This window comes from Bradyrhizobium sp. SZCCHNR1043, from assembly GCF_032489675.1.
Classification (GTDB): Bacteria; Pseudomonadota; Alphaproteobacteria; order Rhizobiales; family Xanthobacteraceae; genus Bradyrhizobium.
In genome coordinates this window covers 1-57,333 of the sequence record NZ_JAUEYN010000020.1, presented here as the reverse complement: position 1 = coordinate 57,333, position 57,333 = coordinate 1, and the positions used below count along the sequence as shown (strand labels likewise).

The window sequence follows — 57,333 nt, the reverse complement described above, 5'->3', positions numbered from 1 at the left end:
CTTGAACCACAGATGGAAGTTGTTAGGCGTCGGTGGCACGCGCTGTTGAGCCATGGATTTCATGGCCTTTTCCGCGACCGTCGTCGCGTACTCGAAGTCAAGCTCGTCGAACGTAGCGCCGGACACGATGTGGAGTGACCCCAGATGCGGGCGGATGCCTGGATGTATGCACTCAGTCTCCCATTCAAGTCTTAACCGTGCCTCAATCGGACCTTCGACACTGCCGGCAGAGCCCGCAAAAAAACTCACGATTACCGTCGCTTAGCAGATGCCCAAAATGGTATCATCATCTGTCGCCCCATTGACCGGGCTGCCGCTTTTGTGGCCTAGTCCGCCGTCTTCAAACGACGCGAATCCTCGAAAATTATAAGCGATTCCATGACATCCGAACGCTACAACGCCCGTGAAGCCGAGCCGCGCTGGCAGCGCCAGTGGGACGAGAAGGCGATCTTCGCCACGAAGAACGACGATCCGCGTCCGAAATACTACGTGCTCGAGATGTTTCCCTATCCGTCGGGACGCATCCATATCGGCCACGTCCGTAATTATACGCTCGGTGACGTGCTGGCCCGCTTTATGCGCGCCAAGGGTTTCAACGTCCTGCACCCGATGGGCTGGGATGCGTTCGGCCTGCCGGCGGAGAACGCCGCGATCGAGCGCAAGGTGGCGCCGAAGGCGTGGACCTACGACAACATCGCCGCGATGAAGAAGCAGCTGCGCTCGATCGGGCTGTCGCTCGACTGGGCGCGCGAGTTCGCCACCTGCGATCCGTCCTACTACAAGCACCAGCAGAAGATGTTCCTCGACTTCATGCAGGCGGGGCTGGTCGAGCGCGAGAAGCGCAAGGTGAACTGGGATCCGGTCGACATGACCGTGCTCGCCAACGAGCAGGTCATCGACGGTCGCGGCTGGCGCTCCGGTGCGGTGGTCGAACAGCGTGAGATGAACCAGTGGGTGTTCAAGATCACGAAGTACTCGCAGGAGCTGCTGGACGCGCTCGATGGTCTCGACCGCTGGCCCGACAAGGTGCGGCTGATGCAGCGCAACTGGATCGGCCGCTCGGAAGGCCTGCTGATCCGTTTTGCGCTGGATCCGGCGACGACGCCTGCGGGCGAGACCGAATTGAAGATCTTCACGACCCGGCCGGACACGCTGTTCGGCGCCAAGTTCATGGCGATCTCGGCCGACCACCCGCTGGCCCAGGCCGCGGCGGCGAAGAACCCGGAGCTCGCCGCGTTCATCGCCGAGATCAAGCGGATCGGCACCGCGCAGGAGGCGATCGACACCGCGGAGAAGCAGGGCTTCGACACCGGCATCCGCGCCGTGCACCCGTTCGATCCGAGCTGGACCTTGCCGGTCTATGTCGCCAATTTCGTGCTGATGGAGTACGGCACCGGCGCCATCTTCGGCTGCCCGGCGCATGACCAGCGCGACCTCGACTTCGTCAACAAATACGGCCTCGGCAATGTCCCGGTGGTCTGCCCCGAGGGCCAGGACCCAGCGAGCTTCGTCATCACCGACACCGCGTTCGACGGCGACGGCCGCCTGATCAATTCGCGCTTCCTCGACGGCATGACGATCGCGCAGGCCAAGGACGAGGTCGCCAGGCGGCTCGAGAGCGAGCCGCGCGGCGGCGCGCCGGTCGGCGAGCGCCAGGTCAATTTCCGCCTGCGCGACTGGGGCATCTCGCGCCAGCGCTATTGGGGCTGCCCGATCCCGGTGATCCACTGCCCCAAATGCGATGTCGTGCCGGTGCCGGCGCAGGACCTGCCGGTCGTGCTGCCTGATGACGTCACCTTCGACAAGCCCGGCAACGCGCTCGACCACCATCCGAGCTGGAGGCACGTCACCTGCCCGACATGCGGGGCCAAGGCGACCCGCGAAACCGACACGATGGACACCTTCGTGGATTCGTCGTGGTACTTCGCGCGCTTCACCGATCCGTGGAACGAGACCTCGCCGACGACACCTGCGGTCGCCAACCGGATGATGCCGGTGGATCAGTATATCGGCGGCGTCGAGCACGCGATCCTGCATTTGCTCTACAGCCGGTTCTTCACCCGCGCGATGAAGGCCACCGGCCACGTCGCCATGGACGAGCCGTTCGCCGGCATGTTCACGCAGGGCATGGTGGTCCACGAGACCTACCAGAAGGCCGATGGCACCTACGTCAATCCCGCCGAGGTCAAGATCGAGGTCGGCGGCAACGGCCGCCGCGCGGTGCTGGCCGCCACCGGCGAGGACATCACGATCGGCCCGATCGAGAAGATGTCGAAGTCGAAGAAGAACACCGTCGACCCCGACGACATCATCGAGAGCTACGGCGCCGACGTCGCGCGCTGGTTCATGCTGTCGGACTCGCCGCCGGATCGCGACGTGATCTGGAGCGACGAACGGGTGCAGGGCGCGGCGCGCTTCGTCCAGCGGCTGTGGCGGCTGGTCAACGAATCGGTCGCAGCAAGCCAGGAGGCCCCCTCCTCCCGTCCCTCCGACTTCGGCGCAGACGCGCTGGCGCTGCGCAAGGCCGCGCATGGCGCTCTCGACAAGGTGACCGGCGGCATCGAGCGGCTGCATTTCAACGTCTGCCTGGCGCACATCCGCGAATTCGCCAACGCGCTGGCCGAGGTGCTGGGCCGGCCGGCGACGCCGGCGCCGGACCTGGCCTGGGCGATTCGCGAGGCCGCTGGCATCCTGGTGCAGCTGATCTCGCCGATGATGCCGCATCTGGCCGAGGAATGCTGGCAGGTGCTGGGCCAGACTGGCCTGATCTCGGAGGCCTCCTGGCCGCAAATCGAACGCGATTTGCTGGTTGAGGACAGCATGACCCTGGTCGTCCAGGTCAACGGCAAGAAGCGCGGAGAAGTCACAGTCGCCAGCAACGCGCAGAATCCGGAAATTGAGTCTGCCGTTTTGGCCCTCGATGCAGTAAAACTAGCGCTGGACGGCAAGGCCGTTCGCAAGGTGATCATTGTTCCCAAGAGGATCGTGAATGTCGTCGGCTAGGTTTCGGATCGCTGCACGCCTGGTTGCCGTGGCCGCCTTGGCTGGGCTGACGGCCGGCTGCTTCCAGCCGATGTACGCGGAGCATGCCGACGGCACGCCCGCCCTGCGCGACAAGCTGATGGGCATCGAGCTGCCGCCGGTCGACAAGCCGAACGCCTCCCCCGAGGCGCGCATTGGCGTCGGTATCCGCAACGCGCTCGCATTCAAGCTCTACGGCACCGCGACCGGCACGGCCCCGACCCACAAGCTGGTGCTGCGGTTGCAGACCAGCCGGTCCTCGCTGATCGTCTCGCAGACGACCGGCCTGCCGACCACCGAGAATGTCGGCGTCGACGTGCAGTACAATCTGGTCGAGCTGGCGACCAACAAGTCGGTCATGACCGGTACGACCTTCGCGCGTACCTCCTACGACATCCCCGGCTCATACCAGCGCTTCGCCCGCCAGCGCGCCTTCCGTGATGCCGAGGATCGCGCCTCCGAGGAAGTCGCCGAGAAGATCAAGACGCGGCTCGCAGCCTATTTCACCGCCGGCACCTGACGCTCGGCTGACATCGCCGTGGTCGCGCTGCGCGGACGAGACATCGATGCCTTCCTGGCTAAACCGGACGCCGCCCGGCCGCTGATCCTGTTGTACGGCCCGGATACGGGCCTGGTCCGCGAGCGCGCCGAGGCCCTTATCGCGTCGGCCGTCGACAACCCCGATGATCCCTTCTCCGTGGTCAGGCTCGACGGTGACGAGCTCTCCGCGGAACCGTCGCGCCTCGTCGACGAAGCCATGACGGTGCCGCTGTTCGGCGGCCGGCGGGCCATCCGGGTGCGCGCCGGCTCGCGCAATTTCGCCAGCGGCGTCGAGACGCTCAGCGAGATGAATGTCCGGGACTGCCGCATCGTCATCGAGGCCGGCGACATCCGCCCCGATTCGCCACTGCGCAAGATTTGCGAGAAGGCCAAAACGGCGGTCGCGATCGGCTGCTACCCGGACACCGAGCGCGATCTCGCCAAGCTGATCGACGACGAATTGCGCATCGCCGCCCTGCGCATCGCGCCCGACGCTCGCGCCTCGCTGATGGCCCTGCTGGGCGGCGACCGCCAGGCCTCGCGCAACGAGCTGCGCAAGCTGACATTGTTCGCCCATGGCGAGGGCGAGGTGACGCTCGACCATGTGATGGCGGTGGTCGCCGACGCCTCGGAGATGAAGCTCGACCCGATCGTCGACGGCGCCTTCGGCGGCAAGCCCGAAATGGTCGAGACCGAGTTCGGCAAGGCGATGATCGCCGGCACCTATCCCGGTGTCATCATCTCCGCTGCGCAGCGACATGCAGCATGGCTGCACAAATCGGCCCTTGCCGTCGCATCCGGCACGCCCGTGTCGGCCATTCTCGAAGGCGGTTTTCCGCGGCTGCATTTCTCACGAAAGCCGAGCGCCGAGACGGCGCTGCGCAATTTCTCTCCGGCGCGGCTGCTGCCGATCATCGACCAGCTCGCCACCGCCGCCCTCGACATGCGCAAGCAGCCGGGCCTCGCCGCAGCCATCGCGCAGCGAACGCTGCTGTCGATCGCGGTGAACGCGCGGCGCAAGGGGTGAGTGGGCCCGAGGCCTTGCTCCAATCTCCGACGTCATTCCGGGGCGACGCGCGCCGGCGCGGCGAGCCCGGAATCCATCGGGCCAAGCGATCTGCCGAGAGATGGATTCCGGGTTCGTGCTGCGCACTCCCCGGAATGACGGAGGAGTGTTTCGAGATCGCAGAGTCAACCGTGACCAGGAAGCACCGGTCGTACCCGTCGCCTAATGAGTAACTCGTCGTGCCCGGGCTTGACCCGGGCACCCATCCCCTTGGAGCGAGCACCCTTAAAGATGGATGGCCGGGTCAAGCCCGGCCATGACGATGTGGTGAGGACGTCACAACAAAGCTGACGGGAGTTCGTCGGACGTATCTCGACAACGGGACAGCAATTACGACCTAACAGCCTAACCCTGCTCCAGCCGCCGCATCACCTCGTCGAGCTGCTCGAGGCTGCGGTAGGTGATCTGCACCGTGCCGCCGGGGTCGCGGTGGCTGATCGACACCGAAAGGCCGAGCGCATCGCCGACACGCTTCTCCAGCGCGATGGTGTCGGCGTCCTTCTTCTCCGCCGGCGCACTGCCCCCAGAGCTGCGTGGCTTCTGCGGCTTGCGTTCCGGCACGCCCTCCTCGTGCGCGAGCGCCTCGGTCTGGCGGACGTTCAATCCTTCCGCGATGATCTTCTTCGCCGCCGACATCGGATCCGGCAGGTTGATCAGCGCACGCGCATGACCGGCCGAGATCTGTCCCGTCGCGATGAAGCCCTGCACCTCGGCCGGCAGCTTGGTCAGCCGCATCATGTTGGCGACGTGGCTGCGGCTCTTGCCGACGATCTTGGCGATGTCTTCCTGGTTGCGTTTGAACTCGTTGGCGAGCGCGTGATAGCCCTGCGCCTCCTCCATCGGATTGAGATCCTCGCGCTGCACGTTCTCGATGATCGCCAGCTCCAGCGCATCGCTGTCGCTGACATCGACCGGAACGATCGGCACCTCGTGCAGGCCGGCGGCCTGCGAGGCGCGCCAGCGCCGCTCGCCGGCGATGATCTCGTAGCGGTCGTGCTGGCCCTTCACCGGACGCACCACGATCGGCTGGATCACGCCGTGCTGCTTGATCGAGGCCGAGAGCTCGGCGAGCTCGCCGTCGGAAAACGTCTTGCGCGGATTGCGCGGGTTGGGCTTCAGAAACTCGATGGGCACCTTGCGCTGGTTGCGCGGCCGCTCCGGCGGCGCGCCGGCCTCGCGGCCGACGTCACCGATCAGACTTGCGAGACCCCGGCCCAATCGCGATCGCGACTCGTCGGCCATCGCCTTCTCCTTTGGATTCACGTCACGCTCCGCTTGCGTCTGCTGCCGATCGGTCCCGTCGGCACAATGAACGAGGGAACGGATTCATTTCGGAATCCGCTGCCGTCCTCGAATGAGATCCGGGCGACGAGGTCCCCCGGAGCAGAGGCAAAGTCAGTTCGTGCGCAGGTCACGCTCGCGCTGAATGACTTCGGTCGCGAGCTTGAGATAGGCCTCGCTGCCGACGCACTTCAAGTCGTAGACCAGCACCGGCTTGCCGTAGGACGGCGCTTCCGAGATGCGCACGTTGCGCGGGATCATCGTGTTGTAGACCTTCGATCCCATGAACTGGCGGACGTCGGCGACGACCTGGTTCGACAGGTTGTTGCGCGAGTCGAACATCGTCAGCACGATGCCGTGGATCGAGAGGTTCGGGTTCAGGGTCGAGCGCACCTGCTCCACGGTTTGCAGCAGCTGCGACAGACCTTCGAGCGCGAAGAACTCGCACTGCAGCGGCACCAGGATCGCGTCGGACGCGGCCATTGCATTGACCGTCAGCAGGTTCAGCGACGGCGGACAGTCGACCAGCACGTAGGTGTAGTCGTTCTCTGGCGAGACGTTGTTGTTGAGGCCGGCGATCGCATCGCGCAGACGGAAGGCGCGGTTGGCGGTGGAGCCGAGCTCGAGCTCGAGACCCGACAAGTCCATCGTCGAGGACGCGATGTGCAGCCGCGGCACGGCCGTCGCAACGATGGCGTCGCGCAGCGAGGCCTCGCCGATCAGCACGTCATAGGTCGAGCAGTTACGGCTGCCGCGGTCAATGCCGAGCCCGGTCGAGGCGTTGCCCTGCGGATCGAGGTCGACGATCAGCACCCGCTCGCCGATCGCTGCCAGCGCCGTACCGAGGTTGATCGCGGTCGTGGTCTTGCCGACCCCGCCCTTCTGATTGGCGAGCGCCAGGATGCGCGGATGCCCCTCCGAGTGCGGGGCTCTATCTTCTTGATAAATCTGATCAATTACGGCCATGCGCGATCGCCATTGGTTGTCGTCTTGACGGAATTCAGCTCTGTCGCTCGATGCAATCGATTGCGACGATCCAGCCCTGCCCGCCCGTCCGGCTGGAGTGAAGTTTCGACTCAATTTTCCAATACTTAGTAGATTCGGTCAATTCCGCTTCTACATCTTGACCCTTGAGAAACAGCGCTTTCGCGCCTTTTTTCACCAAGGGCTCCGCAAAGCCGATGAGCTGATGTAGCGGAGCCAGCGCGCGTGCGGTCACGCAATCGACTCGCCCGCTCCACTTCTCCACGATATCCCCGATCTCTGACAAATGCACGATCCCCGGAGCGCCGGTGACGCGAATTGCCTCGCGCAGGAACGCTGCCTTCTTGGCGTTGCGCTCGACCAAGTGAATCTGTGCATCCGGCCGATCGGCCAAAGCGCAGGCAAGTACGACGCCGGGAAAGCCGCCGCCGCTGCCCAGATCAACCCAGATCCTGGCGTCGGGCGCGAGATCGAGAAGCTGCAACGAGTCGGCGATGTGGCGCGTCCAGAGATGGGGCAAGGTCGACGGCGCGACCAGATTGGTTTTCGCCTGCCATTCCAACAGCAGCGCGACATAGCGATCGAGGCGATGCTCCGTTTCACGTGAAACGGGAATCAGCGCGAGCGCTGCCGCCTTGTCCGATTCGATCATCTTGGATGCCACCGCTGGCGATGCCTGTTTCACGTGAAACGCCTCAGCCGGTGGCCTTGCTGCGACGCGCTTCCCGACGGAGATAGGCCGCAAGGATCCCGAGCGCCGCCGGCGTCATGCCATCGATCCGGCCCGCCTGTCCGATCGTCCACGGCTTGGCTGCCGTCAGCTTCGCCCGCGCCTCATTCGAAAGACCCGGGACGAGCGCATAATCGACCCCACCGAGCACCAGGCCCTCATCGCGCCGGAAGGCATCGACGTCCTCGCTCTGGCGGCGGACATAGACATCATACTTGGCATCGATCTCCAGGTGGAAGGCGATGGCTGGATCGATCGCACCGAGCTCCGGCCAGATCGCTCTCACCTCGGAGAAGCCGATCTCCGGATAGGCCATCAGATCGAAGGCCGAGCGGCGCTGGCCATCCTTGTTGAGCGTGAGGCCATGCTTCGCCGCCTCGTTGGGCGTGATCGTCAGCGACATCGCCATCGAACGGGCAGCCTCCAACGCATCCATCTTGGTTCGATGGAAACGCGCGCGATCGCCACCGACGCAGCCGAGCGCGATGCCCTTATCGGTGAGACGCTGATCGGCGTTGTCCGCCCGCAGCGTGAGACGATACTCGGCGCGCGAGGTGAACATGCGGTAGGGCTCGGTGATCCCGCGCGTCACGAGGTCATCAATCATCACGCCGAGATAGCCGTCGGCACGATCGAACACGATCGACTCGCCGCCGCCCGCCGCGAGCGCCGCATTGAGCCCGGCTACCAGACCCTGGGCGGCAGCCTCTTCGTAGCCGGTCGTGCCGTTGATCTGACCCGCCAGGAACAGGCCCCTCATCCGCTTGGTCTGGAGCGTTGGCTCCAGCTCGCGTGGATCGACGTGGTCGTACTCGATCGCATAGCCCGGTCGGATCATCCGGACGCGCTCGAGGCCCGGGATGGTCGGCAGCAGCGCGAGCTGGACCTCCTCGGGCAACGAGGTCGAGATACCGTTCGGGTAGACGGTGGTGTCGTCGAGCCCTTCCGGCTCCAGGAAAATCTGGTGACCGTCGCGATCACCGAAGCGTACGATCTTGTCCTCAACCGACGGACAGTAGCGCGGCCCGGTCGACTTGATCTGGCCGGAGTACATCGGCGAGCGATGGACGTTGGCGCGGATCACCTTATGGGTCGCGGTCGTCGTTCGGGTAATCCCGCACTGGATCTGCGGGGTGGTGATCCTGTCGGTCAGGACGGAGAACGGCTCCGGCGGATCGTCGCCGGGCTGCATCTCGACCGCTGTCCAGTCGATCGTCGATCCATCCAAACGCGGCGGCGTGCCGGTCTTGAGCCGCCCAAGCCGAAATCCGATGGCTTCGAGAGACCGGGACAGCCCCAGCGCCGGCGCTTCGCCGACCCGGCCGGCCGGCCAGGTCCTCTCACCCAGGTGAATCAGACCACGCAGAAACGTGCCGGTCGTGATAACGACGGCGCCACAGATGAAGGTCCTGCCGTCAGTCAGCCGCAACCCCGCCACCCGCCCGCCGGTAGCGATCAGTTCGTCCGCCTCGCCTTCAATGACGGCGAGATTCGCGGTCTCCCGGATCGCCGACTGCATCGCGGCAGCGTAGAGCTTACGGTCGGCTTGGGCGCGTGGACCTCGAACGGCCGGCCCCTTCCGGCGATTCAGAACCCGAAACTGGATACCGCCAGCATCGGCGACGCGACCCATCAGCCCGTCGAGAGCATCAACCTCGCGAACCAGATGTCCCTTCCCCAGCCCACCTATGGCCGGATTGCAGGACATGGCGCCGATGGTCGCGAACTGATGCGTGATCAGGGCGGTTCGGGCACCCATGCGCGCCGCGCCCGCCGCAGCTTCACAGCCAGCGTGGCCGCCACCGATGACGATGACGTCGTAGGATGTCAGATGCTCGCTCATGAGGCTTATCTAGCGCGTGCGGACAACGCTCGGAAGACGTTTCACGTGAAACATTCGCCACCGTCGGGCAGGGAGGGAGATGTTTCACGTGAAACAGCATCGGTGCCATCTCGGACTTGTTTCACGTGAAACGTCCACGAGGGCTCTACCCTGTTTCACGTGAAACGATTGACGATCAGTTAACCAAGCAACATTTCATTAAGCATATCTACGTGCGCCGAGGCTCTTGACGCCGCTACTTTCCGATACAGAACTCGCGGAAGATCACGTCCAGCACATCCTCGACATCGACCCGCCCCAACAGACGCCCAAGCGCCAGTGCGGCGATCCGCAGCTCCTCCGCGGCAAGCTCCTCACCGAGATCAACAGCCGTAACGCTCCGACGAAGCGCCGCCACGGTCTCATTGAGCAGGGCTCGTTGCCGCTCCCGGGTGATCAGGCCATTCTCGGTCGATCCGAAGAAGTCACGGGCAAAGCCTATCAGAGCCTCCAACAGGCCGGCCACCCCTGCTCCGGTTCTGGCCGAGATCGCAAAGACCGGAGCATCGCCCTGCACCATCGCCGTGGCTGTCTCCTGCGGTCTCGGCAGATCGATCTTGTTCCGGACCAGCCAGACAGGCACCCCGCTTCGACACTCTGCCTCCGGCTGACTATCCTCGGACAGCCACAGCACGAGATCGGCCTGCGCAGCCCGATCCCGGGCCCGGCGCACACCCTCCTGCTCCACGGGGTCGTCCGTCTCCCGGATACCCGCGGTATCGATCACCGTGACGGGATAGCCCTGGAGATCGAGCTGGATCTCGATGACGTCGCGCGTGGTGCCGGCATGAGGCGAGACGATCGCCACCTCACGTCGGGCCAGCTGGTTCATCAAGGTCGACTTGCCCGCGTTTGGAGGTCCGGCGATGACGACCGTCAGACCATCGCGTAGCCGCTCGGCCCGGCCCTGCGCCGACAACACGGTCTCGATCTCTGCCAGGAGCTGTTCAATCCGCGATAGCGCCGACGCCATCAGCTCGGCTGGCACGTCACCTTCATCGGCAAAGTCGATCCCGGCCTCGATCAGCGCCGTAGCTTCGATGATCTGCTCACGCCAGCCCCGCGCCTTGTCGCCGAGCAGGCCCTTCAGCTGGCGCAACGCCTGGCGCCGCTGCCGATCCGTGTCGGCATGAATGAGATCGTCGAGGCCTTCGGCTTCGGTCAGATCGATCTTGCCATTCTCGAACGCGCGCCGCGTGAACTCGCCCGGCTCAGCAGGGCGCATCTGCGGCATCGTCGACAGCACCGAGAACATTGTCGCGACGACGGCACGGCTGCCATGGACATGCAGCTCGGCAACATCTTCGCCGGTGGCACTGGCCGGGCCGGGAAACCACAGCACGACGGCATCGTCGATCGGTTCGCCATTGCCATCCCGCAGCAAGGCGCGCGTCGCCATCCTCGGCAGCGGCAGTTTCCCCGCAAGCATCTGAAGGGCGATGCCGGCGTGAGGCCCGGAGAGTCTGACGATCGCAATCGCACTCGGCAGGCGTCCGGAGGACAGCGCGAAGATGGTCTGGTCGTGAGGATGCATGATCCTCAGTTGGGCTCACCGGCAGCGAAAGACAATCGGTTTGCAGCGGCATGCTTTACGCCGACGAACCATAACGGGCGGATAAGCATCGAGGACTTCTCGCCGGGCGCAGCGACAAACAAGTCAAACAAAAAGGGCGCTCCAAAGAGCGCCCTTTCCAAATCGAGACCGTGGGCCGATCAGGTGTTCATGGATTCGAAGAACTCGGCATTGCTCTTGGTGCTGCGAAGCTTGTCGAGCAGGAAGTCGATCGCGTCCATCGTGCCCATCGGATTGAGGATGCGGCGGAGCACGTACATCTTCTTGAGGTTCTGCGGCTCGGTGATGAGCTCTTCCTTGCGGGTGCCGGAGCGGGCGATGTCGATCGCCGGGAAGGTCCGCTTGTCCGCGACCTTGCGGTCGAGGATGAGCTCGGAGTTGCCGGTGCCCTTGAACTCTTCGAAGATGACCTCGTCCATGCGGCTGCCGGTATCGACCAGAGCGGTCGCGATGATGGTCAACGAGCCGCCTTCCTCGATGTTGCGCGCGGCACCGAAGAAGCGCTTCGGCCGCTGCAACGCGTTGGCGTCGACACCGCCGGTCAGCACCTTGCCGGAGGACGGCACGACCGTGTTGTAGGCGCGGCCGAGGCGGGTGATCGAGTCCAGCAGAATGACGACGTCGCGGCCGTGCTCGACCAGGCGCTTGGCCTTCTCGATCACCATCTCCGCGACCTGGACGTGACGCGCCGCCGGCTCGTCGAAGGTCGAGGACACGACCTCGCCCTTCACCGAGCGCTGCATGTCCGTGACTTCTTCCGGACGCTCGTCGATCAGCAGCACGATCAGGTAGCACTCAGGATGATTGGCCGTGATCGAGTGCGCGATGTTCTGCATCAGCACCGTCTTGCCGGTGCGCGGCGGCGCGACGATCAGCGCACGCTGGCCCTTGCCGATTGGCGCGACGATGTCGATCACGCGTGGCGACAGATCCTTGCGGGTCGGATCCTCGAGCTCGAGCCGGAAGCGCTCGTCCGGAAACAGCGGCGTGAGGTTGTCGAAATTGACCTTGTGCTTGGACTTCTCGGGATCCTCGAAGTTCAGCGTGTTGACCTTGAGCAGCGCGAAATAGCGCTCGCCCTCTTTCGGGCTGCGGATGTGTCCCTCGATGGTGTCACCGGTGCGCAGCCCGAAGCGGCGGATCTGCGAGGGCGAGACGTAGATGTCATCGGGACCCGGCAGGTAGTTGGCATCGGGCGAGCGGAGGAAGCCGAAGCCATCGGAGAGCACCTCGACGACGCCCTCGCCGATGATGTCGATTTCCTGGATCGCAAGCTGTTTGAGGATGGCGAACATCAGCTCCTGCTTGCGCATCGTGCTGGCGTTCTCGACCCCGTTTTCCTCCGCGAAGGAGACGAGCTCGGCCGGCGTCTTTGACTTGAGGTCCTGTAGTTTGATTTCCCGCATTGGGGTGGTCCTGTGGAAGCGACTTGGGAGGGATGCGAGGTGGCTGTGGGAAGGCGGACGAAAATGAGGTCCGCAGGTCTGAGCAAGGTTGGCGCCGATGAGGCACCAGACCTGATGCGGCGGCCGGTCAAGCCGGAACGCAACCACATCCGCCTGCGTGGGGTGGGATATCTACAATATAGAAAATCGCGCCGGCGTCTGCAAGGCGTCTGCAGCGCAGCGGTATTCCGAGGGAAACGGTCAGAACGGCTTGACGATCACGAGAATCACGATGCCTATCATTAGTACCGTTGGTACCTCATTGATATAGCGGTAGAATTTCTGGCTGCGGGTGTTCTTGTCGGCGCCGAATTCCCTGACCCAGCGGGTAAACAGTCCGTGGACTCCGGACATGATCAGCACCAGCAGAAATTTGGCATGAAACCAACCGCTGGTATACCAGTGGCCGGCCCAGACCAGATAGAGCCCGGCAAGCCACGTCACGGTCATCGCCGGATTGATGATCGCCTTGAGCAGGCGCCGCTCCATGACCTTGAACGTCTCGGACTGCTTCGAGCCGATCTCGGCGTCGCAATGATAGACGAACAGCCGCGGCAGATACAGCATGCCGGCCATCCACGCGATGACGGCGATGACGTGCAGGGCCTTGATCCACTCATACATCGGAGACTCGTGATCCTCTCGGCTGGTGATCAGCTTGCGTGCCGAGACATATCCGCTCGCTCAGTCCCCTCCAAACCAAATAATTTTAGAATCTTAAGGTTTGAGTCTAGGTAGCGGTGGATTGGACTCATGCAATGTCATCCGCAGTGTGCCCGCAGCTTGTTCACATCCCTCAACATGTGAGCTGCACACGCCGGATCGCCGCAGAGTTCAATGTGATTCAAACGCTTGCCGAAATCCTTCGACAGCTTATCCAGAGACAAACCGACCTCGTCCCGATATCATCGCGCTGCTGCCTGGCGCCGTCCCGGACGGCGACCATGTGCAGAACTATCGGGGTTATACAAAGGGAGCGGTCCGAGGCCGCTTTTTGGTCCCATCCTTCACAGGGATTCACAGATCGTTAAGGATTTGATGCCCACCACCGGCAATTACTTTCACCTGCATCTGGTTTCCGATTCGACGGGCGAAACCTTGATCACGGTCGCGCGAGCGGTCGCCGCGCAGTACACCAACGTGACCCCCGTCGAGCACGTGTACCCGCTGGTTCGCAGCCAGAAGCAGCTCGACCGTGTGCTCGACGAGATCGAGGAAGCCCCCGGCATCGTGCTGTTCACCCTGCTCGAGAAGGACCTGGTCAGCCGGCTCGAAGGCAAGTGCCAGCAGATCAACATCCCGAGCCTGTCGATCATCGGTCCGGTGATGCAGCTGTTTGAGGCCTATCTTGGCGCATCGACCGCCGGCCGCGTCGGTGCGCAGCATGTGCTCAATGCCGAATATTTCGCCCGCATCGATGCGCTGAACTACACGATGCTCCACGATGACGGGCAGATGGTCGACGGCCTCGAAGACGCCGAAGTGGTGCTGGTGGGCGTCAGCCGGACGTCGAAGACTCCGACCTCGATCTATCTCGCCAACCGCGGCGTGCGCACCGCCAACGTGCCGCTGGTCCCGGGCATTCCGATCCCGCATCAGCTCGAGACATTGAAGAAGCCGCTGGTCGTCAGCCTGCATGCGACCCCGGAGCGGCTGATCCAGGTGCGGCAGAATCGCCTGCTCAGCATGGGTGCGGAATCCGGCAATGAGAATTATGTCGACAAGCAGTCGGTGACGGACGAGGTCGCCTATGCACGCAAGCTGAGTGCGAAGTTCAACTGGGTCATGCTCGACGTGACGCGGCGCTCGATCGAGGAGACGGCCGCCGCGATCCTGAAACTCTATACCGACCGGCAGCGGCAGCGGCTTCCGGACTAGTGAGCGGATCAATGTCCATCTGGTGCAGTGACGAGCCTCTCATTCTGGCATCGCAAAGCCGCGCGCGGCGGATGCTGCTCGCGAACGCAGGCCTCGCGTGCGAGGCCCTTCCGGCCGATATCGACGAACGCGCGGTGCAGGCCGAAGCCGGCCTGGTGGCGCCCTACGAGATCGCGTTACACCTTGCCAACGCAAAGGCCGCTGCGGTCTCGGCAAGCAGGCCCAATTCATATGTGGTGGGCGCGGATCAGACGCTCGCATTGGGTGAGCGCATGTTCAACAAGCCAGCCGGCCGCCAGCATGCCATGCAACAACTGTTGGCGCTGGGCGGGCGCACCCATGCGCTGCACTCGGCCATTGCCGTGGTCCGCAACGGTGAGGTGCTGTTCTCGCATGTCGCAATTGCCTGGATGACGATGCGCGCCCTCACCGAAACCGAGATCGCAGCCTATCTCGATGTCGCCGGCGAAGCCGTCACATCCAGCGTCGGCGCCTATCAGCTGGAAGGGCTCGGTGTGCACCTGTTCGACCGGATCGACGGCGATCACTTCACCATACTCGGCCTGCCGCTGTTGCCGCTGCTCGCCTATTTTCGCGAAGCGAAGCTGCTCAGGATCTGATGCCGACCGCAGCCACGCGTAAGGGGGAGTGACCGCGGATGAGAGTGCTGGGTCTGACCGGCTCGATGGGCATGGGCAAGTCGACGACCGCAAAGCTGTTCGCGGAAGCCGGCGTGCCGGTCTACGACGCCGACGCGACCGTTCATAAGGTCTATGAAGGCGAAGCCGCGCCAGCGATCGAAGCCGAATTTCCTGGGACCACGGTGGACGGCAAGGTGGATCGGGCCAGGCTCTCGGCCAAGGTCGTCGGCGATCCCGCCGCGATCCGCCGGCTCGAAGCGATCGTGCATCCGATGCTGCGCTCCTATCATCAGAAGTTTCTCGACGACGCCGAGCAGTCCGGCGTGCCCGTTGCCGTCGTCGATGTCCCCTTGCTGTTCGAGACCGGCGGCGACAAGCGCGTCGATGCCGTGGTGGTGGTGTCGACCGCGCCCGAGATCCAGCGCCAACGCATCCTGGCGCGCGGCACGATGACGGAAGAAGCGCTCGATGCGCTGCTCGCACGGCAGATGCCGGATGCCGAGAAGCGCAAGCGCGCCGATTTCGTCGTGGATACCTCGCACGGGCTCGATCCGGTGCGGGCACGCATCCGCGACATCCTGGCGGAGGTCGTTAGAATGCCGCAGCGCCGGGGCTGATTCGCGAACGCCGGCGGCGCGGAATTCGACGGATCAGATCAGATGCGTGAGATCGTTCTCGATACCGAAACCACCGGCCTCGACGCCCTGCGCGGCGACCGCCTGGTCGAGATCGGCTGTGTCGAGATCATCAACCGTATGCCCACCGGCCAAGTCTACCACCGCTACATCAACCCCGAACGCGACATGCCGGCGGAGGCGTTCGCGGTTCACGGACTGTCGAGCGAGTTCCTGGCGGACAAGCCGCTGTTTCACGAGATCGTGGAGGAGTTCCTGGAATTCATCGGCGATGCCCCGCTGGTGATCCACAACGCCTCGTTCGACATCGGCTTCATCAATGCCGAGCTCGACCGGATCAAGCGCGCGGCCATTCCCAGGGATCGTCTGGTCGATACGCTGCTGCTCGCACGTCGCAAGCATCCTGGCGTGTCGAACCGCCTCGACGACCTCTGCTCACGCTATGCGATCGACAACTCACGCCGCACCAAGCACGGCGCGTTGCTCGACGCCGAACTGCTGGCGGAGGTCTATGTCGATCTCGTCGGGGCGCGGCAGTCGCAGCTGATCCTGACCCAGGACAGCCAGGAGATCCGCATCGGGGGGGCCGGCGATACGCCGCGCCGTCAGCGCGAGCAGCCGCTTCTGCCACGGGTCACGGATGCGGAGCGAGAGGCGCATCGCGCCTTCATCGCCACCCTCGGCGACAAGCCGATCTGGATGGAGTTTCTCGCCGGCACGTGATCCGCCGGATCGGCAGCGGATCACGCCCTGCAAACATCAATCGTAAAGCTGAACCAGATCAGCTCGACAGCACCTGGCCGCCCTGGGCCGCTGCCTGGCGCTCCATGTTCTGGCGGTACAGGCCAACGAAATCGACCGGGTCCAGCATCAGCGGCGGGAAGCCGCCGTCGCGCACCGAGTTGGCGACGATCTCGCGGGCGAACGGGAACAAGAGGCGCGGGCATTCGATGAGCAGCATCGGCGACAGGTTTTCGCGCGGAATGTTGACCAGCCGGAACACGCCGCCATACACCAGCTCGAAGCTGAACATCACCTGGCTGCCGCTCTCGGCCTTGCCCTCGATCGTCAGCGTCACCTCGTATTCCGTGTCATTCAGCGCGTTGGCGCCGACATTGATCTGGATATTGATCTGCGGCGGCTGGCCCTGCGGTGCCAGGGACTGCGGAGCGTTCGGATTCTCGAACGAGAGATCCTTGATGTATTGGGCCAGCACGTTGAGTTGAGGAGGAGCAGCCGCCTCGGGAGTGGCGCCGTTACCGTTGGTCATCGCAGTGTTCTCCAGGCAAAAAGGGCGGGTCGTTGCGGCGCGTGGCTACCATAGGGCCGGCTTGTTCCACAAGGACGAGCCACGGACGCCGCAAAAGGCCGAGACAAAGGATTGATCCGGCCGGCATGCCTCTATTTGTCGCATCGACCCCCGGGCGGAACCAGCGACCGGCCTACCCCGTTCCAATCAGGGGTCGATCGGATTTCCCCTTGAGAAGGAAAAGGGTTAGGATCGCTACGCCACAATGTGCCATTGGCCGGGCCCAATTCGATGACTACATCCGGGTCGACCGAGGGATTCACGGGTCTTTACCTGGATCCTGTAGAACGGGTGTCCGGTGGCCGGGCTCCGCGTTCGGCTCGACAGGTCAGAAAGCGAACACGACGTGGACATTTATACCATCATCTTCCTGGCGTTGGCGGTCTTCATCTTCGTGCGCCTGCGCGCCGTGCTCGGGCAGCGCACCGGAAGCGAGCGCACGCCGTTCGATCACGCCGCCAGAAACGCGGTCCAGGGTGCGCCGGACAACCACGTCATGCCGGTTCCCAACAAGCCCGTCGACCCCTCGGCTTCGGTCCCCGGCGGCGAGATGCCGGCGGCGGGCGATCGCTGGCGCGGCTTGGCCGAGCCGGGCACGCCGCTCGCGCGCGGCCTCGACGCGATCGTCGCCGATGACTCATCGTTTGACCCGCGCCATTTCCTGACCGGTGCGCGCAGCGCCTACGAGATGATCGTGCTGGCGTTTGCCAATGGCGATCGCCGCGCGTTGCGCGACCTGCTGTCGTCCGAGGTCTATGAGAGCTTCGACGCCGTCATCAAGGAGCGCGAGAAGCAGGAGCAGAAGACCGAAACCCGCTTCGTCTCCATCGATACCGCCGAGCTGGTCGGTGCCGAGCTGCGCGACCGCACCGCGCAGGTCACGGTCCGCTTCGTCTCGCAGATGATCTCGGTGACACGCGACAAGATGGGCAACATCGTCGACGGCAATCCGGACAAGGTGGCCGACATCACCGACATCTGGACTTTCGCCCGCGACACCGGCTCGCGCGATCCGAACTGGAAGCTGGTCGGCACTGGCAGCCATTGATGGAATAGGTTGCCGCCGCCGGCGTTACGTTGGAGGGCACCGCTCTCGGTGTCGGCCGGCTGCGTCAGGAGGACGACGAGGCGCATTCTTGAATTGTGACGTCGATTTTTTAGAATCCCGTTTTTTCCGAATTTCGCGTTGAGTGGTACTTTGATGGTGCAAGCATGGTTCGCGAAATTTGGAAGCGGGGTTTCGCCGCTCATCGCGTGAAGTACTGGACATCGGCGCTCGCCTTGAGCGTCGTTGCCGTGGCGCTCGCCCCTTACGCGGCCGAGGCGGTGCGCTCGCGCCACCGGATCCCGGCGGCATCGGTGCGCCACCTGCCCTACCCCCAGCTCGACTGGCCGCTCGAAATCAACAACAGCCAGTACCTGCCATTGGCCTGGAACGACGTGCCCGGCTGGAACGACGATGATCAGCTCGCGGCGTACCGGACGTTCCGCGCCAGTTGCAAGCCGATCGCCGCCAAGACGGATGTCACGCCGGACGCCAAGGCGCTAGGCGATTCCCTGCGTGATCCTTGCCGCGACGCCCGGGCCGCCGATCTCGCCGACAATGCCGCGGCAAGGGCGTTCTTCGAACGGCACTTCGAGCCGCTGAAGATCTCCAAGCTCGGCGATGCCGACGGCTTCGTCACCGGCTACTACGAACCCGTGATCGACGGCTCGCGGACCCAGAACGAGGTCTACAACGTTCCGGTCTATCGCCGCCCCTCCAATCTGTTCGTTCGCGGCTTCAAGCAGGACGCGACGAGTCTGCCCAACAAGGGTCCCGTCTACCGGAAGATCGGACGGCGCAAGCTGGTCCCCTATTACGACCGCGCGGAGATCGAGGACGGCGCCATCGAGGGCCGCGGCCTGGAGATCGCGTGGCTCAGGAACCAGACGGACCTGCTGTTTGCCCAGATCCAGGGATCCGCGCGCATCAGTCTCGACGACGGCTCGACCATCCGCATCAACTACGATGCCTATAATGGTCATCCCTATACGCCGGTCGGTCGTGTCCTGATCGAGCGCGGCATCATTCCGCGCGAGCAGATGTCGATGCAGCGCATCCGCGACTGGATGGAGCAGAACCCGGAAGGTGCCAACGAACTGCGGCGGACCAACCGCTCCTACATCTTCTTCCGCGAGGTGCAGCTGTCGGAGAAGGACGAGGCCGTCGGCGCCCAGGGCATCCCGCTGACTCCGGGCCGCTCGATCGCGGTCGACAAGTCGCTGCACGTCTATGGCACGCCGTTCTTCATCACCGGCGAGTTGCCGATCGAATCCGAGAAGTCGAAGACGGCTTTCCACCGGCTGATGATTGCCCAGGATACGGGCTCGGCGATCGTCGGACCTGCGCGCGCCGATCTCTACTTCGGCGCGGGACAGGACGCCGGCAAGGTCTCCGGCCGCCTCAAGCACAGCATCCAGTTCGTGATGCTGGTGCCGAAGAGCCTCGATCCGGTCGCGCGTGGCCGCAAGATGCCGCTGCCGGATGCGCGTCCGTCGGAGAAGATCGCCAAGCTGTTTCCGCAAGTGCTGCCGAAGCAGGCAGCGAAGGAGGCTGCCAAAGATCAAGCGAAGGAGCAGGACCAGGCCACGACGGCGGCGGCGCCCTCCGCGGCGAAGGATTCAAAGGCCGCTGCTCCCGTCGCGGCTAGCTCCGCGATCGCCGTCGCAAAATCCGCGACCACCGTGGCGCAGAACGTGGTGGCCCCGCAGCCAGTGCCCCTGCCCGAGGCCCGACCGCGACTCGAAAGTGATCGCAATATCCGCCGATTGCGCTATGGCAGACGCCACCGCAACCGCCGATGACAAGCCGTTTCCATGTCGCATGATCCCGAGCCGCCCCGTGGCCGTCGCAAGCGCGGCCTCTCCGAGGACGAGCGCATGCTGTGGGAGACGGTGGCGCGCCAGGTCAAGCCGCTGCGCAAGACACAGCGTCCGGTGCGGCTGCATCCACCGATGACGACGTCCGAACCGCAGCCGGACAAACCCGCGATGACGCAGCGGCCGGTCGCGCCGGTTGCCGCGCCGAAACCCGTCCGGCCGGCGATTCCGCCGCTGGTTTCGCTCGGCCGGAGGGAGCGTTCGAAACTGTCGCGCGGCCGCAATGAGATCGATGCGCGGCTCGATTTGCACGGCATGACCCAGAGCCGGGCGCACCAAGCGCTGCATCATTTCCTGCATCGCGCCCAGCATGATGGGCTGACCTTCGTGCTCGTCATCACCGGCAAGGGCACCATCGGCGCGGACCCTGAACGCGGCGTGCTCCGGCGCCAAGTGCCACATTGGCTGAGCCTGCCGGAATTCCGCTCGCTGATCGTCGGCTTCGAGGAGGCCCATGTCGGACATGGCGGCGCCGGCGCGCTCTACGTCCGTATCAGGCGCCCAAGAGGCTGAGGCTCAGAACGGCCGGATGATGCCGACGCGCGGTACGGCGGTGACGATCCAGCCCAGGATCGTGGTCCTGCGATCGTCGGGATCAATCGGTGCAATCGGCTTGGTCGCGGGAAGCGTCTTCACCGCGTGCAGCATCATCACCATGCAAACGACCCAGCTCGAGATCCAGCGCGAATAGTCGAACACCATCGCGAACATCACGACGTAGGCAAGGCTGATGAAGATCAGCGCGGCGATGACGATCTGGCGATGGCGCCGCTCTTCCAATGCGCCGACAAGATCTCTGTAGTAGCTCCATAGCGGTGCATGCAGCCAGAGCAGCAGCGCATATACGGGCACGCCGAGCAGATTGGACGCCATGTGCGCCCAGGTGTCCTGCACTTCCTTGGACAGCGGCTGGTACCAGACATAGGCGAACTGAAGCAGCTCGGTGCGCGATGGATCGGCCATTCGTGTCTGCAAGTAACTTACGAAATCGGCTTCGGGCAGCGGCATGGTTCCGAGGAATTGCGCGGCCAGGAACAGGATGCCGAGGCCCAGCAGCGCGCTTGCGCCCACGGCAAGATCGAGCCGGGCGATGGGGCGGGCCAGATAGCAGCGCAGCACGACGATGGCGACGATGGTGGGCACATACATCAGCAGATGGATGTGATGGATCAGCACCAGCACCGCCGAGATGAGCGTGGCGAGCAGGACGTAGCCGAGTGAGCTCGCCGGGACCAGCAACAGGATGATGACGCCGAGACAGCCATAGATGTCGAAATGACCGAGCGTGAACAGGAAGTTCTTGAAGACGAACGGCGACCCCGCCGTGAAGACGAACAGCGGCAGCTGCGCGCGATCAAGACCAAAGGTGCGTCGGAACAGCTTCAGGTACAGAGCGAGCGTGATCAGCCAGACGCTGCCGCCGATTGCGAACACCAGCCACACCGGCACCTTCGCCGTGAACAGTCCGACGATGGCGCCGACCAGCGCGCGCTTGATGAAGCCGTGGTGATAGTCGACCAGCAGGTGGATGTAGGGGATGTAGGGCGGCAGCGTGAGCTTGTGCAGGAAGACGCCAAGCATGACGGCGGCGTTGACGGCGAGCATCGCCCGCCAGTGTTTGTTGTAGGCGCCGGTCATGCCATGACCGAGCGATGGCTGGCGGAGACGAGGTCGCCGCCACATCCACCACTGTCGTCCCGGCCTTGAGCCGGGACCCATAGCCACCGCCGTCCATGCTGAGGCAAGGCTGGAGCCGCCATCGAGAGTCACAATTGGCTTTGGTGGTCATGGGTCCCCGCTTTCGCGGGGACGACGGCGGAATTTGTAGCTCGGCCTCGACCCATACGGGTAGCCGCTACAAAATGAACCGGCTGAGATCAGTGTTCTTGGCGAGATCGCCAATGTGCTGCTGCACGAAGGCGGCGTCGACCCGCATGGTCTCGCCGCTGCGGTCGGAGGCCGTGAAGGAGATGTCGTCGAGGACGCGCTCCATCACGGTCTGCAGCCGACGCGCGCCGATGTTCTCGACCGTGGAGTTGACCGCGACCGCGATGTCGGCGAGCGCGTCGATCGCATCGTCGGTGATGTCGAGCGTCACGCCCTCGGTCTTCATCAGCGCGACATATTGCTTGATCAGCGACGCCTCCGGCTCGGTCAGGATGCGGCGCATGTCGTCGCGCGTCAGCGCCTGCAGCTCGACGCGGATCGGCAGCCGGCCCTGCAACTCCGGCAAGAGGTCCGATGGCTTGGCGATGTGGAACGCGCCCGACGCGATGAACAGGATGTGATCGGTCTTCACAGCGCCATGCTTGGTCGAGACCGTGGTGCCCTCGATCAGCGGCAGCAGGTCGCGCTGCACGCCCTCGCGGGAGACGTCGCCGCCTGCGCGGTTCTCGCGCACGCAGATCTTGTCGATCTCGTCGAGGAACACGATGCCGTTGTTCTCGACCACGCTGATCGCCTCCTGCACCAGCTGGTCGCTGTCGAGCAGCTTGTCGGACTCTTCCGCGATCAGGATGTCGTGCGAGGCTTCGACCGTGACGCGCCGCGTCTTGGTGCGGCCGCCGAGTTTGCCGAAGATGTCGCCGATGGAGATCGCGCCCATCTGCGCCCCCGGCATGCCCGGGATCTCGAACATCGGAAGGCCGCCGCCGGACGACTGCGTCTCGATCTCGATCTCCTTGTCGTTCAGCTCGCCGGCGCGCAGCTTGCGGCGGAACGAGTCGCGGGTGGCGGCGCTGGAGCTGGCGCCGACCAGCGCATCGAGCACGCGCTCCTCGGCGGCAAGCTGGGCCCGGGCGGCGACGTCCTTGCGCTTGCGCTCGCGCACCTGGACGATCGCGACCTCGACGAGATCGCGGATGATCTGCTCGACGTCGCGGCCGACATAGCCGACCTCGGTGAACTTGGTCGCCTCGACCTTCAGGAACGGCGCGCCCGCGAGCTTGGCCAGCCGCCGCGCGATCTCGGTCTTGCCGACGCCGGTCGGCCCGATCATCAGGATGTTCTTCGGCAGCACCTCCTCGCGCAGGCCTGCATCGAGCTGCAACCGGCGCCAGCGGTTGCGCAACGCAATGGACACCGCCCGCTTGGCGTCGGCCTGGCCGACGATGTAGCGGTCGAGTTCGGAGACGATTTCGCGGGGTGAAAAGTCTGTCATGAGGCTCTAGCTAGGGTCGGACGGGGATGAGGGCAAGCCGGATTCCGCCGTCACAGGAGCGGCGGTCCGGCCTGCCACTGCCGGATCGCCTCGGTTGGATAGATCAGCATCAAGATGTTCAGGGTCAGGTTGTCACGGATGTGCAGGCCCACCCCGATCTCGAGCGCGACTGCAATCACGACGGTCAGCCAGACCGGCAGCACCCGCGCCAGCAGGAAGCCGGTCATCATCGCCAGCGTATCGCCGACGGAGTTCACGATGCTGTCGCCGAAATAGTCCAGCGAGATCGTGGCGGCACGATAGCGCTCGATGATGAAGCTGGAGTTCTCGACCAGCTCCCAGGCGCCCTCGATCAGCATCGCCAGGATCAGCCGCCCCTGCCAGGGCAGCCGCGGCACCACCAGCGTGGTCAGCGCATAGAACAAGAAGCCGTGAATGATGTGGGAGAACGTGTACCAGTCGGTGAGATGCTGGGAGTTCTCCGAGCTCTGCACCACGCCATGCCACAGCTTGACGGTGCCGCAGGCGCAGATCGGCAGCCGGCCCATCGCGAACAACAGTGCGGCCTGCAGCGAAAGCAGACAGAGCACCGGGATGAGCCAGGGTCCGGACGACTGCCGGGACGGGGCGCCGATCTCGTCCGCGGTCATGGTCTACTCGGCCGACAATGCTTCGATGGTGATGTTGCGGTTGGTGTAGACGCAGATGTCGGCGGCGATGTCGAGCGAGCGGCGGACGATGCTCTCGGCGTCCTTGTCGGTGTCGATCAGCGCACGCGCAGCCGCAAGCGCATAGTTGCCGCCGGAGCCGATCGCCATCACGCCGGACTCCGGTTCCAGCACGTCGCCCGTCCCGGTCAGCACCAGCGAGACGTCCTTGTCGGCGACGATCATCATGGCTTCGAGCCGCCGCAGGTAGCGGTCGGTGCGCCAGTCCTTGGCGAGTTCGACCGCCGCCCGGGTCAGCTGCCCCGGATACTGCTCCAGCTTGCTCTCCAGCCGCTCGAACAGGGTGAAGGCGTCGGCGGTGGCCCCGGCGAAGCCGCCGATGACGTCGCCCTTGCCGAGCTTGCGCACCTTCTTGGCATTGGACTTGATCACGGTCTGGCCGATCGAGACCTGGCCGTCGCCACCGATCACCACCCTGCCCCCCTTGCGGACGGTCAGAATCGTGGTGCCGTGCCAGACGGTGGGCTCGTTCGAGGATGCGTGCATTGGGGATCCCTGGTTCATGCCCTGATTTAGGCGCTCAGGCGTCGGGATACAATTACCGGGTCCCTGCCCTGCCCGACCCGGTCTTGAAATCCGCTCACCATGGCCCGAGATCAGGCGTACGGGGCGCTATCCCGCAGTAGCTAAGCCGACATCCGCCTGATAAAAGAGCCGCGTTTTCAAGGGAAAGCTGACCCCATGCGTAGCGCGACCATCAAGCGCAAGACCAAAGAGACCGACATCGAGGTGTCCGTGAACCTCGACGGCACCGGCGTCGTGAACATCGCGACCGGTATCGGCTTCTTCGATCACATGCTGGATCTGCTTGCCCGGCATTCCCGCATCGACATGACGGTCAAGGCGGTCGGCGACCTGCATATCGACTTTCACCACACCACCGAGGATGTCGGCATCGCGCTCGGCCAAGCGGTGCGGCAGGCGCTCGGCGACATGGCCGGCATCACCCGCTATGCCTCGATCCACATGCCGATGGACGAGACCTTGACGCGCGTCGTGATCGACGTGTCGGGCCGGCCGATGCTGGTGTTCCGCACGACCTTCGCGCGCGACAAGATCGGCGAGTTCGACACAGAGCTGGTGCGCGAGTGGTTCAATGCGTTTGCCATGAACGCCGGCATCACCTTGCACGTCGAGACGCTGTACGGCGAGAACGCCCATCATATCGCCGAATCCTGCTTCAAGGGTCTGGCGCGGGCGCTGCGGACAGCGCTTTCGATCGATCCGCGCAATCAGGGCGAAGTGCCATCCACCAAGGGTCAGCTCGGCGGCTGACCTCCCCGTCCAAGGGATTATCGACATGCCCGTCTATACGGTTCACGCTCCCCTGGCCGCCGGGGTCGATCTGCGTTCGACCGATCGCTTCGTCTTCATCCGCGACGGCTTCCATTTCTGGGCCGCGGTGCTCGGCGCCGTCTGGCTGGCCTGGCATCGCCTCTGGCTTGCGATGCTCGTCTGGGCCGTGCTGATGATCGCGCTCGACGTGATCCTGGTGCGCGTCGGCGTCAACGGCGGTGCGATTGCCGGCATCGATCTGTTGTTCGCGATCCTGCTCGGGCTCGAAGCCTCCAGCCTGAAGCGCTGGAGCTACTCGCGCGGCAATTGGCGCCAGCTCGACGTCGTCGTCGCCGATGATCTCGATGCCGCCGAGCGCCGCTTCTTCGAGCGCTGGGCCGCCCGGCGCAGCACGCTCGGCTACGACAATCATACCGTCGATCGCGGCGCGGCGCCGCCGACGCGCGACAACGGCAATGGGCTGCACCCGCCGCCGCTGCCGCACGCCAGCATCATTGGCTTGTTTCCCGAACCCGGAGGTGGACGATGAGTGTTGCAATCATCGATTACGGCTCCGGCAATCTGCATTCCGCCGCCAAGGCGTTCGAGCGCGCCGCGCGCGGCATGGCGGATCCGCAGAAGGTCGTCGTCACGCGCGATCCCGACACCGTGTATCGCGCCGACCGCATCGTGCTGCCCGGCGTCGGCGCCTTCGCCGATTGCCGCCGCGGCCTCGACTCCGTCAACGGCATGCTGGAGGCGATGACCGAAGCCGTCCGCCACAAGGCGCGGCCGTTCTTCGGCATCTGCGTCGGCATGCAATTGATGGCAACGCGCGGCAAGGAGCATGTCACCACCGATGGCTTCGACTGGATCGCCGGCGACGTCGAGAAGATCGCGCCTCGTGACGAGAGCCTGAAAATCCCGCACATGGGCTGGAACACGCTCGACCTGGTGCAGGAGCATCCGGTCCTGGAGCGGCTGCCGCTCGGGCCGAAGGGCTTGCACGCCTATTTCGTGCACTCCTATCACTTGAATGCGGTCAACGAGAACGATGTGCTGGCGCGCGCCGATTACGGCGGTCCGATCACGGCGATCGTCGGCAAGGACACCGCGATCGGCACCCAATTCCATCCCGAGAAGAGCCAGCGTTTCGGTCTCGCCCTCATTTCCAACTTCCTGAAATGGAAGCCGTGAGCGCTTCCGTCCTGTTCGCCGCAAGAGGCGGACAGGGCGCGCTCTTGAAAGACAACTGATATGATCCTGTTTCCCGCCATCGATCTGAAGAACGGCCAGTGCGTGCGCCTGGAGCAGGGCGACATGGCGCGCGCCACCGTGTTCAACCTCGATCCCGCCGCGCAGGCCAAGAGCTTCGCCGACCAGGGCTTTGAATATCTCCACGTCGTCGACCTCGACGGCGCCTTCGCCGGCAAGCCGATGAACGCGCAAGCCGTCGAGGCGATGCTGGAGGTCGTCAAGATGCCGGTGCAGCTCGGCGGCGGCATTCGCGATCTCAAGACGGTCGAGGCCTGGCTCGGCAAGGGCATCGCCCGCGTCATCATCGGCACCGCCGCGGTGCGCGATCCCGAGCTGGTGAAGACCGCAGCCAAAGCCTTTCCCGGCCGCGTCGCCGTCGGCCTCGATGCCCGCGACGGCAAGGTCGCGGTCGAAGGCTGGGCGGAGACGTCCGAGGTCACCGCGCTCGACATCGCCAAACGCTTCGAGGACGCCGGCGTCGCCGCGATCATCTTCACCGACATCGCCCGCGACGGCCTGCTCAAGGGCCTCAACCTCGACGCCACGATCGCGCTCGGCGACGCCATCTCGATTCCCGTGATCGCCTCCGGCGGCCTTGCCTCGATCGAGGACGTCAGGGCGATGCTGACACCGCGTGCGAAAAAGCTCGAAGGCGCCATCGCTGGCCGCGCGCTCTATGACGGCCGGCTCGACCCGGCAGAGGCGCTGGCGCTGATCCGCGCCGCGCGCGCGTAGGAGAGAACAGGATGTTCAAAGTCCGTGTCATTCCCTGCCTCGACGTCAAGGACGGACGGGTCGTCAAGGGTGTCAACTTCGTCAATCTGCGCGACGCCGGCGATCCGGTCGAGGCCGCGATCGCCTATGACGCCGCCGGCGCCGACGAGCTCTGCTTCCTCGACATCACCGCCACCCATGAGAACCGCGGCATCATGCTGGACGTCGTCCGGCGCACGGCGGAGGCCTGCTTCATGCCGGTCACGGTTGGCGGCGGCGTGCGCACCATCGACGACATCAAGACCCTGCTGCGCTCCGGCGCCGACAAGGTCTCGATCAATTCGGCCGCGGTGAGCAGGCGCGAATTCGTCAAGGAGGCGGCCGAGAAGTTCGGCGAGCAGTGCATCGTGGTGGCGATCGACGCCAAGTCCGTGTCGCGGCCTGGCGGCGGCAGCCGCTGGGAGATCTTCACCCATGGCGGACGCAAATCGACCGGGATCGACGCGCTGGAATACGCCCAGGAGGTGGTCGCGCTCGGTGCCGGCGAGATCCTGCTGACGTCGATGGACCGCGACGGAACGCGCCAGGGCTTTGACCTGCCGCTGACCCGGGCGGTCGCCGACAGCGTCCCGGTGCCGGTGATCGCATCTGGCGGCGTCGGCAATCTCGACCATCTGGTCGACGGCATCCGCGAGGGCCGCGCGACTGCGGTTCTGGCCGCCTCGATCTTCCATTTCGGGGAATTTACCATCCGGCAGGCCAAGGAGCACATGGCGCGCCAGGGCCTGCCGATGCGGCTCGATCCCTGACGACATTGCGCCGCAAAAATGTTAGATGAACGCTGGTCCGGCCGCCGTGGTTCGGGCAGGCGTTCCGAGTACCGGCTGATGTCCCGTTTCACGCTTCACGATCTCGCTGCCATCATCGACGCGCGCGCCGCGGCGGGCGGCGAGGCGTCGTATACGCGCAAGCTGCTCGACAAGGGCCCGGCGCAATGCGCCAAGAAGATGGGCGAGGAGGCGGTCGAGACGGTCATCGCCGCTGTTGGCACCGACCGCGAGCATCTGATCTCCGAAAGCGCCGATCTGCTGTTTCATCTGTTGGTGTTGTTGAAGTCGCGCGACGTCCGGCTCGAGGAGGTCGAGGCGGCGCTCGGCAAGCGCACCGGTCAGTCGGGGCTGGAAGAAAAGGCGTCGCGCAAGACGGAGTAGGGCGCGTCGGCCGGGGAAACGAAGGGCAGCGTCATGGATATGCGCACCACCGAACAACAATATAATCCGTACCGCGTCTTCACCCGCGAGCAATGGGCCGAGCTGCGCAACGACACGCCGATGACCTTGGAGCCCGGCGAGTTCTCCAAGCTGCGGTCGATGCACGATCGCCTCGATCTCAAGGAGGTCGAGGACATCTATCTGCCGTTGTCGCGACTGCTGTCGATGTATGTCGACGCGGCGCAGCGGCTGTACTACGCGCAGCGCCAGTTCCTCGGCATCCGCGACCGCAAGATGCCCTACATCATCGGCGTTGCCGGCTCGGTGTCGGTCGGCAAGTCCACCACCGCGCGCGTGCTGCAGGCCCTGCTGGCGCGCTGGTCGCCGCGGCCGAAGGTCGATCTCATCACCACCGACGGTTTCCTCTATCCGAACGCGGTCCTGGAGCGGCAGGGCCTGATGCAGAAGAAGGGCTTTCCGGAAAGCTACGACCTGCCGCGGCTGCTGGGCTTCCTCTCCGACATCAAGGCCGGCCGGCATCAGGTGCGCGCGCCGGTCTACTCGCATCTCACCTACGACATCGTCCCCCATCAGTGGGTCGAGATCGACCAGCCGGACATCCTCATCGTCGAAGGCGTCAACGTGCTGCAGACCGGGCCGCTGCCGCGCGACGGCAAGGCCGTGCCGGTCGTCTCCGACTTCTTCGACTTCTCGGTTTATATCGATGCCGACGAGGCGATCCTGCGCAAATGGTACGTCAAGCGCTTCCTGTCGCTGCGCGACACGGCGTTCCATGATCCCCGGTCCTACTTTAACCGCTACGCGCTGCTGTCGGACGAGGAGGCCATCGCCACTGCGATCGCCATCTGGGAGCGCACCAACCTGGCCAATCTCGAGGACAACATCCTGCCGACAAGGCCGCGCGCGACGCTGATCCTGAAGAAGGGCGCGGACCACGAGGTCGAGACGGTGGCGCTCAGGCGGTTGTGAGCGTGGCCCGCGAGCGTAGCGCTGAACTGATCCGCTCCAACTAATTACTTACGCCGCCACCTGTCGCGCCGCCGCCAGATTCGCCAGCGCCTCGTCCAGCTTGTCGCGATCGATCGGCTTGACCAGGAAGCCATCCATGCCGGCCTCGAAGCAGGCGTAGCGGTCCTCGACCAGGGCATTGGCCGTGAGCGCCAGGATCGGCGTGCGCCGGCCCGGCTCGCTGGCCTCGATGGCGCGGATGCGCTTGGCGGCGGCAATGCCGTCGAGCTTCGGCATCTGCACATCCATCAGGATCAGATCATAGGGCGCGCCGGCCGAGCGCGCCGCGAGCCAGGAGTCCAGCGCGGCTTCGCCATGCACGGCGATGTCGGCGTGGTGGCCGAGCTTGGTCAGCAGCGAGCGCATCAGCAGCGCGTTGATGTCGTTGTCCTCGGCGACGAGGATGGACAGGCTCCCGCCGGCCTGAACCGCAATCGGCGGAGCGATCGTCGGGATTGGATCGTCAGCGAGTGCCGGAACCGTGCCATCGGTGTCGAAGCTCACGCGCGCGGCGAGCGAGGCGGCCCGCAGCGGCTTGACCAGATAGCCGTTGAACGGCGCCGCTGGTGTCAGCTCGTGGCGGCTCGCCGGCGTGACCAGCACGATCAGCCGTGTCGTGTGATGTTGCGCGGCCCCGCCCAGACGGAGCGACGCGTCGCTGCCGATGGCGTCGTCGACCAGCACGGCGTGCCAGGCGCGTTCGGGCAGCAGGGCTTCCGCCACCTCGGCCTCGGCGACCAGGCACGTCTGCGCGCCCCAGTTCTGCAGGCGCCGTTCGATCAGCTCGGCCTGCAGCCCGGCCGGCGCGACCAGCATGACCGACTGTCCCGCGAGGTCGGGGCCGCGGAAGCTGTTCTGCTCGCCGCGCTCCAGCGCCGGCGGCAGCGGCACCGACACCTCGAAGGTCGAGCCGGCGCCGAGCCGGCTCTGCAGCGCGATGCGGCCGCCCATGCGCTTGACGATCCGGTCCGAGATCGCCAGGCCAAGGCCGGTGCCGCCGAAGCTGCGCGCGACGCTGTCATCGGCCTGCTCGAATTCTCGGAAGATGCGCTCCTGGGCGTCGGCTGCGATGCCGATGCCGGTATCGCGCACCTGGAAGCTGATCTCGTTCGGCCAGATCCCGGGCTCGGCGATCAGCGCGACGCCGCCCGAAGCCGTGAACTTGATGGCGTTGCCGGCGAGGTTGAGCAGCACCTGGCGCAGCCGCGCGGCGTCGCCGGTCACCCAGGTCGGCAGCCGCTCGTCGAGATAGGCCGCGATCTCCAATTGCTTGGCCTGCGCCCGCGGCGCCAGCAGCTCGGTGATCTCCTCGATCAGCGTCGCCAGCGAGAAGGGCTGCGCCTCCAGCGCGAGCTTGCCGGCCTCGATCTTGGAATAGTCGAGCAGCTCGTCGATCAGCGACATCAAGGCTTCACCCGAGGTGCGAACCGCCTTGGCGTAGGTGGTCTGCTCCGGCGTCAGCTGCGTCTCGAGCAGCAGCCCGCTCATGCCGAGGATGCCGTTCAGCGGCGTGCGGATCTCGTGGCTCGCCATTGCCAGGAACCGCGACTTGGCACGGTTCGCGGCATTGGCCTGGTCGCGCGCCTCCGCCAGCGCGCGCTCGGTCTCGGTGCGGTCGGTGACGTCGCGGCCGACACATTGCAGTACGGCGGGCTGGCCGGCGTCGGAACGCACCAGTGCCTCGCGCCACGCGATCCAGCGCGGACCGATCGCGCTCTCGATGCGCTGGTCGTGGACGCGCGTGCCGTTCGGCTCCAGCGCGCTGTCGCCCTGCTCGATCAGCTCGAAGGTGAACGCGCTGCCGAGCAGGTTGTCGCGGTCGAGGCCCGCCATCCGGCAATAGGCGTCGTTGACGAAGATGATGCTGCCGTCGCGCGCGCGCATGACGATGAGGTCGCCCTGCTGCTCGAACAGATTGCGGGCGCGCTGCTCGGCTTCCTGCAGCTCCCAGTTCCGGTCCGCCAGCACCTCGTTGTGGAGCGCAATCTTGTGCATCTTCCTGGCGACGAAGCGCAGCCGCATGCTGAGCGTGGCCAGGCCGACGCAGGCGAGCGCGAACAGGAAGCTGGCGCCGATCGCGAACGTGTGCGGGTTATAGCCGGAGTTGTCGGAAATGCTGGCCTTGATGAAGCCGTACGCGCCGCCGAAGCCGGCGGAGAAGATCATCAGCGAGCGCAGGATCGCGAAGATGGTGCGGTGACGGCGCATGAACCGGCGCAGGCGCAGCCTGAAGCGAAAAATCGGTCCCATCTCGATCACCCCCGACGATTTCGATCCCAATGTCATGGCCGGCCCGCACCATGCGGCGTCGGTATTGCTGAGACTTTGAAAGGTCGTGCACGCGCGATTCTGCCGTGCAGAGATGGTGAACCGGGCGTTAGCCCGGCTCACAGAACCGGATCGGTCGGTGATGAGGCGTGGTTGCGCGCGCGGGATCATCGGTGAAGTCGACATGGAGATCGGCGTGAAAGGGCGCGGAGCCGAGCGAGACGCTGTCGGCACCGACGGCAATGCAGGGCTGCGGGGAGGGCGCCAATTCGAGTCTGGCGATGACCGCCGCCGCGATCAGCGGCACGGCCAAAACGAGGACCTTGAAACGCAACATGATACGCACCGACGCGGAAGGCCTGATGACGGAACGCGGGCCCTATGGTTGTCGGAGCGTAAAGAGAAGTCGTTACCAGAGTGTTGAGGGGGAGGGGCGCCTTTACGCCGCATGGCGATTGTCCTCCGCCAGCGCGCGATACGACAGCGCCTCGGCCAGATGCAGCCGGCCGATCGCCTCGGCGTGGTCGAGATCGGCGAGCGTCCGCGCCACGCGCAGCACGCGGTGATAGCCGCGGGCGGACAGCCGCATCGTCTCGGCGGCTTCGCGCAGCAGCTTCTGGCCGGGCGCATCGAGCCTGGCGATCTCGTCGAGCACGGCGGCCGGCGCCTCGGCGTTGGTACGGATGTGCGGCAGGCCGGCTTTGGCGTAGCGGGCGCGCTGCAGGTCGCGCGCGGCCGCGACGCGGGCCGCGACCTCGGCCGAGCCTTCCTTGGACGGCGGCAGGATCAGGTCGGCGGCGGTCACCGCGGGCACCTCGATGCGCAGGTCGATGCGGTCCATCAGCGGGCCGGAGATGCGCATCTGGTAGTCGGCGGTGCAGCGGTCGATGCGGCCGCGCTTGCAGGCATAGCCGGGCTCGAAGGCGTTGCCGCAACGGCACGGATTCATCGCCGCGACCAGCATGAAGCGGGCAGGGTAGGTGACGCGATGGTTGGCGCGGGAGATCGAGACCTCGCCATTCTCCAGCGGCTGGCGCAGCGAATCCAGCACGCGCGGATCGAACTCCGGCAGCTCGTCGAGGAACAGCACGCCCTGATGCGCCAGCGAGATCTCGCCGGGGCGGGCGCGCAGGCCGCCGCCGGTCAGCGCCGCCATGCTGGCGGAATGGTGCGGGCTGCGGAACGGTCGCCGCGACGTCAGCGCGCCGCCCTCGATCTCGCCGGCGACCGAGGCGATCATCGAGACTTCCAGCAGCTCCGCCGGCGACAGCGGCGGCAGGATCGAGGGCAGCCGCGCCGCCAGCATCGACTTGCCGGCGCCGGGCGAGCCGATCATCAGCAGATGATGCCCGCCGGCAGCGGCGATCTCGAGCGCGCGCTTGCCGCTCTCCTGGCCCTTGATGTCGCGCAGGTCGAGCAGGCTTGCGGGTGCCTCCTGGATCTTCGGCTGCGGCCGCGACAGCACCTGCGTGCCCTTGAAATGGTTGGCGATCTGGATCAGCGAGCTCGCCGCGATGATCTGCAAGTCCGGGCTCGCCCATGCCGCCTCGGCGCCGCAGGCGGCCGGGCAGATCAGCCCTTCCTCGCGGCCATTGGCGCCGATCGCTGCCGGCAGCACGCCGGCGACCGGCGCAATCGAGCCGTCGAGCCCGAGCTCGCCGAGCACCGTGAAGCCGCCGAGGGCATCCGGCGGAATGGCGCCGATCGCGGCCATCAGCCCCAGCGCGATCGGCAGGTCGTAATGGCTGCCTTCCTTGGGCACGTCGGCCGGCGCGAGGTTCACGGTGATGCGCCGCGCCGGCAGCGCCAGGCCCGAGGCGATCAGCGCCGAGCGCACCCGCTCGCGCGCTTCCGACACCGCCTTGTCCGGCAGGCCGACGATCGCGAACGCCGGCAGTCCGGGCGCGACCTGGACCTGCACGTCGACTGCGCGGGCCTCGATCCCCTCGAAGGCGACGGTGGAAACGCGCTGGACCATGATGCCCCTCCCGGGCAAGGAGGCTAGCGGATGCCGGCATTGTTCGCAAGAACAATACGGGAACACTGTCGTTGCCGCGCTCTGCCGCAATCCATTAACGACAGCCGCGTGGGGTTTCAGCTCCGTCCGCCGGGCTTAACGCCCCTTTAGTCCGGCCTTCGCATTCTTCCTCAATTGATGATCGACCCGCGCCTCCGTCAAAAGCCGAGGGAGGCGCCCAACGAGGGACGTGCGATGCCTCCAGCGCCTGCGGCAGCTCCGACCGCCAAGACGCCCGCCGGTGATGCGCGGACGGTGTCCGAGCTCGCCACCGACATGCTGCGCCGGACCACCAGCCTGTTCCTGGCCGGTCCGCGGCCCGCGTCGGCCGAGCAGCTCGATCTCTACGATCAAATGTTCGCCCGGCTGATGCCGCAGGTCGCGACCGAGCTGCTGGCCGAGCTGAGCATGGCGCTCGCCGGCGTGGAGCGTGCGCCTTACGCCACCGCGCGGCTGCTCGCCGTTCACCCCGAATTGCGCGTCGCCGGACCGATGCTGGCCAAGGCGGCGGTGCTGACCGAGCGCGACCTCGCCGAGTTCATCCGCACCGGCAGCCCTGCGCATCTCGTCGCGCTCGCCAGCCGCAGGGGCATTGGCGAGAGCCTCACGACGCAGCTGATCGCACGCGGCTTTCCGGCGGTGCGCATGGCGCTGGTACAGAACCTCTCCGCCCGGCTGTCCGAGGATGGCTATCGCAGCCTGTTCAAGATCGCCGAGCGCGACGAGGATCTCGCCGAGAAGCTGGCGCTGCGCACAGATCTGCCGGCCAAGCTGTCGCGGGCCTTCGTCGCTGCGGCGAGCGAGGGCGCCCGCGCCCGCTTCATCAAGGCCGCACCGCCGGCGACCCGCGCCACCCTGCAGGCAACGCCGACCCGATCGCCCGGCGCGGCAATGCGCGCGATCTGGGATTATCAGCAGGTCAAGGCCGAGGTTGCCGCCCTCAGCCGCACCGGCAAGCTCGGCGACTCCGCCGTCAACCGCTTCTGCGCCACCGGCGATTTCCCTGCCGTGATCGCAGCGCTGGCGCTGCTCTGTGTCGTCACCATCGAGACGATCGAAGCGCTGCTGGAGGAGGATCGTCTCACGGATCTGCTGCTGGCCTGCAAGGCGGCGCGGCTGAGCTGGGCGACGACGTCGATGATCCTGCGCGGCCGGCCCGGCTGCGACGCGCTTCCGGCCGATGACCTCGAGGAGGCGCGCAAGCGCTTCGAGAAGCTTGCACTGTCCGAAGCGCAATGGAAGGTGCGCGGGCTCGAATCGCGCTGAGCGAGCGCGAGAGGCGGCGTCAGCCCGGCGGCGTGCTCGGATAGGCCGTGAAGTCGATCTTGAACATCGCCGGATCGAGCTTCTTGGTCGTATCGAGATTGTAGACCGCGATCGTGGTGTCGTAGCCCTGCGGATCGGTCACGGTCCACTGCTTGAGCTGGCCGTCCTTGGTGCCGAGCATCAGCATCAGCCGGCTGGTGCCGATCAGCGCCTGCTTCTCCTCGATCGTGATCGTGACGTAGAGGTCGTCGGCCGCGACCGCGATCACGTTGGTGTCCTTGAGCAGGTCGATGCGGTCCGACAGCAGATAGCGCAGCGGCGTCTGCGACAGCGGATAGACGTCCTGGGTCGCGAGCTTGCGGTCGCGCACCACCAGCGAGGAGCCGTCGGCGATGATGTCGATCGGCGTCGGCGGCTCGTATTCGAAGCGGACCTTGCCCGGCTTCTGGATGTAGAAATCGCCCTTGGTCTTGCTGCCGTCCGGGCCGACCTGGACGAAGTTCCCGACCAGCGTCTGCAGCGACGACAGATAGGCGCTGACCTTGGCCGCCTGCGCCTTCTGGTTGGCGTCGAACGAGGTGAAGATGCTGGCCGGCACGTTGCGCCGGGGATCGGGAATGATCGGGTTGGGCGGGGCGGTCTGGGTGGTCGAGGGACTCTGGCCCGAGCGCTGCTGGTCGGAGGCGCTGAGCTGGGAGCCGCTCTTCGGGCCTGATTTCGGAGCCGGCGTGCCCTGCGCGGCGGCGTGACCGGACGCACCGGCGACAGAGCATGTCGTCACGGCGCAGGCGACCAGCCAGGCGCAGATCCGGCGCCCGCGCGAAGCTGCGTGATACGAAAACGTGCTGTTCAACAAGGAGCTTTTCAAAACGACGTCCTGAGTTTTACGCGTTCTATCCCGGATCGGGCGGGCAGCGTGATCGTAATCGCGTGAAGATCGGGCACCGAAGCGGCGTTTCTGCGGCCATCGGGGCCGTCAGAATCCGCCTTCCTCCTCGGGCACCAGGATCTCGCGCTTGCCGGCGTGGTTGGCCTGGCCGACGATGCCTTCCTGTTCCATCCGCTCCATCAGCGAAGCGGCCTTGTTATAGCCGATCTGCAGCCGGCGTTGAATGTAGCTGGTCGAGGCCTTGCGGTCGCGCTTGACCACGGCGACCGCCTGGGAGAACAGGTCGTCGCCACCGCCGCCGCCCATGCCGGTGGCATCGAACACGGCGCCATCCTCCTCGCTCGGCTCCTCGGCGGTGACCGCCTCGAGATATTCCGGCGAGCCCTGTGCCTTGAGATGCTTGACGACCTTCTCGACCTCCTCGTCGGAGCAGAACGGGCCGTGCACGCGGCTGATGCGGCCGCCGCCGGCCATGTAGAGCATGTCGCCCTGGCCGAGCAGCTGCTCGGCGCCCATCTCGCCGAGGATGGTGCGGCTGTCGATCTTCGACGTGACCTGGAAGGAGATGCGGGTCGGGAAGTTCGCCTTGATGGTGCCGGTGATGACATCGACCGACGGGCGCTGCGTCGCCAGGATGACGTGAAGGCCGGCGGCGCGCGCCATCTGGGCGAGGCGCTGCACCGTGCCCTCGATGTCCTTGCCGGCGACCATCATCAGGTCGGCCATCTCGTCGACGATGATGACGATGTAGGGCAGGGGATCGAGGTCGAGCTTCTCCTCCTCGTAGATCGCCTTGCCGGTCTCCTTGTCGAATCCGGTATGGACGGTGCGCGTCAGCTCCTCGCCCTTGGCGCGCGCTTCGCCGAGACGGGCATTGTAGCCGTCGATGTTGCGCACGCCGAGCTTGGCCATCTTCTTGTAGCGCTCTTCCATCTCGCGCACGGCCCATTTCAGCGCGACGACGGCCTTCTTCGGATCGGTCACGACCGGCGTGAGGAGATGCGGAATGCCGTCATAGACCGACAGTTCGAGCATCTTCGGGTCGACCATGATCAGCCGGCACTGGTCCGGCCGGAGCCGGTAGACCAGGCTCAGGATCATGGTGTTGATGGCGACCGATTTGCCCGAGCCGGTGGTGCCGGCGATCAGCATGTGCGGGGTGCGGGCGAGGTCGATGATGATGGACTCGCCGCCGATGTTCTTGCCGAGGCACAGCGGCAGTTTGGCGACGCTCTCGGTCGCCTCCTTGGCGACGAGCAACTCGCGCAGGTACACCTTCTCGCGATGCGCGTTGGGCAGCTCGATGCCGATGGCATTGCGGCCGGGCACGACGGCGACGCGCGCCGACAGCGCGCTCATCGAGCGGGCGATGTCGTCGGCGAGGCCGATGACGCGCGACGATTTGATGCCCGGTGCCGGCTCCAGCTCGTACAGCGTGACGACCGGACCGGGATGCGCCTTGACGATCTCGCCGCGCACGCCGAAATCCTGCAGCACGCCTTCCAGCGCGCGCGAATTGGCCTCCAGCTCGCTCTTCGACAGCGGCTGGCGGTCGGAGGATTTCGGCGCCGCCAGCATCGAGACCGAGGGCAGGTCGTATTTGTCGTTGGACTTGCGCGCCGGCGTCTTGGCCGCGGGCTTCTTGCGGGCGCGGGGAGCGGGCTCCTCCTCCTCTTCTTCGTCCTCGCCTTCGTCGGCCTCGTCCTCGTCGCCGCCGTGCTCGTCCATCTCGGGCGCGAGCGTCGGCTTGCCCTGGCCGCGGCCCAGGCTCGGCTCCTGCCGGCTTGCGGCGGCGGCGCGCGGCTGCGGGCCTGATGACACCAGCGCGCGGTAGGCCGTGCTCAGGAACCAGACGACCTGCGCCTTCGCGCTCATGATGGCGTGGAACACCCAGCCGAGCCGGATCGCCTTGCGGTCGTCGTCGTCCTCGGGGTCGGCCAGCGGCGTGTCGTCGTCCTCATCCGCGAGCAGGCTCGGATCGGCTTCCTTCGCGCCCATGCCGCCGGCTACCAGCAGGCAGCCGATCATCGCAACCAGAAGAAGGGCGCCGAGCGCCAGCCGATAGATCATACCGGGCGGACCGAACACCACGGCTGGTGCGCGCAGCAGGGCGTCGCCGACCACGCCGCCGAGACCGGTCGGCAGCGGCCAAGCGTGCGAGCGCGGCCAGCAACTGGCAAGTCCGGCGGCGATGACGGCGCCGAGCACCCAGGCGCCGAAGCGCAGCGCCTCGCGATCGAACGGCCGGTGCGTCATCATGCGCCAGCCGCGGATCGCGATCGGCAGGATGACCATGATGGCGCCGAGGCCGAAGATCTGCATCAGGAGATCGGCGCCGATCGCGCCGGGATAGCCGACGATGTTGCGGATCGCGCGCGAGGTGGCGTGGCTCAGGCTCGGGTCCTGCACCGACCAGGTCATCAGCGCTGCCGCGGCGATGCCGGACAGGCCGATCAGCGCGAGGCCCGCGAGCTCGCGCAGCCGCCGCACCAGTGCGTCGCGCAGCGACGTCGGCAGGTGGTTGACCAGGGGAATGACTCGTTCGATCGCCGGCATCTGCATCAGCCCCGCGATTATCCCAGGACCTCGACCAGCCGGTGCAACGCCTCACCGGTGGAGTCGGCATCGGCCACCAGCGCCAGCCGGATATAGCCGACGCCTGGATTGAAGCCGTCGGCTTGCGGCCGCGCCAGGTAGCTGCCGGGCACAACCCGCACGCCGGCGTCGCGATACAGCCGCAGCGTCACCTCCTCGTCGCCGCCGCGATCGGCGACGTCGAGCCAGACGCAGAAGCCGCCATCGGGCCGCCTGTAGCCATAACGGTTGCCGATGATCTGGTCGGCGAGGTCGAACTTGGCGCGGTACAGCCGCCGGTTGTCCTCGACATGTGCCTCGTCGCCATAGGCGGCCACCGCGACATGCTGCAGCGGCACCGGCACCTGCGGCGCCGCGACGTTGCGCAGCTCGTGGAAGGCGGCGAGGAATTTGCGGTCGCCGGCGGCGAAGCCGATGCGCATGCCCGGCACGTTGGAGCGCTTCGACAGCGATTGGAACGCGACGACGTTGGTGTAGTCGGGCCCGGCATGCTCGAGCATGCTGCCGGGCGCCTGTCGCGTGTAGATCTCCGAATAGCACTCGTCGCTGAAGATCAGAAAGCCCCAGCGGTCGGCGAGCCGGACCAGCTTGCGCATGTAGTCCGGGCTGGCCACCGAGCCTTGTGGGTTGGCTGGCGTGGCGATGTAGAAGGCGACGGTGCGCGCCAAGGTCGCCTCGTCGATCGCATCGAGGTCGGGCAGGAAGCCGTTGTCGCGCGTGGTCGGCAGATAGATGGAGTCGCAGCCGGCGGTGCGGGCGCCGACGCCATACACCGGATAGAACGGGTTCGGCATCAGGATCGCGGGCCGTCCGCGGCGCGGGCCGACATGGCGGAGCGCGGCATGGGCGGCGAAGAACAGGCCCTCGCGGCTGCCGTTCAGGACGAGAACCTCGTGCTCGGGATCGATCGCGCGCGGCAGTGCGAATCGCCGCGCCAGCCAGCCGGCGGCCGCCTTGCGGAACGGCTCGATGCCCTTGGCGGCCGGGTAGCGGCCGAACTCGGCGACGTGCTGGGCCAATACAGGCCCGACGAAGTCCGGCACCGGATGCTGCGGCTCGCCAACGGCGAGCGTGATCATCGGCTTGCCCGGCTTGTAGGGGGCGAGCAGCTCGTTCAGCCGCGCAAACGGCGAGCGTTCGCTCTCCGAATGGCTGGCGCCAGCGGGCGCGGGGGATGAAGCGGTCATTGCCATACGTAAAACGCGCGCCAAACCAGTGGAAGCCGCCGATCGCCCATGAACCGGTGCCTTTGTGGTCACCATAGGTGGGGCGAGGTTAAGACGCGATTAACCATCGGCGCTGCCGCCCGTTTTGATCGGTTTTTCCGGCCCGATCCAGAGGCAATTTCGCAACAGCGGCGGACATTATGGTGATTCGGGTGGGGCGGCGGGAACCGTAGGAGGGCAAGGCGACCGCCGAGCAGCGCATTCGCGGTCAGACCGTGGGCATGGCGCTGCCGCGACCTCGGATGGAGCCGCGGCACCGCCGCGCTTCTGCCCATCCTACGGGCCATCGGCTCGCGCGCGAGGGAAAACGGGCGGCCCGGTGCGCCGGAATATCAATGGGAATCTACGCGCACCGGGCCTTGGCCGAACTACTTGGGGGCTTAGTTCGGATGACGATCAATTAGCACCCTCGGTTTTCCCTCGTATTGCCAACTTCCGAAGATTTGTAGAATTTGATTTCGGAAGCCACCGAATGCGGCGCGGCCGGGCCGATTGCTTAACGGAGATGTCCGTCTCGGCCGTGGCTTTCCGGTCGCAGCGCGGGCGACGCACTTATTAGCTGCTCATGCCCTCTGCCGCTCGGTTGGCCCGAGAATCTTGTCTGACCGGAAACACTCAGTCACATCCAGCATCATCAGACATTTCACGAAACGAGATCGGCGCATCGCGACCATCTTTGACGGGCATCAGCGATTCCGGTGGCGTGCCGACGAACGTCTGCGCGCCGAGGACTCTGACTTTCGAAAGAGCGTCGATGATGCGTCTGAGACTGCCGGGCGTGCTTGCCCTGATGCTGCTGGCCATGCCCGTTTCCTCGCTGCCCCGCATGGCCGCGGCGGCACCCGCCGTCGCCAGCGCGATCACCGTCGAGGGTAACAGGCGCGTCGAATCCGACACCATCCGCTCCTATTTCAAGCCGGGTCCCACCGGCACGCTCGATGCCGGCCAGGTCGACGACGGCCTCAAGGCCCTGGTCCAGACCGGCCTGTTCGCCGACGTGAAGATCGACCGGCAGGGCGGCCGGCTGATCGTGCGCGTGGTCGAGAATCCCGTGATCGGCCGCGTCGCCTTCGAGGGCAACAAGAAGGTCAAGGACGAACAGCTCACGGCGGAAGTGCAGTCGAAGCCGCGTGGCACGCTGTCCCGTCCGATGGTGCAGTCGGACGCGCAGCGCATCGCCGAGATCTATCGCCGCTCCGGCCGCTACGACGTGCGCGTCACGCCGGAGATCATCGAGCAGCCCAACAACCGCGTCGACCTCGTCTTCACCATCGAAGAGGGCGTCAAGACGGGCGTGAAGTCGATCAGCTTCGTCGGCAACAACACCTATTCCGCCGCGCGCCTGCGCGACGTCATCAAGACGCACGCAACGAACTGGCTCAGCTTCCTCGGCAACAACGACGTCTACGACCCCGATCGCGTCGAGGCCGACCGCGACCTCATCCGCCGCTTCTATCTGAAGAACGGCTATGCCGACGTTCAGGTCGTCGCGGCGCTCAGCGAATATGACCCGGACCAGAAGGGCTTCCTGGTCACGTTCCAGATCGAGGAGGGCCAGCAATACCGCGTCAGCTCGGTGCAGTTCCAGTCGAGCGTCGCGGCGCTCGACGCCAACACGCTGCGCGGCTATTCGCGCGTCAATGTCGGCGCGCTCTACAACGTCGAGCAGCTCGAGAAGTCGGTCGAGGAGATGCAGATCGAGGCCTCGCGTCGCGGCTTTGCCTTCGCCGTCGTGCGTCCGCGCGGCGACCGCAATCTGGAAGCCCACACGGTGGCGATCGTGTTCCAGGTCGACGAGGGTCCGCGCACCTATATCGAGCGCATCACCATCCGCGGCAACACCCGCACCCGCGACTACGTGATCCGGCGCGAGTTCGATCTGTCCGAGGGCGACGCCTACAACCGCGCGCTGGTCGACCGCGCCGAGCGCCGGCTGAAGAACCTCGACTTCTTCAAAGAGGTGAAGATCACGGCCGAGCCGGGCTCGTCGAGCGACCGCGTCATCCTCGTGGTCAATCTGGAGGAGAAGTCGACCGGCGACCTCTCCGTTTCCGGCGGCTATTCGACCACCGATGGCGCGCTGGGTGAGGTCTCGATTTCGGAGCGCAACTTCCTCGGCCGCGGTCTGTACGCCAAGGCGTCCGTGAGCTACGGCCAATACAGCAGAGGCGTCTCGCTGTCCTTCGTCGAGCCCTATCTGCTCGACAACCGGATCGCGCTCGGCCTGGATGTCTACTACAAGCAGCAGCTGGCGAACAGCTATACGAGCTATGGCGTGACGACGATCGGCTTCAGCCCGCGGCTCGGCTTCCAGTTGCGCGAAGACCTCTCGCTCCAGCTGCGATACTCGCTCTATCGCCAGGAGATATCGCTGCCGTCCTACTATAAGAACTGCAACAACAATACCGCCAACAGCCTGCTCGCCTTCAACCCGACCCCGGCGTACATCAAGAGCGTGCTCGGCGGCGTCGATCCGACCAATTCGACCAGCTCGGGCTATTATGGCTGGGGCTGCTACGGCGATGGCGAATCGAGCCTGCCGGTCCGCAAGGAGCTGAGCGACGGCGCCGCGCTGACCTCCGCGCTCGGCTACACGCTCAGCTACAACACGCTCGACAACAACAAGAACCCGACGGATGGTCTGCTGATCGACTGGAAGCAGGATTTCGCCGGCGTCGGCGGCAACGTCAGCTACCTCAAGTCGGCGGTCGATGCGAAGTATTACTCGCCGCTGGTGGCCGATATCGTCGGCATCATCCACCTGCAGGGCGGCATGCTGAACAAGATCGGCGACAAGGATCTGCGGATGCTCGACCACTTCCAGATGGGACCGAGCCTGGTGCGTGGCTTCGCCTCGAACGGAATCGGGGCGCGCGACATCACTTATGCGAGCCTCGGCGCGACTGGCGACGCGCTCGGGGGCACCAAATATTGGGGCGCCTCGGCGGAGCTGCAGATGCCGTTCTGGTTCCTGCCGAAGGAAGTGGGCTTGAAGGGCGCCGTCTATGCCGATGCCGGTTCGCTGTGGGGCTATCAGGGCCCGACCTCCTGGGCGGCGACCGGCGAGGTCAACACCGCGACCTGCAAATGCGGCCTGCTGTACGATGACAGCAAGGTGGTGCGCTCCTCCGTCGGCGTCGGCCTGATCTGGGCCTCGCCCTTCGGCCCGCTCCGCTTCGACTACGCGGTGCCGCTGTCCAAGGGCAAATACGACACCGTCCAGGAGTTCAGGTTCGGCGGCGGCACGTCGTTCTGAGTGCGGATGAAGCAGGCTTGATTGATCTGCGAGCGTTGGAATCTCGCCTTGACGCCAGCGGCGGTGCGCTCCCCTCCCCCTTGCGGGGAGGGGTCGGGGGTGGGGGTCCACGAATCATGCTCGACATGAGAGTCAAAGCCCATGCCCTGATATCGGCGATAGCGCCGCTTGCTGTTCGCCCGGCGTTCACGCCACTGAAGTCAGCGCCCGCGGACCCCCACCCCCAACCCCTCCCCGCAAGGGGGAGGGGAGCCGACTGTCCAAGGGGAAAGAGATCGTATCGCGCAGAAGACGCCGTCAGCATTCCTCCCATGCGCAAATTGCCCGTCGAGCTACTTTGTCGCACGCTGCCGGCGTTGCATCGTCGGGCAAATCACCTGCACATTTCCGCACGTCCCTGCTGCCGCATGAGGGGCGTTTCGCGACCGTCACGAACCGTTGGCAGTGGGATGCGATGGGCGTGTGTTGCTGCAGCGTGGTCGCCACGCGGACGAACAGCGACACGCGCACGGTCAAGTCGCGCGGTCCTGATATCCCGATGCTGATATCAAGCGGGTGCTGATGCTAACGTGTCGCGCTCGTGATGGTGGCCAACAAGCCCGGCGCACCAGGGAGAACGCGAAGCAGCCGTTAAAACCGTTGCGCGGGGAAGGCCGGGTGTTCTCGGCCAGACCTGTGGTACCTGCCGCCTGCATTTTCTTTCGCAGGCGGGCCACGGGCGCGGCCAGCGCCCGGCCTTCCCCGCGCCCTCATGATTCGAGGGCGGTGAGTTTCAGCACAGCTCGGGCGCATCGTGTCGCGAGAACGAGATCGTTCGCCTTCGAGCTGCTTCTCGGAGGCAACGCCGGGCGCGCCAACCACAGCTGTCGTCCCGGGCAAGCGCGAAGCGCGCCGACCCGGGATCCATAACCACAGGGTTCAGTTGTCTTGCACGGGACTCGCAGCCTGCCCCTTACAAACACCATGCGGTATGGGTCCCGTTCGCAGGGACGACGCCGGTTATTTGGCGCGCGCTTGGCCCTCACGATCTCAATGATAAAGAGAGGGGCCCCAGCTTGCGCTGGGGCCCCTGAACGGTCAGGACATTGCCGGGTATTTGCCCGAACCGAAGTTGCGGACCTGGTCGCGTACGACCAAGTCCTGGGCTGTAGGCGCGCTCGCCGTGCTTGATATTAAGCGCTCCTCAATCCCTGTTGCCCGGCGTCTGAATGAACCCGCGATTCCACGTCGGACTGATCAGGATCTCGTTGACGCACACCCGCGGCGGCATGTTCGCGACGAAGGCGATGGTGCGGCCGAGATCCTCAGGCTGCAGCATCCGCGCCTGCTCCGCGGCGCTCGGCACGACCGGGCGCTGCTCCAGGATCGGCGTGGCGACCTCGCCGGGCATCAGGCAGCAGGCGCGCAGGCCGTTGACGCATTCCTCCATGTTGAACGAGTGCGTCAGCGCCAGCACCGCGTGCTTGGTCGAGGTGTAGGCCGGTCCCGGCATCTTCGAGACATGGCGGCCGGCCCAGGACGAGACGTTGATGATGGTGCCGTCCTGCTGCGCCCGCATCGCCGGCAGCACCGCCTTCATGCAGTAGAGCACACCGTTGAGGTTGATCTCGACCAGCTGGTTCCAGCCCTCGATCGTCATGTCGTCCCAGCGCCGCTTCGGCACGTTGACGCCGGCGGAGTTGACCAGCAGATCGATGCGCCCGTGCCGCGCCAGGATGGCATCGGTCGCGGCCTGCACGTCGGCGGCCTTGGCGACGTCGAGCGGCACGGCCTCGGCCGTGCCGCCCGCCGCGGCAATCTGGGCCACCACGGCCTGGAGCGCGGCCGTGCGCCGGCCCGAGGCGATCACCGTCCAGCCCTCGGCCGCGAGCGCCAGTGCGCCGGCCTCGCCGATTCCGGTGCCGCCGCCGGTGATCCACGCGATCCGTTTTCCCTTGACCATATCCCAGCGTCTCCCGGTTGCCTTCGAAAGGGCGTTTTTGCTAGAGCAGCCTCGATCAGAGATGGCGACCGTGGTGACTGCGATGTCACCGGTCTTGTTCGCTGTCCCGGCCCTTTTCGTCTTCGTCGAGCATGATGTTCCGCCGGCTGGCACTGCCGGCCTGCCGATGCTCCCAGGGGAATGTTGCATGAACCAAGCCGCCAACGCCAATCTGTTCTCCCGCCTGTTCGATGGCCTCGACGATCCCAACCGCCTGGCGATCGAGACCCACGACGGCCAGCGCATCACCTATGGCGATTTGATCGCGCGGGCAGGCCAGATGGCGAACGTGCTGGTGGCCCGCGGTGTGAAGCCGGGTGATCGCGTCGCGGCGCAGACCGAGAAGTCGGTGTCCGGCCTCGTGCTCTATCTTGCCACGGTGCGCGCCGGCGGCGTCTATCTGCCGCTCAACACCGCCTATACGCTCAACGAGCTCGACTATTTCATCGGCGACGCCGAGCCGACCGTCGTGGTGTGCGATCCCGCGAAGGCCGAAGGCATCGGCGCGCTGGCGGCCAAGGTCGGCGCCAAGGTGGAAACGCTCGATGCGTCAGGCACGGGCTCGCTGACGGAAGCCGCCGACAAGGCCGGCTCCGCCTTCACCACCGTGCCGCGCGGCGCCGACGATCTCGCCGCCATTCTCTATACGTCGGGCACCACCGGCCGCTCCAAGGGCGCGATGCTGTCTCACGACAATCTCGCCTCGAACTCGCTGACCCTGATCGACTACTGGCGCTTCACCAAGGACGACGTGCTGATCCACGCGCTGCCGATCTATCACACCCATGGCCTGTTCGTGGCCAGCAACGTCACGCTGTTCGCGCGGGCGTCGATGATCTTCCTGCCCAAGCTCGATCCGGACCTGATCATCAACCTGATGGCGCGCGCCACAGTGCTGATGGGTGTGCCGACGTTCTACACGCGCCTGTTGCAGAACCCGCGGCTGTCGAAGGAGACGACCAGCCACATGCGGCTCTTCATCTCCGGCTCGGCGCCGCTGCTCGCCGACACCCATCGCGAGTGGTTCGCGCGCACCGGCCATGCCGTGCTCGAGCGCTACGGCATGACCGAGACCAACATGAATACGTCGAACCCGTATGACGGCGAGCGCGTGCCCGGCGCGGTCGGCTTCCCGCTGCCCGGCGTGTCGGTGCGCGTCACCGATCCGGAAACGGCCAAGGAGCTCGCGCGCGACGAGATCGGGATGATCGAGGTCAAGGGCCCGAACGTGTTCAAGGGCTATTGGCGGATGCCGGAGAAGACCAAGTCGGAATTCCGCGACGATGGTTTCTTCATCACCGGCGACCTCGGCAAGATCGACAAGGAAGGCTACGTCCACATCGTCGGGCGCGGCAAGGATCTCGTGATCTCCGGCGGCTTCAACGTCTACCCGAAGGAGATCGAGAGCGAGATCGACGCCATGCCGGGCGTGGTCGAGTCCGCCGTCATCGGTGTGCCGCATCCTGATTTCGGCGAAGGTGTCACCGCGGTCGTGGTGCGCCATCCGGGGGCTGATGTCAGCGAGGCCGGGGTGCTCAAGGGCCTCGACGGCCGATTGGCGAAATTCAAGATGCCCAAGCGCGTGTTCGTGGTCGACGAGCTGCCGCGCAATGCGATGAGCAAGGTGCAGAAGAACGTGCTGCGTGATCAGTACAAGGACATCTATACGAAGTGACGGCGGCCTAGCGCCGTCGTCCGATCGCGAGGCCGGCCAGCGCGGCCAGCGGCGGCGCGGCGCAGATCAGCACGAACTCGAGCACGGCGAGCGAGGCGATCTCGTGCTGGATGGCGAATGCGAGACAGGCGGCGAACAGGCCGGAGGCGGTGAAGCCGAGCACGCAGGTCAGGGGCTCCTCGACGGGCTCGTGCGACGACACCTTGCGCGCCGGCAGTGCCGCCGGGCGTTCGGTGGTTGTCGGTCGGACCGTCGGCAGCGGCATCGAGGCTCCCTGCACCGCGTCTGTTGTACCTCGCTCAGACTAAGCTGCTTCGCCCGGCGGCGATATGCGGCAAAAACGACCGGCGGAGGGCTGCGCGGCGTTGCCAGGAACGGGGGAGATCGAGGGGGATTTGCGCCAGCGCAGGCGGTCGCGGTGCGGGTTGTTGCTCCGCGAATCGCTCTGGGCAGGTTTGCAGAATCATCAGATGGCGCTGGCTCTTGTCGCGAAACGGGCGCTCTCAGGACCGTGGTTAAGCGGTGAATCAATGCTCGACATTCCGTGCCATTCAACAGTCTTGCCGCGTTGGGCGCGGCCTTGCTGAGGAGGTAGGAATGAACAATAGTTCGCCGCATCCGGCCATGAACGGTTTCTGGTATACCACGGCGGCCATTGGCCCTTTTCCCACCGGTCGCCTAGTACTGAATCGTCGTTCGGTTTTGGGCGATTTGTTCGTTGCAACGCCTGTTCCTTCTCCGTAAATAAAGCCCGCCTTGCCGATCCACATGGCCGCAAGCCCCTTCCGTTCACGGCCCACAAGAAATCATCAAAGCAACCAATGACAGCCAGGATCGAACGACCGCTTTCGCCGCATCTGCAAACCTACCGCTGGACGCTGACGATGATCCTCTCGATCGTCCATCGAGCCACCGGGGTTGCACTATATTTCGGGACGCTGCTGCTGGCCTGGTGGTTGATCGCCGCCGCGTCTGGTCCCAGCGCCTACTCCTACGTCCAGGGGTTCATGGGCAGCTTCCTCGGCCGCCTGATCGTGTTCGGCTACACCTGGGCGCTGCTGCACCATCTCTTGTCCGGCATCCGCCACTTCGTCTGGGACCTCGGCTACGGCTTCAAGCCCAATGAGCGCGAGACGCTCACCTGGGGCGCCCTGATCGGGGGCATCACGTTGACTGTCCTGGTCTGGATCGTGGCTTACGCAGTGGGAGGCGGCCGATGAGCAACGCACGCGCGAAGTCGATGCGCACCCCGCTCGGCCGCGTCCGCAACCTCGGCGCGGCCCATTCGGGCACCGGTGATTTCTGGCGCCAGCGCATCACCGCGGTCGCGATGACCCTGTTGATCGTGCCGGTCGTGATCGTGGTGATCATGCTGCTCGGCCGCAACCAGGCCGGCGCGGCGCAGATCCTGGGCTCGATTCCGATTGCCGTGATTATGCTGCTGTTCGTGATCGCGAGCTGCTGGCACATGAAGATCGGTATGCAGGTCGTGATCGAGGACTACGTGCACAGCGAGCCGCTCAAGCTCGTCGCGATCATGGCCAACAACTTCTTCGCGGTGACCGTGGCGCTCGCCTCGATCTACGCCCTCATCAAACTGTCCACTGGAGTCTAGGCCATGGCCGGCGGAGCAAATGGCAGCGCGAACGGCGCGCCCGCGACGAACGGAAAAGCATATCCGATCGAGGACCACACCTATGACGTCGTCGTGGTCGGCGCCGGCGGCGCCGGCCTGCGCGCGGTCGTCGGCTGCAGCGAGGCGGGCTTGCGCACCGCCTGCATCACCAAGGTGTTCCCGACCCGCTCGCATACGGTGGCGGCACAGGGCGGCATCTCGGCCTCGCTCGGCAACATGCATCAGGACGACTGGCGCTGGCACATGTACGACACCGTCAAGGGGTCGGACTGGCTCGGCGACCAGGACGCGATCGAATACATGGTGCGCAACGCGCCCGAGGCGGTCTACGAGCTCGAGCATTGGGGCGTGCCGTTCTCGCGCACCGAGGACGGCAAGATCTACCAGCGGCCGTTCGGCGGCATGACCCTGGACTACGGCAAGGGCCAGGCGCAGCGCACCTGCGCCGCCGCCGACCGCACCGGCCACGCCATGCTGCACACTATGTATGGCCAGTCGCTGCGGCACGCCGCGGAGTTCTTCATCGAGTTCTTCGCCATCGACCTGATCATGGACGACCAGGGCGTCTGCCGTGGCGTCATCGCGCTCAAGCTCGATGACGGCACGTTGCACCGCTTCCGCGCCCAGACCACGATCCTGGCGACCGGCGGCTACGGCCGTGCCTACGCCTCCTGCACCTCGGCGCACACCTGCACCGGTGACGGCGGCGGCATGGCGCTGCGCGCCGGCCTGCCGCTGCAGGACATGGAGTTCGTGCAGTTCCACCCGACCGGCATCTATGGCTCGGGCTGTCTTGTCACCGAAGGTGCACGCGGCGAGGGCGGCTATCTCGTCAACGCCGAGGGCGAGCGCTTCATGGAGCGCTATGCGCCGTCCGCAAAGGACCTCGCCTCGCGCGACGTCGTTTCCCGCGCGATGACCGTCGAGATCCGCGAAGGCCGCGGCGTCGGCCGGAAGAAGGACCACATCTTCCTGCATCTCGACCATCTCGATCCGAAGGTGCTGCAGGAGCGCCTGCCCGGCATCTCCGAATCCGCCAAGATCTTCGCCAATGTCGACGTCACGCGCGAGCCGATCCCGATCGTGCCGACCGCGCACTACAACATGGGCGGCATCCCGACCAACTATCGCGCCGAGGTGCTGACCAAGAAGGACGGCGACGACAACGCGATCGTGCCCGGCCTGATGGCGGTGGGCGAGGCGGCCTGCGTCTCCGTGCACGGCGCCAACCGGCTCGGCTCGAACTCGCTGATCGACCTCGTGGTGTTCGGCCGCGCGGCGGCGCTGCGGCTGGCCGAGAAGCTGACGCCGAACGGCAAGCAGCCGGACCTGCCCAAGGACTCCGCCGATAAGGCGCTGACCCGGCTCGATCATTATCGCCACGCCTCCGGCGGCACGCCGACCGCGAAGCTTCGCGAGAGCATGCAGAACGTGATGCAGACCAACTGTGCCGTGTTCCGCACCGGCGAGGTGCTGCAGGAAGGCCACAACCTGATCCACAAGGTGTATGGCGGCATCGGTGACATCGCAGTGTCCGACCGCTCGCTGGTGTGGAATTCCGACCTGATCGAGACGCTGGAGTTCGACAATCTGATCGCGCAGGCGGTCGTGACGATGGACTCGGCGGCGAACCGGACCGAGAGCCGCGGCGCCCATGCACGCGAGGACTTCCCGGATCGCGACGACACGAACTGGATGAAGCACACGCTGGCGTGGATCGACAGCAAGGATGGCAAGACCACGATCGATTACCGTCCGGTGCACAACTACACCATGACCAACGACGTGCAGTACATTCAGCCGAAGGCGCGCGTGTACTGATCGCGTGTGACCTGAGCCCGTCCGTCAAACCCAAGAAGGCCTTCCGAAATGGCTGAGTTCGCACTTCCGAAGAATTCTCAGATCACCGGCGGCAAGACCTGGCCCAAGCCGGCCGGCGCCGCCGAGGTCCGCGAGTTCAAGGTCTATCGCTGGAATCCGGACGACGGCAAGAATCCGAGCGTCGATACCTATTACGTCGACGTCAAAGATTGCGGCCCGATGGTGCTGGACGGGCTGATCTGGATCAAGAACCACATCGATCCGTCGCTGACCTTCCGCCGCTCCTGCCGCGAGGGCGTGTGCGGCTCCTGCGCGATGAACATCGACGGCCAGAACACCCTGGCCTGCACCAAGTCGATGCACGACGTGAAGGACGGCGCGGTCAAGATCAATCCGCTGCCGCATCAGCCTGTCGTGAAGGACCTGGTGCCGGACCTCACCAACTTCTACGCGCAATATGCCTCGATCGAGCCCTGGCTGAAGACGACCTCGCCGACGCCGCAGAAGGAATGGCGGCAGAGCCACGAGGATCGCGAGAAGCTCGACGGCCTCTACGAGTGCATCCTGTGCGCCTGTTGCTCGACCTCGTGCCCGAGCTACTGGTGGAACAGCGAGCGCTATCTCGGTCCGGCGGCGCTGCTGCAGGCCAACCGCTGGGTCAAGGACAGCCGCGACGAGGCGACCGGCGAGCGGCTCGACAACCTCGAGGATCCGTTCCGGCTGTATCGCTGCCACACCATCATGAACTGCGCCAAGGCCTGCCCGAAGGGGCTCAACCCGGCCGAGGCGATCGCGGAGCTGAAGCTCAAGCTGGTCGAGCGGCAGATCTAGCCGGGCCGACCACTTTCGATCTGACCTTCCGCGCCCGAAACTGGTGCAAGTTCCGGGCGCGGCTAGTTTGTAGCTGCCGTCGATTGCGTTAAGCTCGTGGCCCTTTGAAGCCGGAGCGACCGTGCAGACCGCACAACGCAAATCGCTGACGATGCTGCGCTGGATGATGGTCGCGTCCCTCGCGCTTCCCGTCGCGCTGTTCGTGATCGCGGCCTACGTATCCCACGGCACGACATATGAGGAGGCCGATCGCGAGATCCGCCGCTCGCTCGAAATCGTCCACGAGCACGCGCTGAAGGTGTTCGAGACCATCGAACGCAGCCTCTCGGAGATCGACGAGGTCGTCCGCGACCTGTCGGATGCCGATATCAAGGCGCGCGAGCAGGTGCTGCATGCCCGGTTGCGGCAATTATCGGATGCGCTGCCGCAGATGAAGTCCGCCTGGGTGTTCGACGCCAATGGCCGGCCGCTGGTCAACAGCATGATCTATCCGGCGCCGGACATGACGTTCCTCGACCGCGACTACTTTAGTGCCCACGTCAAGGACAGCATCGGCACCTTCATCGGCGCGCAGTTGACGCCGCGGCCGCCCTATCAGGGCGCGCCGTTTTTCAGCATCAGCCGCCGCCGCCAGAGCGACGACGGCAGCTTCACCGGCATCATCCAGGCTTCGGTGCTTCCGGATTATTTCGAGCACTTCTATGCCCGGATCGGCCGGGCGCCCGGCAGCTACTTCGCGCTGCGCCGCTTCGATGGCCTCATTCTGGCGCGCTTCCCGGCCGCCGGGAGAAGCACGGCCGCGGACCCCAGCGACGTCCCCGCCGGGGCCGCAGATACGGAGCAGCTCGTGACCGAGATCTCGCCGGTCGATGGCGTTGAGCGTCTCGTCGGCTATCAGCGGCTCGGTGGCTATCCCGTCTACGTCTCGGCAGGGCTGGCGACGTCGACCATCCGCAACCGCTGGCTCGGCACGATCGGCCGGCACCTCATCTTCGGCATCCCGGCAACCGCGCTGCTCATCGTCTTCCTGGCCCTTGCCCGGCGGCGGACCGAGCGCCTGCATGTCGAGGCCGCCCGCCGCCTCGAAGCCGAGGATGCGCTCAAGCACGGTCAGCGCATGGAGGCGCTGGGACAACTGACCGGCGGCGTCGCGCACGACTTCAACAATCTGCTGACCGTGATCCGGGCCTCGGCCGATCTGTTGCGCCGGCCGAATCTGGCTGATGAGCGGCGGCAGCGCTATATCGACGCGATCTCGGATACGGTGGCGCGCGCATCGAAGCTCACGTCGCAGCTCCTCGCGTTCGCCCGGCGCCAGACGCTGAAGCCGGAGGTCTTCGACATCGGCCGCAGCGTCGTCGCCCTGCGCGACATGACCAAGACCCTGGTCGGGTCGCGCGTCGAGGTCGTGGTCTCCGTTCCCGACGAGCCGTGCTACGTTAATTCCGACGCCGGCCAGTTCGAGACGGCACTGATCAACCTGGCCGTCAATGCCCGCGATGCGATGGCCGGCCAGGGACGTCTCAGCATCACCGTCGCCCCAGCAGCGGCGCTGCCGACGCCGTCGGCGCCGCACGACCGTCCGCCGCTGGGCTATGTCGCCATCACCGTCCAGGACACCGGCGTCGGCATCCCGTCGGAGCATTTCGGACGCATCTTCGAGCCATTCTTTACGACCAAGACCATCGGCCGGGGCACCGGCCTCGGTCTCTCGCAAGTGTTTGGCTTCGCCAAGCAGTCCGGCGGCGAAATCGGGGTCACGAGCGAAAAGGGGCGCGGCGCGACGTTCACGCTCTATCTGCCGCGCGTCGCTCCAGCCCAAGTGCAGCGTGGCGAGGACGGCAGCCATGCGGAGCCGATCGGCGGTCGAGGCATGTCGGTGCTGGTGGTCGAGGACAACATCGACGTCGGCAGATCGGCGACCGAAGCGCTGGCCGAACTCGGCTATCGCACCACGCTGGTCGACAACGCCAGAGACGCGCTGGAGGAGCTGATCGGCGGCACCAGCCGGTTCGACGTCGTCTTCACCGATGTCGTGATGCCCGGCATGACCGGGCTGGAGCTTGCCGAGGAAATCAGGCGGCTCGAGCTCAACGTGCCGGTCGTGCTGGCGAGCGGTTACAGCCATGTGCTGGTGCAGCAGGGCACGCACGGTTTCGAGCTGCTGCGCAAGCCCTATTCGATCGAAGAATTGTCGCGCGTGCTGCACAAGGTCGTTCCCGTGCCGCTGTATCGCGCCCCACCGATGGCGCCGAATACGCAGGTGCCCTGAAAGCGGCGCGAATTGCGCGGGAACCCGGGTGGGAACCTTCTGGTTGCGTTGCTGTTATCGCGGAATGGGACAGGTTCAGGACATCGCGCGGCCGGGGGCACAGGCGTCGGAGAAGGCGCCGATCATCGAGATCGCCGCTGAGAATGGCACCCAGGTCGAGCCGCCGCCGCCCGAATTGGTGGAGCCCGATCCGGAGCTGTCGCCCGAAGAGGCCGAGCAACTGCGTAAGCGCTATCTGCTGACCCGGTTCTGGATCAGCGCCCGCGGCTATTGGGGCAAGAGCGGCGACGGTCTGGCGTGGGCGTTCACGCTCGGGCTGCTGTTCCTGATCGTTGCGACTGTCGGATTTCAGTACGGCATCAACGTCTGGAATCGGTCGATCTTCGATGCGATCGAGAAGCGCGATTCGGCGACCGTCTTTCATCTCACCGCGATCTTCTTCCCGCTGGCGATCGGCAGCGTCATGCTCGGCGTCGCCCAGGTCTATGCGCGCATGGCGATCCAGCGGCGCTGGCGCGCCTGGCTGACCAACAGCGTCATCACCCGCTGGCTGACCAGCGGGCGCTACTATCAGCTCAATCTCGTCAGCGGCGACCACAAGAATCCGGAATACCGGATCGCCGAGGACCTACGCATCGCGACCGATTCGCCGGTCGACTTCATCGCCGGCGTGACCTCGGCGCTGCTGTCGGCTGCGACCTTCATCGTCGTGCTCTGGACCATCGGCGGCGCGCTGACGCTGCATCTCGGCGCAACTGAGATCACCATTCCCGGCTTTCTGGTCATCGCCGCGATCGCCTACGCCGCCATCGCCTCGGGCTCGATCATGACGATCGGCCGCCGCTTCGTGCAGGTCTCCGAGGACAAGAACCAGGCGGAGGCCGATTTCCGCTACACCCTGACCCGCGTCCGCGAAAACGGCGAGAGCATCGCCCTGCTCGGCGGCGAGACCGAAGAGCGCGCCGGCATCGACCGGACGTTCGGCAACGTGCTGCAGCAATGGGCGCGGCTCGCCGGCCAGCACATGCGCACCACCCTGGTGTCGCAGGGCTCCAGCCTCATCGCCCCTGTCGTGCCGCTGCTGCTGTGCGCGCCGAAATTTCTCGACGGCAGCATGACGCTCGGGCAGGTGATGCAGGCGGCGAGCGCGTTCACGATCGTGCAGACCGCGTTCGGCTGGCTGGTCGACAACTATCCGCGGCTCGCGGATTGGAATGCCTGCGCCCGCCGCATCGCCTCGCTGATGATGTCGCTCGATGCGCTGGAACGTGCCGAGAGAGGCGACGGCGTCGGCCGCATCAAGCGCGGCGAGACCACCGGCGACGCGATGCTCAGTCTGAATGATCTGCAGGTGACGCTCGACGACGGTACCGCCGTGGTCGGCGAGACCGAGGTCGTGGTCGATCCCGGCGAGCGCCTGCTCGTCGCGGGCGAATCCGGCACCGGCAAGAGCACGCTCGTGCGCGCCATCGCCGGGCTGTGGCCGTGGGGCGGCGGCAGCATCAACTTCCACCCCGACCGCAAGCTGTTCATGCTGCCGCAGCGGCCCTACGTGCCATCGGGCACCCTGCGCCGGGCCGTCGCCTATCCCGGGGCTGCCGAGGATTGGAGCGTGGCGCAGGTCGGCGAAGCCCTGCACAAGGTCGGTCTCGACCATCTCAAGGACAAGATCGAGGAGGACGCGCCCTGGGATCAGACGCTCTCCGGCGGCGAGAAGCAGCGTCTCGCCTTCGCGCGCCTGCTGCTGCACAGCCCCGACATCGTCGTGCTCGATGAAGCCACCTCCGCGCTCGATGAGAAGAGCCAGGACCGGATGATGGAGATCGTGACGAGCGAGCTGCCGAAGGCCACCATCGTCAGCGTGGCGCATCGTGCCGAGCTGGAGGCCTTCCACAGCCGCAAGATCGTGCTCGAGCGGCGCAAGGGCGGCGCCAAGCTCGTCAGCGACATTGATCTCATTCCGCGCAAGGGACGGCGTCGCCTGATCGGCCGTTTCCTGCGTCAGCGCAAGGCGGCCTGAGCGGCTCGGGTGTTGCCTCAGCGCGGTCCTGGTGACGACACAATGCGGCCACGCCGCCTGCATTGGAGATCGCGGCGAAACCGGCTATCACACGTCGCCCTCAGCCCAGGACGCGACCTTGACGCCCGACAACGATCCTTCTCCGCCCTCCTTTGGTGCCTTCGCTCCGAATGCCGCCCAGGCACTGGTGATCCGGCTGGCGCACGGCTCCGGCCTGAAGCGCGGCGCGTTCCGGCCGATGTTGACGCGCGTCGTCAACGTGCTGGGGGCAGGTCCTCTGGATGTCGGCTATCAGGGCGCCAATTTCCGCTTCTATCATCAGGTCAGTGCGACCGAACGTGGTGCGCTGTTCAATCCCGACTACAATCGTGAGGAGCTGGATTTCCTGCGCAGCCACGTTCCGCCGGGCGGCGTGGTGGTGGATGTCGGCGCCAATGTCGGAACGTTTGCCTTGCCGCTCGCGCGTCACGTCGGGCCGAGCGGTCTCGTGATCGCAGTGGAGCCGCATCCGGTCACACATGCGCGGCTGAGCTTCAATCGCGATGCGTCCGCGCTGTCCCAGGTCAGGCTCGTCGCGGCGGCGGCAGGCGAGAGCGACGGCGAGGTGATGATCGAGACCGATGGCGACAATCTCGGCGCCAGCCACATCGTGACCGGAGAGGCGGGTGCTGAAGCATTCAAGGTCCCGTCGTTGCGGCTGCAGACCATCCTCGAACAGGCCGGAGCGACCAGGGTCGATGCGCTGAAGATCGACGTGGAAGGCTTCGAGGACCGCGTGCTGACCTGCTTCTTCCGTGACGCGCCTGCCGCGTTGTGGCCGCGGGCCGTTGTCATCGAACACCTGTCGCGCGACGAATGGCAGAACGATTGTCTCGCCGACATGCTCGGTCGCGGCTACCGCGAATGCGGCCGCACGCGCAGCAACACGCTGTTGCTGCGCGGCTGAATCGGCATTCTGTCGCCGTCCCCAATACGTCCGGAACATCGGCGCCCCACGCGGCGTTGTCGCTCCTGACATTGAGGGAGCCGGCCATGAGCAACGACGACGCGCGCGACCAGGGTCGCGTTTGGGACCTGATGAAGAAGATCGGCTTCGCGATGCTGGTCACCCGCGACGGTGACAGGCTGCGGGCACGGCCGATGAGCGCCTATCTCGCGCGCGACGAGAACATGATCTACTTTCTCACCGACGCGCGGCATCACAAGGACGAGGAGATCGCGCGATCGCCCCAGGTCAACCTGTCGTTCGCAGACGTCGGCAGCCAGAAATACGTGTCGCTGACGGGCACCGCGGCCATTTCCAACGATCGCGGCAAGATCCGAGAGCTGTTCTCGACGCCGGCCAAGGCCTGGTGGGACAGCGCCGAGGATCCGAACATCCGCCTTTTGAAGATCACGCCCGACGACGCCGAGTTCTGGGACTCGCCCGGCACCATCGTGCGCTACGTCAAGATGGCGGCGGCCGCCGTCAGCGGCACGCGTCCCGACCTCGGCGACCATCGAAAGGTTGCGATGTGATGCCGATCGAACCGCCAGAGATTCCGCCGGCGACGCCGGGCCGCCCGGCCGAACCGCCGCCGGAGGATCCGGTTGGCAATCCGCAGCCCGACATTCCGCCGCCGGTTTACGAACCCGATTCGCCGGCGCCGCCGCGCGAGCTGCCCGGGCAGACGCCAGACGAAATCCCCGGCCGAGGGCCGCTCGGCCCGACCACGCCCAATCCGGCCACGGATTGACCGCGATTGAGTGGTCATGATGATCGCCTGCGAAGGGGCTGGCCGTGCGCCGGTCCCGCATTTCGGCGATTGGGCCAAGCCCTTGAAAATCAAGACTGAATGAAACCTGAATGGCGGCCCTGCGGGGGTGGTTTCGCGTCGAAATAAATCCGCCTGCGGATTTGAACTGCGCCACAATCCGGCCTAACGCATACTCGTTGATCTCTCCGTGCTTGAAAAAGATCGTTCCGGGAAAACAAGACACATGAGCAAACTTCGCGTCCTGCTGCTGGCGACGACTGCGCTGTCGGCGATGCAACTAATGAGCTCCGGCTCCCGCGCGCAGAGCGCGCCGATGATCATGGCGCAGGGTCCAGGCGGCCCCGGCGGCGAGGTCGGCCCGGACGGTCGGCCCAAGCAACCGCCGCAGGGTCAACCGCCAGGCCCGCCGCAGCGGCCGGGTGGCCCGCCGCCGGCCGCTGCACCGCCCCACCAGGCACCGCCTGCAGCTCCGCCGCCACCCGCGGCGGCTCCGCCTCGTCCTGCTCCCCCGCCGCCTCCCCCGGCAGCGGCGCCGCGGCCCG

Annotated in this window: 51 protein-coding genes and 1 pseudogene (1 of these 52 only partly in view); 30 read left to right on the top strand and 22 right to left on the bottom strand. The window is 65.7% G+C overall.

Annotated elements, in window-relative coordinates; genetic code table 11:
- On the bottom strand, positions 1–54 hold the beginning of the coding sequence (locus QX039_RS30200) for a GGDEF domain-containing protein (protein ID WP_315740505.1). 933 nt of this gene lie to the left of the window's left edge; only the first 54 of its 987 coding nucleotides appear in the window; the start codon lies at positions 52–54; the stop codon falls past the left edge of the window.
- A gap of 324 nt (positions 55–378) precedes the next feature.
- Here QX039_RS30200 and leuS point away from each other — a divergent pair, with 324 nt between their 5' ends.
- From leuS to holA, 3 genes are read left to right on the top strand one after another with little or no spacing between them, the layout of a single operon-like run.
- Entirely contained in the window at positions 379–3,003 is a 2,625-nt protein-coding gene (gene leuS, locus QX039_RS30195; protein WP_315740407.1) for a leucine--tRNA ligase, read from the top strand.
- Positions 2,990–3,541: an LPS assembly lipoprotein LptE gene (gene lptE / locus QX039_RS30190; protein ID WP_315740408.1), complete on the top strand. Its 552-nt coding sequence runs from the start codon at positions 2,990–2,992 to the stop codon at positions 3,539–3,541. Before leuS ends, lptE begins: the two co-directional genes overlap by 14 nt.
- Positions 3,542–3,559: 18 nt before the next feature.
- On the top strand, positions 3,560–4,588 hold the full coding sequence (gene holA / locus QX039_RS30185) for a DNA polymerase III subunit delta (RefSeq protein ID WP_315740409.1): 1,029 nt from the start codon (positions 3,560–3,562) through the stop codon (positions 4,586–4,588).
- Between the two features lie 384 nt (positions 4,589–4,972).
- On the opposite strand, the gene QX039_RS30180 is transcribed toward holA, so the two are convergent.
- The 7 genes from QX039_RS30180 to hemJ form a co-directional block, all read right to left on the bottom strand.
- Positions 4,973–5,869: a ParB/RepB/Spo0J family partition protein gene (locus tag QX039_RS30180; RefSeq protein WP_315740410.1), complete on the bottom strand. Its 897-nt coding sequence runs from the start codon at positions 5,867–5,869 to the stop codon at positions 4,973–4,975.
- Positions 5,870–6,022: 153 nt separating this feature from the next.
- Positions 6,023–6,874 carry a ParA family protein gene (locus tag QX039_RS30175; RefSeq protein WP_315740411.1) on the bottom strand — a complete coding sequence of 284 codons (852 nt, stop codon included), beginning with the start codon at positions 6,872–6,874 and terminating at the stop codon, positions 6,023–6,025.
- Positions 6,875–6,908: 34 nt separating this feature from the next.
- Positions 6,909–7,577, bottom strand: coding sequence for a 16S rRNA (guanine(527)-N(7))-methyltransferase RsmG (rsmG, locus tag QX039_RS30170; RefSeq protein WP_409998831.1), 669 nt, complete (start codon positions 7,575–7,577; stop codon positions 6,909–6,911).
- Between the two features lie 10 nt (positions 7,578–7,587).
- Entirely contained in the window at positions 7,588–9,465 is a 1,878-nt protein-coding gene (gene mnmG / locus QX039_RS30165) for a tRNA uridine-5-carboxymethylaminomethyl(34) synthesis enzyme MnmG (protein WP_315740412.1), read from the bottom strand.
- A gap of 235 nt (positions 9,466–9,700) precedes the next feature.
- Positions 9,701–11,038, bottom strand: coding sequence for a tRNA uridine-5-carboxymethylaminomethyl(34) synthesis GTPase MnmE (mnmE, locus tag QX039_RS30160; RefSeq protein ID WP_315740413.1), 1,338 nt, complete (start codon positions 11,036–11,038; stop codon positions 9,701–9,703).
- A gap of 179 nt (positions 11,039–11,217) precedes the next feature.
- Positions 11,218–12,483, bottom strand: coding sequence for a transcription termination factor Rho (rho, locus tag QX039_RS30155; protein WP_315740414.1), 1,266 nt, complete (start codon positions 12,481–12,483; stop codon positions 11,218–11,220).
- Between the two features lie 240 nt (positions 12,484–12,723).
- Positions 12,724–13,146, bottom strand: coding sequence for a protoporphyrinogen oxidase HemJ (hemJ, locus tag QX039_RS30150; protein ID WP_315740415.1), 423 nt, complete (start codon positions 13,144–13,146; stop codon positions 12,724–12,726).
- A 414-nt stretch (positions 13,147–13,560) separates the two neighbouring features.
- Here hemJ and QX039_RS30145 point away from each other — a divergent pair, with 414 nt between their 5' ends.
- From QX039_RS30145 to dnaQ, 4 genes are read left to right on the top strand one after another with little or no spacing between them, the layout of a single operon-like run.
- Positions 13,561–14,400 (top strand): pyruvate, water dikinase regulatory protein, encoded by an 840-nt coding sequence (locus QX039_RS30145; RefSeq protein ID WP_315740416.1) that lies wholly within the window; start codon positions 13,561–13,563, stop codon positions 14,398–14,400.
- 11 nt (positions 14,401–14,411) lie between these two features.
- Positions 14,412–15,020: a Maf family protein gene (locus tag QX039_RS30140; RefSeq protein WP_315740417.1), complete on the top strand. Its 609-nt coding sequence runs from the start codon at positions 14,412–14,414 to the stop codon at positions 15,018–15,020.
- Positions 15,021–15,058: 38 nt separating this feature from the next.
- On the top strand, positions 15,059–15,658 hold the full coding sequence (gene coaE / locus QX039_RS30135; RefSeq protein WP_315740418.1) for a dephospho-CoA kinase: 600 nt from the start codon (positions 15,059–15,061) through the stop codon (positions 15,656–15,658).
- 42 nt (positions 15,659–15,700) lie between these two features.
- The gene (dnaQ, locus tag QX039_RS30130) at positions 15,701–16,399 is read left to right on the top strand and encodes a DNA polymerase III subunit epsilon (RefSeq protein WP_315740419.1); all 699 of its coding nucleotides are present in this window, start codon (positions 15,701–15,703) and stop codon (positions 16,397–16,399) included.
- A gap of 58 nt (positions 16,400–16,457) precedes the next feature.
- On the opposite strand, the gene secB is transcribed toward dnaQ, so the two are convergent.
- Positions 16,458–16,946, bottom strand: a complete 489-nt coding sequence (gene secB / locus QX039_RS30125; protein ID WP_315740420.1) for a protein-export chaperone SecB — start codon at positions 16,944–16,946, stop codon at positions 16,458–16,460.
- A gap of 385 nt (positions 16,947–17,331) precedes the next feature.
- Here secB and QX039_RS30120 point away from each other — a divergent pair, with 385 nt between their 5' ends.
- From QX039_RS30120 to QX039_RS30110, 3 genes are all read left to right on the top strand, one after another.
- Positions 17,332–18,033 carry a Tim44/TimA family putative adaptor protein gene (locus QX039_RS30120; RefSeq protein WP_315740421.1) on the top strand — a complete coding sequence of 234 codons (702 nt, stop codon included), beginning with the start codon at positions 17,332–17,334 and terminating at the stop codon, positions 18,031–18,033.
- Positions 18,034–18,197: 164 nt separating this feature from the next.
- The gene (locus QX039_RS30115; protein WP_315740422.1) at positions 18,198–19,832 is read left to right on the top strand and encodes a murein transglycosylase A; all 1,635 of its coding nucleotides are present in this window, start codon (positions 18,198–18,200) and stop codon (positions 19,830–19,832) included.
- A gap of 12 nt (positions 19,833–19,844) precedes the next feature.
- Positions 19,845–20,420, top strand: a complete 576-nt coding sequence (locus QX039_RS30110) for a Smr/MutS family protein (RefSeq protein WP_315740423.1) — start codon at positions 19,845–19,847, stop codon at positions 20,418–20,420.
- Positions 20,421–20,423: 3 nt separating this feature from the next.
- On the opposite strand, the gene QX039_RS30105 is transcribed toward QX039_RS30110, so the two are convergent.
- The 4 genes from QX039_RS30105 to hslV form a co-directional block, all read right to left on the bottom strand.
- Positions 20,424–21,545: a hypothetical protein gene (locus tag QX039_RS30105; RefSeq protein WP_315740424.1), complete on the bottom strand. Its 1,122-nt coding sequence runs from the start codon at positions 21,543–21,545 to the stop codon at positions 20,424–20,426.
- 217 nt (positions 21,546–21,762) lie between these two features.
- Positions 21,763–23,067 carry an ATP-dependent protease ATPase subunit HslU gene (hslU, locus tag QX039_RS30100; protein WP_315740425.1) on the bottom strand — a complete coding sequence of 435 codons (1,305 nt, stop codon included), beginning with the start codon at positions 23,065–23,067 and terminating at the stop codon, positions 21,763–21,765.
- Between the two features lie 50 nt (positions 23,068–23,117).
- Positions 23,118–23,717: a DUF2585 domain-containing protein gene (locus tag QX039_RS30095; RefSeq protein WP_315740426.1), complete on the bottom strand. Its 600-nt coding sequence runs from the start codon at positions 23,715–23,717 to the stop codon at positions 23,118–23,120.
- Between the two features lie 3 nt (positions 23,718–23,720).
- Positions 23,721–24,281, bottom strand: a complete 561-nt coding sequence (hslV, locus tag QX039_RS30090) for an ATP-dependent protease subunit HslV (protein ID WP_315740427.1) — start codon at positions 24,279–24,281, stop codon at positions 23,721–23,723.
- 195 nt (positions 24,282–24,476) lie between these two features.
- On the opposite strand from hslV, the gene hisB reads away from it, so the two are divergent.
- The 7 genes from hisB (at position 24,477) to coaA (ending at position 29,242) form a co-directional block, all read left to right on the top strand.
- The gene (gene hisB, locus QX039_RS30085; protein WP_315740428.1) at positions 24,477–25,070 is read left to right on the top strand and encodes an imidazoleglycerol-phosphate dehydratase HisB; all 594 of its coding nucleotides are present in this window, start codon (positions 24,477–24,479) and stop codon (positions 25,068–25,070) included.
- Positions 25,071–25,095: 25 nt separating this feature from the next.
- A complete protein-coding gene (locus tag QX039_RS30080; RefSeq protein ID WP_315740429.1) occupies positions 25,096–25,620 on the top strand; it encodes a DUF2628 domain-containing protein in 525 nt (174 codons plus the stop codon).
- Positions 25,617–26,267 (top strand): imidazole glycerol phosphate synthase subunit HisH, encoded by a 651-nt coding sequence (gene hisH, locus QX039_RS30075; RefSeq protein ID WP_315740430.1) that lies wholly within the window; start codon positions 25,617–25,619, stop codon positions 26,265–26,267. Before QX039_RS30080 ends, hisH begins: the two co-directional genes overlap by 4 nt.
- Before the next feature lie 60 nt (positions 26,268–26,327).
- Positions 26,328–27,062 (top strand): 1-(5-phosphoribosyl)-5-[(5-phosphoribosylamino)methylideneamino]imidazole-4-carboxamide isomerase, encoded by a 735-nt coding sequence (gene hisA / locus QX039_RS30070; RefSeq protein WP_315740431.1) that lies wholly within the window; start codon positions 26,328–26,330, stop codon positions 27,060–27,062.
- Between the two features lie 11 nt (positions 27,063–27,073).
- Positions 27,074–27,850, top strand: coding sequence for an imidazole glycerol phosphate synthase subunit HisF (gene hisF, locus QX039_RS30065; protein WP_315740432.1), 777 nt, complete (start codon positions 27,074–27,076; stop codon positions 27,848–27,850).
- Positions 27,851–27,928: 78 nt separating this feature from the next.
- Complete coding sequence (locus tag QX039_RS30060) at positions 27,929–28,252, top strand: phosphoribosyl-ATP diphosphatase (protein ID WP_257167618.1); 324 nt, start codon at positions 27,929–27,931, stop codon at positions 28,250–28,252.
- 33 nt (positions 28,253–28,285) lie between these two features.
- Positions 28,286–29,242, top strand: coding sequence for a type I pantothenate kinase (gene coaA / locus QX039_RS30055; RefSeq protein ID WP_315740433.1), 957 nt, complete (start codon positions 28,286–28,288; stop codon positions 29,240–29,242).
- Between the two features lie 48 nt (positions 29,243–29,290).
- On the opposite strand, the gene QX039_RS30050 is transcribed toward coaA, so the two are convergent.
- The 3 genes from QX039_RS30050 to QX039_RS30040 all read right to left on the bottom strand — a co-directional run bounded on the left by QX039_RS30050 (position 29,291) and on the right by QX039_RS30040 (position 33,527).
- Positions 29,291–31,531 carry a PAS domain-containing hybrid sensor histidine kinase/response regulator gene (locus QX039_RS30050; RefSeq protein ID WP_315740434.1) on the bottom strand — a complete coding sequence of 747 codons (2,241 nt, stop codon included), beginning with the start codon at positions 31,529–31,531 and terminating at the stop codon, positions 29,291–29,293.
- Positions 31,532–31,658: 127 nt separating this feature from the next.
- On the bottom strand, positions 31,659–31,886 hold the full coding sequence (locus tag QX039_RS30045) for a hypothetical protein (RefSeq protein WP_315740435.1): 228 nt from the start codon (positions 31,884–31,886) through the stop codon (positions 31,659–31,661).
- Positions 31,887–31,988: 102 nt separating this feature from the next.
- Entirely contained in the window at positions 31,989–33,527 is a 1,539-nt protein-coding gene (locus tag QX039_RS30040; protein ID WP_315740436.1) for a YifB family Mg chelatase-like AAA ATPase, read from the bottom strand.
- 234 nt (positions 33,528–33,761) lie between these two features.
- Between QX039_RS30040 and QX039_RS30035 the strand changes: the two genes are divergently transcribed.
- Entirely contained in the window at positions 33,762–34,832 is a 1,071-nt protein-coding gene (locus tag QX039_RS30035) for a DUF2336 domain-containing protein (protein WP_315740437.1), read from the top strand.
- A gap of 19 nt (positions 34,833–34,851) precedes the next feature.
- On the opposite strand, the gene QX039_RS30030 is transcribed toward QX039_RS30035, so the two are convergent.
- The 4 genes from QX039_RS30030 to QX039_RS30015 all read right to left on the bottom strand — a co-directional run bounded on the left by QX039_RS30030 (position 34,852) and on the right by QX039_RS30015 (position 40,346).
- Positions 34,852–35,685: an outer membrane lipoprotein carrier protein LolA gene (locus tag QX039_RS30030; RefSeq protein WP_409998830.1), complete on the bottom strand. Its 834-nt coding sequence runs from the start codon at positions 35,683–35,685 to the stop codon at positions 34,852–34,854.
- 123 nt (positions 35,686–35,808) lie between these two features.
- Positions 35,809–38,283, bottom strand: a complete 2,475-nt coding sequence (locus QX039_RS30025) for a DNA translocase FtsK (RefSeq protein WP_315740438.1) — start codon at positions 38,281–38,283, stop codon at positions 35,809–35,811.
- A gap of 11 nt (positions 38,284–38,294) precedes the next feature.
- On the bottom strand, positions 38,295–39,509 hold the full coding sequence (locus tag QX039_RS30020) for an aminotransferase class I/II-fold pyridoxal phosphate-dependent enzyme (protein WP_315740439.1): 1,215 nt from the start codon (positions 39,507–39,509) through the stop codon (positions 38,295–38,297).
- A gap of 648 nt (positions 39,510–40,157) precedes the next feature.
- A complete protein-coding gene (locus QX039_RS30015; protein ID WP_315716967.1) occupies positions 40,158–40,346 on the bottom strand; it encodes a hypothetical protein in 189 nt (62 codons plus the stop codon).
- On the opposite strand from QX039_RS30015, the gene bamA reads away from it, so the two are divergent.
- Complete coding sequence (bamA, locus tag QX039_RS30010) at positions 40,297–42,798, top strand: outer membrane protein assembly factor BamA (RefSeq protein ID WP_315740440.1); 2,502 nt, start codon at positions 40,297–40,299, stop codon at positions 42,796–42,798. The two genes, QX039_RS30015 and bamA, sit on opposite strands and share 50 nt — an antisense overlap.
- A gap of 1,183 nt (positions 42,799–43,981) precedes the next feature.
- Here the strand turns inward: bamA and QX039_RS30005 are convergent.
- Positions 43,982–44,740 carry an SDR family oxidoreductase gene (locus tag QX039_RS30005; RefSeq protein ID WP_315740441.1) on the bottom strand — a complete coding sequence of 253 codons (759 nt, stop codon included), beginning with the start codon at positions 44,738–44,740 and terminating at the stop codon, positions 43,982–43,984.
- A gap of 187 nt (positions 44,741–44,927) precedes the next feature.
- Between QX039_RS30005 and QX039_RS30000 the strand changes: the two genes are divergently transcribed.
- On the top strand, positions 44,928–46,454 hold the full coding sequence (locus QX039_RS30000) for a malonyl-CoA synthase (protein WP_315740442.1): 1,527 nt from the start codon (positions 44,928–44,930) through the stop codon (positions 46,452–46,454).
- 7 nt (positions 46,455–46,461) lie between these two features.
- On the opposite strand, the gene QX039_RS29995 is transcribed toward QX039_RS30000, so the two are convergent.
- Positions 46,462–46,719, bottom strand: coding sequence for a hypothetical protein (locus QX039_RS29995; protein WP_315740443.1), 258 nt, complete (start codon positions 46,717–46,719; stop codon positions 46,462–46,464).
- 556 nt (positions 46,720–47,275) lie between these two features.
- Here QX039_RS29995 and sdhC point away from each other — a divergent pair.
- From sdhC to QX039_RS29945, 10 genes and pseudogenes are all read left to right on the top strand, one after another.
- On the top strand, positions 47,276–47,674 hold the full coding sequence (gene sdhC / locus QX039_RS29990) for a succinate dehydrogenase, cytochrome b556 subunit (protein WP_008965547.1): 399 nt from the start codon (positions 47,276–47,278) through the stop codon (positions 47,672–47,674).
- Between the two features lie 20 nt (positions 47,675–47,694).
- Entirely contained in the window at positions 47,695–48,069 is a 375-nt protein-coding gene (gene sdhD, locus QX039_RS29985) for a succinate dehydrogenase, hydrophobic membrane anchor protein (RefSeq protein WP_315740508.1), read from the top strand.
- A gap of 3 nt (positions 48,070–48,072) precedes the next feature.
- Positions 48,073–49,911, top strand: a complete 1,839-nt coding sequence (gene sdhA / locus QX039_RS29980) for a succinate dehydrogenase flavoprotein subunit (protein ID WP_315740444.1) — start codon at positions 48,073–48,075, stop codon at positions 49,909–49,911.
- Positions 49,912–49,959: 48 nt separating this feature from the next.
- A complete protein-coding gene (locus QX039_RS29975; RefSeq protein WP_315740445.1) occupies positions 49,960–50,742 on the top strand; it encodes a succinate dehydrogenase iron-sulfur subunit in 783 nt (260 codons plus the stop codon).
- A gap of 121 nt (positions 50,743–50,863) precedes the next feature.
- Positions 50,864–53,014, top strand: a complete 2,151-nt coding sequence (locus tag QX039_RS29970; protein ID WP_315770618.1) for an ATP-binding protein — start codon at positions 50,864–50,866, stop codon at positions 53,012–53,014.
- Between the two features lie 64 nt (positions 53,015–53,078).
- Positions 53,079–55,034 (top strand): ABC transporter ATP-binding protein/permease, encoded by a 1,956-nt coding sequence (locus tag QX039_RS29965; protein WP_315740447.1) that lies wholly within the window; start codon positions 53,079–53,081, stop codon positions 55,032–55,034.
- 118 nt (positions 55,035–55,152) lie between these two features.
- Entirely contained in the window at positions 55,153–55,980 is an 828-nt protein-coding gene (locus tag QX039_RS29960) for an FkbM family methyltransferase (RefSeq protein WP_315740448.1), read from the top strand.
- An 86-nt stretch (positions 55,981–56,066) separates the two neighbouring features.
- Positions 56,067–56,552, top strand: coding sequence for a pyridoxamine 5'-phosphate oxidase family protein (locus QX039_RS29955; protein WP_315740449.1), 486 nt, complete (start codon positions 56,067–56,069; stop codon positions 56,550–56,552).
- On the top strand, positions 56,552–56,770 hold the full coding sequence (locus tag QX039_RS29950; protein ID WP_315740450.1) for a hypothetical protein: 219 nt from the start codon (positions 56,552–56,554) through the stop codon (positions 56,768–56,770). Before QX039_RS29955 ends, QX039_RS29950 begins: the two co-directional genes overlap by 1 nt.
- A gap of 244 nt (positions 56,771–57,014) precedes the next feature.
- Positions 57,015–57,333 (top strand): annotated as a pseudogene (locus tag QX039_RS29945) (OmpA family protein); the annotation flags it as partial.

Bases quoted from the DNA above. Each gene is read 5' to 3' on its own strand.
- QX039_RS30175 (WP_315740411.1), bottom strand. From the start codon at position 6,874: ATGGCCGTAATTGATCAGATTTATCAAGAAGATAGAGCCCCGCACTCG.
- QX039_RS29995 (WP_315740443.1), bottom strand. From the start codon at position 46,719: ATGCCGCTGCCGACGGTCCGACCGACAACCACCGAACGCCCGGCGGCA.
- hslU (WP_315740425.1), bottom strand. From the start codon at position 23,067: ATGACAGACTTTTCACCCCGCGAAATCGTCTCCGAACTCGACCGCTAC.
- hisA (WP_315740431.1), top strand. From the start codon at position 26,328: ATGATCCTGTTTCCCGCCATCGATCTGAAGAACGGCCAGTGCGTGCGC.
- leuS (WP_315740407.1), top strand. From the start codon at position 379: ATGACATCCGAACGCTACAACGCCCGTGAAGCCGAGCCGCGCTGGCAG.
- QX039_RS30035 (WP_315740437.1), top strand. From the start codon at position 33,762: ATGCCTCCAGCGCCTGCGGCAGCTCCGACCGCCAAGACGCCCGCCGGT.
- QX039_RS30080 (WP_315740429.1), top strand. From the start codon at position 25,096: ATGCCCGTCTATACGGTTCACGCTCCCCTGGCCGCCGGGGTCGATCTG.
- QX039_RS30115 (WP_315740422.1), top strand. From the start codon at position 18,198: ATGGTTCGCGAAATTTGGAAGCGGGGTTTCGCCGCTCATCGCGTGAAG.
- sdhD (WP_315740508.1), top strand. From the start codon at position 47,695: ATGCGCACCCCGCTCGGCCGCGTCCGCAACCTCGGCGCGGCCCATTCG.
- mnmE (WP_315740413.1), bottom strand. From the start codon at position 11,038: ATGCATCCTCACGACCAGACCATCTTCGCGCTGTCCTCCGGACGCCTG.
- QX039_RS30020 (WP_315740439.1), bottom strand. From the start codon at position 39,509: ATGGCAATGACCGCTTCATCCCCCGCGCCCGCTGGCGCCAGCCATTCG.
- QX039_RS29965 (WP_315740447.1), top strand. From the start codon at position 53,079: ATGGGACAGGTTCAGGACATCGCGCGGCCGGGGGCACAGGCGTCGGAG.
- QX039_RS30015 (WP_315716967.1), bottom strand. From the start codon at position 40,346: ATGGCCAGCAGCATCAGGGCAAGCACGCCCGGCAGTCTCAGACGCATC.
- bamA (WP_315740440.1), top strand. From the start codon at position 40,297: ATGATGCGTCTGAGACTGCCGGGCGTGCTTGCCCTGATGCTGCTGGCC.
- dnaQ (WP_315740419.1), top strand. From the start codon at position 15,701: ATGCGTGAGATCGTTCTCGATACCGAAACCACCGGCCTCGACGCCCTG.
- QX039_RS30025 (WP_315740438.1), bottom strand. From the start codon at position 38,283: ATGCAGATGCCGGCGATCGAACGAGTCATTCCCCTGGTCAACCACCTG.
- coaE (WP_315740418.1), top strand. From the start codon at position 15,059: ATGAGAGTGCTGGGTCTGACCGGCTCGATGGGCATGGGCAAGTCGACG.
- QX039_RS30040 (WP_315740436.1), bottom strand. From the start codon at position 33,527: ATGGTCCAGCGCGTTTCCACCGTCGCCTTCGAGGGGATCGAGGCCCGC.
- QX039_RS30005 (WP_315740441.1), bottom strand. From the start codon at position 44,740: ATGGTCAAGGGAAAACGGATCGCGTGGATCACCGGCGGCGGCACCGGA.
- QX039_RS29975 (WP_315740445.1), top strand. From the start codon at position 49,960: ATGGCTGAGTTCGCACTTCCGAAGAATTCTCAGATCACCGGCGGCAAG.
- QX039_RS30180 (WP_315740410.1), bottom strand. From the start codon at position 5,869: ATGGCCGACGAGTCGCGATCGCGATTGGGCCGGGGTCTCGCAAGTCTG.
- QX039_RS30050 (WP_315740434.1), bottom strand. From the start codon at position 31,531: ATGGGACCGATTTTTCGCTTCAGGCTGCGCCTGCGCCGGTTCATGCGC.
- QX039_RS30145 (WP_315740416.1), top strand. From the start codon at position 13,561: ATGCCCACCACCGGCAATTACTTTCACCTGCATCTGGTTTCCGATTCG.
- QX039_RS29950 (WP_315740450.1), top strand. From the start codon at position 56,552: ATGCCGATCGAACCGCCAGAGATTCCGCCGGCGACGCCGGGCCGCCCG.
- lptE (WP_315740408.1), top strand. From the start codon at position 2,990: ATGTCGTCGGCTAGGTTTCGGATCGCTGCACGCCTGGTTGCCGTGGCC.
- QX039_RS30060 (WP_257167618.1), top strand. From the start codon at position 27,929: ATGTCCCGTTTCACGCTTCACGATCTCGCTGCCATCATCGACGCGCGC.
- rho (WP_315740414.1), bottom strand. From the start codon at position 12,483: ATGCGGGAAATCAAACTACAGGACCTCAAGTCAAAGACGCCGGCCGAG.
- sdhC (WP_008965547.1), top strand. From the start codon at position 47,276: ATGACAGCCAGGATCGAACGACCGCTTTCGCCGCATCTGCAAACCTAC.
- secB (WP_315740420.1), bottom strand. From the start codon at position 16,946: ATGACCAACGGTAACGGCGCCACTCCCGAGGCGGCTGCTCCTCCTCAA.
- QX039_RS30140 (WP_315740417.1), top strand. From the start codon at position 14,412: ATGTCCATCTGGTGCAGTGACGAGCCTCTCATTCTGGCATCGCAAAGC.
- QX039_RS30110 (WP_315740423.1), top strand. From the start codon at position 19,845: ATGTCGCATGATCCCGAGCCGCCCCGTGGCCGTCGCAAGCGCGGCCTC.
- QX039_RS30105 (WP_315740424.1), bottom strand. From the start codon at position 21,545: ATGACCGGCGCCTACAACAAACACTGGCGGGCGATGCTCGCCGTCAAC.
- hisH (WP_315740430.1), top strand. From the start codon at position 25,617: ATGAGTGTTGCAATCATCGATTACGGCTCCGGCAATCTGCATTCCGCC.
- sdhA (WP_315740444.1), top strand. From the start codon at position 48,073: ATGGCCGGCGGAGCAAATGGCAGCGCGAACGGCGCGCCCGCGACGAAC.
- mnmG (WP_315740412.1), bottom strand. From the start codon at position 9,465: ATGAGCGAGCATCTGACATCCTACGACGTCATCGTCATCGGTGGCGGC.
- QX039_RS29955 (WP_315740449.1), top strand. From the start codon at position 56,067: ATGAGCAACGACGACGCGCGCGACCAGGGTCGCGTTTGGGACCTGATG.
- coaA (WP_315740433.1), top strand. From the start codon at position 28,286: ATGGATATGCGCACCACCGAACAACAATATAATCCGTACCGCGTCTTC.
- hisB (WP_315740428.1), top strand. From the start codon at position 24,477: ATGCGTAGCGCGACCATCAAGCGCAAGACCAAAGAGACCGACATCGAG.
- QX039_RS30000 (WP_315740442.1), top strand. From the start codon at position 44,928: ATGAACCAAGCCGCCAACGCCAATCTGTTCTCCCGCCTGTTCGATGGC.
- QX039_RS30045 (WP_315740435.1), bottom strand. From the start codon at position 31,886: ATGTTGCGTTTCAAGGTCCTCGTTTTGGCCGTGCCGCTGATCGCGGCG.
- hemJ (WP_315740415.1), bottom strand. From the start codon at position 13,146: ATGTATGAGTGGATCAAGGCCCTGCACGTCATCGCCGTCATCGCGTGG.
- hslV (WP_315740427.1), bottom strand. From the start codon at position 24,281: ATGCACGCATCCTCGAACGAGCCCACCGTCTGGCACGGCACCACGATT.
- hisF (WP_315740432.1), top strand. From the start codon at position 27,074: ATGTTCAAAGTCCGTGTCATTCCCTGCCTCGACGTCAAGGACGGACGG.
- QX039_RS30095 (WP_315740426.1), bottom strand. From the start codon at position 23,717: ATGACCGCGGACGAGATCGGCGCCCCGTCCCGGCAGTCGTCCGGACCC.